The sequence below is a fragment of the Paraburkholderia sp. CNPSo 3076 genome (genome assembly GCF_026343935.1).
GTDB lineage: Bacteria > Pseudomonadota > Gammaproteobacteria > Burkholderiales > Burkholderiaceae > Paraburkholderia > Paraburkholderia nodosa.
Genome location: NZ_JAPMAL010000038.1, coordinates 1 through 57215, shown reverse-complemented (window position 1 = coordinate 57215; position 57215 = coordinate 1). Strand labels below are relative to the sequence as shown.

Sequence of the window (57215 nt, the reverse complement as noted above, 5' to 3'; positions counted from 1 at the left end):
GCGCGAGAAATACACCGCACGGCGCAGCTCGACCGTCTTGGCGAGCGCTTCGCGGTTCATCCACGCGAACATCAGGACGTCGCCCGTGGTGGCTTCCTGCGCGATCACGGGCACGAGGCCGTTGGCGTCCCAGTTGACCTTGTCGAGCCAGTTGGCATTGGCAAGGTCGTTATCGGATTTGCCGGTTTGAGTGTTGCTCATCGCGTTACATCCTCACCGAAATGCCCTGGTCGGCCATGAAGCGCTTCGCCTCGCCCACCGTGTGCTCGCCATAGTGGAAGATGCTCGCCGCCAGCACGGCGTCGGCATGGCCCTTGACGATGCCGTCCGCGAGATCCTGCAGGCCGCCCACGCCGCCCGAGGCGATCACGGGAATCGGCACCGCGTCGGACACCGCGCACGTGAGCGCGAGGTCGAAGCCGCTCTTCGTGCCGTCGCGGTCCATGCTCGTGAGCAGGATTTCGCCCGCGCCCAGCTCGGCCATCTTGCGCGCCCATTCCACGGCGTCGATGCCCGTGGCCTTGCGCCCGCCGTGCGTAAACACTTCCCAGCGCGCGGGTTCGCCCGGCGCCGATGTCCGCTTCGCGTCGATGGCGACGACGATGCATTGCGAGCCGTATTTGTCGGCGGAATCGCGCACGAGCTGCGGATTGGCGACCGCCGACGAGTTCATGCTGACCTTGTCGGCACCGGCGTTGAGCAGGCGCCGCACGTCCGCCACGGCGCGCACGCCGCCGCCCACGGTGAGCGGAATAAAGACCTGCGAAGCCACCGCCTCGATGATCGGCAGGATCAGGTCGCGCTGGTCGGAGGTCGCGGTGATGTCGAGGAACGTGAGTTCGTCGGCGCCCTGGTCGTCGTAGCGGCGTGCGATTTCGACGGGGTCGCCCGCGTCGCGCAGTTCGACGAAATTGACGCCCTTGACGACGCGCCCGGCGGTCACGTCGAGGCAGGGGATAATGCGTTTGGGTAGAGCCATGATCTTGCCGAAGTTGCCAGTCGGTGTGTGTGCGGCGAGCACCTTTCGCGAGAAGGCTGCCGGGCCCGGTTCGGGCGTGGCGCGCAGCCCATTGTCGCGCGCTTTGCGCCTTGCCTTGCGCCTCGATGCGAAATTATCCCGCGCGAGCGCCAGTCCCCATGGAGATGGCGGCGCAGCGCCAAAAACAAAAGGCCTCCAGTGACGGAGGCCGGCATACGACGCTTTACGCGTCGTCCGATTCGCGCAGGCTGTCTGCGCGCGTTTGCGCGGCGTTGAAATCGAGGTCGCCCGAGTAGATCGCGCGGCCGCAGATCACGCCTTCCACGCCTTCGTCCTCGACCTCGCACAGTGCGTCGATATCGGCGAGGTTGGAAAGACCGCCGCTCGCGATGATCGGAATCTTCACCGCGCGCGCGAGGCGCACCGTCGCTTCGATGTTGATGCCCTGAAGCATGCCGTCCCGGCCGATGTCGGTGTAGATGATCGACTCGGCGCCGTAGTCCTCGAACTTGCGCGCGAGGTCCACGACTTCGTGGCCCGTGAGCTTGCTCCAGCCGTCCGTCGCGACCTTGCCGTCTTTCGCGTCGAGGCCGACGATGATATGGCCCCCGAATGCGGTGCATGCTTCCTGGAGGAAGCCCGGATTCTTCACGGCGGCGGTGCCGATGATCACATACGACAGACCGTCGTCGAGATAGCGCTCGATGGTGTCGAGGTCGCGGATGCCGCCGCCGAGCTGCACGGGGATCTCGTCGCCGACTTCGCGGATGATCTCGCGAATCGCGTCTTCGTTCTTCGGCTTGCCGGCGAACGCGCCGTTGAGGTCGACCAGGTGCAGGCGCCGCGCGCCGCGCTCGACCCAGTGTCGGGCCATAGCCGCCGGTTCCTCGGAGAAAATCGTCGCCTGGTCCATATCGCCTTGTTTGAGGCGCACGCAGTGACCGTCTTTGAGATCGATGGCCGGAATCAGCAGCATAGCTTCGGGTGTGTCTGGGAATGAGGTTGAAGTCTGCAGCGCCGGCGGAAAAAAGGCCCGATCCGACGCCGTTTCGCTAGTTTAGTACAACTCTTTCGGCGGCCTTGCCCACGCAAATCGAATGCCGCTGCGCTCGTGCGCGAAGGCGGCTGCGAGCGTCAGCGCCGCAGGAAATCAGGGGTTCCAGTGGACGAAGTTGCGATAGACGCGCAAGCCTGCAGCAGCGCTCTTTTCCGGGTGGAATTGGGTGGCGAAGATGTTATCCCGCGCCACTGCCGAGGTAAAGGCCGCGCCATACGGCGTTTCGCCCACGGTGTGCGCCGCTTCCGCCGGAACCACATAGTAGCTGTGCACGAAGTAGAAGAAGCTTTCGTCGGGCACACCGTCCCACAGGGCGTGCGCGCGCGCCTGGCGCACGCGGTTCCAGCCCATTTGCGGGACCTTGAAGCGCGAGCCGTCGTCCTGCAACTGGCCTTCCAGATCGAAGCGCACGACCTTGCCGGGCAGCAGGCCCAAGCCCTTCGTGTCGCCTTCCGCGCTCCAGTCGAACAGCATTTGCTCGCCCACGCACACGCCCATGAGCGGCTTCGTGCGCGAGGCTTCGAGCACGGCATCCTGCAGGCCCGACTCGGCGAGGCTGCGCATGCAGTCGGGCATCGCGCCCTGCCCCGGCAGCACCACGCGGTCGGCAGCACGGATCGCCTCGGGACGCTCGACGATGGCCACGTCGGCTTCCGGCGCGGCCTGCCTCAGCGCCTGGGCCACCGAACGCAGGTTGCCCATTCCATAATCAACAATCGCAATTGAAGTTTTCATCTCGAATCCGGCCTGCTCAAAAGGCCTTGCCCCTGGCTGTGTGGGCGCATGTGCGCCGCGATGTGCCCTGATCTGCCTTCGAAGCCGTCAATGTACGCCAGTCGGCGCGTGCAAGCCCATAAGCCGAACGGCTAATGTGGCGCGCATGCCGCATGTGGGCGACGGCCCCGGCGCGCCGCGCCCGAAGTCCTGCTCAGGCACGCCCCGGCACAGTGCGCGCAGCGCGGCCCGCCTCCCGGTCGGTGAAAGGCGTCGCTTAGAGGCTGCCCTTCGTCGACGGAATCTTGCCCGCCTGACGTTCGTCCAGTTCGGCGGCCTGGCGCAGCGCGCGGCCGAATGCCTTGAACACGGTTTCCATCTGATGGTGCGCGTTGAGGCCGCGCAGATTGTCGATGTGCAGCGTCACGCCGGCGTGGTTCACGAAGCCGCGGAAGAACTCGATCGACAGGTCGACGTCGAACGTGCCGATGCGCGCGCGCGTGAACGGCACGTGGAATTCGAGGCCCGGACGGCCCGAGAAGTCGATCACGACGCGCGAGAGCGCTTCGTCGAGCGGCACATAGGCGTGGCCGTAACGGCGAATGCCCTTCTTGTCGCCAATGGCCTGCGCCACCGCCTGGCCGAGCGTGATGCCGACGTCTTCCACCGTATGGTGGTCGTCGATATGCGTGTCGCCATGCGCCTCGATGTCCAGATCGATCAGACCGTGTCGTGCGATCTGGTCGAGCATGTGGTCGAGAAACGGCACGCCAGTCGCGAGCTTTTGCTCGCCGGTGCCGTCCAGATTGAGTTTCACGCGGATTTGCGTTTCGCTGGTGTTGCGAACGACTTGCGCGACGCGCATGGCAATTTCCTTCAAACAGCCCGTAACAGGAGAGTGGGAGAACGAAGCTTCGACTTAACGGAGCACGAGCTTCAGGGCAGCGAGCAATTGCGCGTTTTCGTCGGGGGTGCCAACGGTCAGGCGCACACAGTTCGCAAGCAATGGGTGCATTTTACCCACGTTTTTGATCAGAATCCGGGCAGACAGCAGCGTGTCAAAAACCGCCGCCGCGTCGGGCACGCGCACGAGCAGGAAATTGCCCGCGCTTTCGAACACCTGGGCGCCCGGCAGCTTCGCCACTTCGCCGGCCAGCGTCGCACGTTGCGCGCGCAGCTGCGCGGCCTGCGCATCGAGCACATCGATATGGTCGAGCAGCAGATCCGCCGCCGCCTGCGTGAGCACGTTCACGTTGTAGGGCGGACGCACCTTGTCGAATTCGTTGAGCCACGACGCACGCCCGGCCAGATAGCCGAGGCGGATGCCCGCGAGCCCGAGCTTCGACATCGTGCGCATCACGACGACGTTGTCGAACTCGCCCGCGCGCGGCATCCAGCTTTGCATCGCGAACGGCTGGTAAGCCTCGTCGATCACCACGAGGCTCTTCGCCTCTTCAGCCGCCGCGATCACGCGCTCGATGTCGGCGTCGTCGAACAGCGTGCCCGTGGGGTTGTTCGGGTATGCCAGCCAGATCACGGCGGGCGTGTGCTGAGCGATCGCCGCGAGCGTCGCTTCGAGGTCGAGCGTGAAGTCGCTCTTGAGCGGCACACCGACGAACTCCAGCTGCGCAAACTTCGCCGACATCGCGTACATGACGAAGCCCGGCACCGGCGCGAGCACCTTCGCGCCCGGCTTCGCGCACGCCATGGTGATCATGCTGATGATCTCGTCCGAGCCGTTGCCGAGCAGCACGTCGCAGTCGGCCGGCACGCGCATCGTCTGCTTGAGCTTCGCGATCAGCGCCTCGGGGCGCGGCGCGGGATAGCGGTTGAGCGCGACCGCCGCGAGGCGTTCGCCCAGTTGCGCGGCAAGGTCGGCGGGCAGGGCAAACGGGTTCTCCATGGCGTCGAGCTTCACGAAACCGGAAGCGTCGGGCACGGGGTAACTCGTCATCGCGAGCACGTCGCGACGGATGATGTCTTGTGGTGTCGTCATGTCGAAAGGCGGCTCGCGAAAAGCGGGGCCGCCGGCACGGGCAGCTCGGCGAGCCGGCTGCCCTGGTTATCGTCGTGGTCTCTGCTGCGTGCGGGTCAAACTGAAGGTCTAACTGCTGCGCCCCGCGCACTCGCGGGGCTTGCCGCCGCACTGCGTCTCCATGCTGCGCGACGGCTCACTCAACCGGTTTCTGCGAGTCGCGAGGCGTGCCTTACATCTGCTTCATGCGGAATTCGGCGCTGCGCGCGTGGGCTTGCAGGCCTTCGCCGTAGGCCAGCTCGGCTGCGATTTCGCCGAGCGTTTGCGCGCCTTCCGCGCTCACCTCGATGAGGCTCGAGCGCTTGATGAAATCATAGACGCCAAGCGGCGACGAGAAACGTGCGGTACGAGACGTAGGAAGCACGTGATTCGGCCCCGCGCAGTAGTCGCCGAGGCTTTCGCTCGTGTAGCGGCCAAGGAAGATCGCGCCCGCGTGGCGGATTTCGGCGCCCCATTTCTGCGGCTCCAGCGCCGAGATTTCGAGGTGCTCCGGCGCGATCTCGTTGGCGATGGCGCAGGCCTCGGCCATGTCGCGCACCTTCACGAGCGCGCCGCGGTTCGTGAGCGACGTGGCGATGACTTCGGCGCGCGGCATGGCGGGCAGCAGTTCGTCGATGGCGTCTGCCACGCGCTTGATGAAACTCTCGTCCGGGCACAGCAAGATGGACTGCGCGAGCTCGTCGTGCTCGGCCTGCGAGAACAGGTCCATGGCCACCCAGCGCGGATCGGTCGTGCCATCGCAGATCACGAGGATTTCCGAGGGGCCCGCGATCATGTCGATGCCGACCGTGCCGAACACGCGGCGTTTGGCCGAAGCGACATAGGCATTGCCCGGTCCGCAAATCTTGTCGACGGCCGGGATCGTATTCGTGCCGTACGCGAGCGCCGCCACGGCCTGCGCACCGCCGATCGTGAACACGCGATCGACGCCGCCGAGCAGCGCCGCCGCCAGCACGAGCGGGTTCTTCACGCCGTCGGGCGTGGGCACGACCATGATGATTTCGCGCACGCCCGCCACCCGCGCGGGAATGGCGTTCATCAGCACGGACGACGGGTACGCGGCCTTGCCGCCGGGCACATAAAGGCCCACGCGGTCGAGCGGTGTGACCTTTTGGCCGAGCACCGTGCCGTCGGATTCGGTGTATTGCCAGCTATGCGAGCCGCACTCGATGCGCTGCTTCTCGTGGTAGCCGCGCACGCGCGCCGCCGCCGCTTCGAGCGCCGCGCGCTGCTTGGGCTCCAGGCTCTCCAGCGCCGCTTCGAGTTCGCTGAACGGCAGCTCGAGCGCCGCGACGCTCGGGGCGGCAAGGCGGTCGAAGCGGTTCGTGTAGTCGAGCACGGCGGCGTCGCCGCGCGCCTTCACGTCGGCGAGAATCTGCGCGACGGAGCGCTCGATGGCCTCGTCCTCGCTCGCCTCGAAGGCGAGCACCGCGTGCAGCGCCTTCTTGAAGCCTTCGGCGCTGGAATCGAGTTTGCGCATCGTGATAGCCATGCTGGTATCCATCCGTTACGTTGTGCGCGCGGCGCCTTTTGAGACGCACTGCGCGCGGGGCGGCGCGTGATTGCGCCTGCCCTTCGCTTCTACTCTGTCAGCTCGCCTGCGCGCCGCGCGACGCGCGTTCGAACGCGTCGATGATGGGCCGCAGCGCGGCGCGCTTGAGCTTGAGCGCCGCCTGATTCACGACGAGGCGCGACGAGATCTCCATGATCTCCTCGACCTCGACCAGATTGTTCGCACGCAGCGTGCCGCCCGTGCTGACCAGGTCGACGATCGCGTCGGCGAGGCCGACGAGCGGTGCGAGCTCCATCGAGCCGTACAGCTTGATGAGGTCGACGTGCACGCCCTTGGCTGCGAAGTGCTGGCGCGCGGCTTCCGTGTACTTGGTCGCCACGCGCAGGCGCGCGCCCTGGCGCACCGCATTCGCGTAATCGAAGCCGCCCTTCACGGCCACCGAAAGACGGCAGCGCGCGATGTCGAGATCGATCGGCTGATACAGGCCGCCGCCGCCGTGCTCGATAAGCACGTCCTTGCCCGCCACGCCGAAGTCGGCCGCGCCGTACTCCACGTAGGTGGGCACGTCGGTCGCGCGCACGATGATCACGCGCAGGTTCGGGTCGGTGGTCGGCAGGATCAGCTTGCGCGAGGTTTCCGGGTCTTCGGTCACATGCACGCCCGCCGCGGCGAGCAGCGGCATCGTCTCCTCGAAGATGCGGCCCTTCGAGAGCGCAAGCGTGAGCGGCGCGCTGGCCGCGGCCGCCGGCGTGGGCCTGGACTCGACCGTGCTCATTGCGCGCTCCCCTTGATCCGCTTCACGTTCGCGCCGATCTTCGTGAGCTTCTCTTCCATGCGGTCGTAGCCGCGGTCGAGGTGATAGATGCGATCGATCAGCGTTTCGCCGTCCGCGCACAGGCCCGCGATCACGAGACTAGCCGAGGCGCGCAGGTCGGTTGCCATCACCTTCGCGCCCGAGAGCTTCTCGACACCGGCGACGAGCGCCGTCTTGCCGTCGATCGTGATGTGGGCGCCCAGGCGATTCAGTTCCTGCACGTGCATGAAGCGGTTTTCGAAGATGTTTTCGACCACTTGCGAGGTGCCGTCCGCGATCGTGTTGAGCGCCATGAACTGCGCCTGCATGTCGGTCGGGAACGCCGGGTATTCGGAGGTGCGCACGTTCACGGCGCGCGCGCGCTCGTGCATGCGCACGCGCATCCAGTCGTCGCCCTCTTCGATCGTCACGCCCGCTTCGCGCAGTTTGTCGGTGACGGCGTCGAGGATGTGCGGACGCACGTGGCGCAGCGTGACGTCGCCGCCCGCGGCCGCGACTGCGCACAGGAACGTGCCCGCTTCGATACGGTCCGGAATGACGGTGTGGTGCGCGCCGTGGAGCTTGTCCACGCCCTGGATCACGAGGCGGTCGGTGCCGATGCCTTCGATCTTCGCGCCCATCGCCACGAGCAGGTGCGCGAGGTCGCCCACTTCGGGCTCGCGCGCGGCGTTCTCGATCACCGTCTCGCCCTCGGCGAGCACGGCGGCCATCAGCAGGTTTTCCGTGCCGGTGACCGTGATCATGTCGGTGACGATGCGCGCGCCCTTCAGGCGCTTCGCGCGCGCCTCGATGAAGCCGTGCTCGATGTTGATCTCGGCACCCATCGCCTGCAGGCCCTTGATGTGCTGGTCAACGGGGCGCGCGCCGATCGCGCAGCCGCCCGGCAGCGACACCTTCGCCTCGCCAAAGCGCGCGACGAGCGGCCCGAGCACGAGGATCGACGCGCGCATGGTCTTCACGAGCTCATACGGCGCGACGAGATTGTTCACCTTCGAGGCGTCGAGCTGCACGCGCGCGCCGTGCTGCTCGGTACGCACGCCCATCTGGCCAAGCAGCTTGAGCGTGGTGCGCACGTCCTGGAGGTCGGGCACGTTGTCGAGATGAACGGGTTCCGCGCTCAGAAGGCCTGCGCAGAGAATGGGCAGCGCCGCATTCTTTGCACCGGAAACAGCCACTTCCCCTGCGAGCTTCTGCCCGCCGACGATGACGAGTTTATCCATGCCTGAGGTTTCCTGATCGGTGCGGCCGGCTTGCGGGGTCGCTTGATGTTGAGCTGCGCCGCTCGCGGCGGCGTCTTTGTCCTGGGTGATTCGCACTGAGATTCCAGATTATGCGTTCTGCCATTCGGCGGGCGTGAGCGTCTTCATGCTGAGCGCGTGGATTTCCTCGCGCATGCGGTCGCCGAGCGCCGCGTAGACGAGCTGATGGCGCTGGATCAAGCGCTTGCCGTCGAATGCTGAGGAGACGATGGTCGCGAAGAAGTGCTGGCCATCGCCTTCGACTTCGAGGTGCTCGCACGCGAGCCCTGCCGAGATGTACTGCTTGATCTGTTCCGGAGTCGGCAACATGAGTATGGCTCCTGCTTAGTGACGCAGCTTGTACCCGCTCGCGAGCAAACGCATGGCGAGCGTGGCCAGCGCCACGAAAAACACGAAAACGATCGACAGGCTCACGAGCGGGTTGATGTCGGACAGGCCGAAGAACCCGAAGCGGAAACCATCGATCATGTAGAAGAACGGATTGAGCCGCGACACTTCGCGCCACAGGGGCGGCAGCGTATGCGTCGAATAAAACACGCCCGAAAGGAACGTGAGCGGCATGATGAGAAAGTTCTGAAACGCCGCGAGCTGGTCGAACTTCTCCGCCCAGATCCCGGCGATCAGGCCGAGCGTACCGAGGATCGCCGAGCCGAGCACCGCGAAAGCGAGGATGTAGAACGGCGCGGCGAAGCTCATCGGAATGAACCAGATCGTCACGACGAACACGCCCGCGCCAACGGCGAGGCCGCGCACGATCGAGGCGAGCACATAGGCACCAAACATCTCCCATGCAGCGAGCGGCGGCAAGAGCACGAATACGAGATTGCCAGTGATCTTCGACTGGATCAACGACGACGAGCTGTTGGCAAAGGCGTTCTGCAGCACGCTCATCATCACGAGGCCGGGAATCAGGAAGCTCGTGTACTCCACGCCCGGATACACCTCAACGTGGCCGCGCAGCGCATGGCCGAAGATCGTGAGATAGAGCAGCGCGGTAATGACGGGCGCGAGCACGGTCTGGAAAGCGACCTTCCAGAACCGCAGCACTTCCTTGTAGAACAGCGTACGGAAACCGCTCATGCGAGACCCTCGACCACTTCAGGACCGTTCATCACCTGCACGAAGACATCCTCCAGATCGGCCTTGCGCACTTCCACTTCTTCGAGCTTGCAGCCGTTCGCGCGGCACTTGGCCAGAATACGCTCCACGTCGTCGTAGCTCGCGAGGCGCAGCAGATGCTGGTGTGCGCTGGCGCCCGCCGGATCGACTTCGAGCGCGCGCAGATCGCTCGGCAGCACGCCTTCCGAGAAGCGCAGGAACAGCTGCGTGCCGGCGAAGCGCTGCAGCAGCGCACTCGTGCGCTCGAGCGCGACCATCTCGCCGCGCCGGAGCATGGCGATGCGGTCGCATAACTGCTCGGCTTCTTCGAGATAGTGCGTGGTGAGCACGATGGTGTGCCCTTCGCGGTTCAGGCGCGCGATGAACTTCCAGAGCGTCTGGCGCAGTTCCACGTCCACGCCGGCGGTGGGTTCGTCGAGCACGATCACGGGCGGCCGGTGCACGAGCGCCTGCGCCACGAGCACGCGGCGCTTCATACCGCCGGACAGCGCGCGCATGTTCACGTCGGCTTTCTCGGTGAGATCGAGATTGGCCATGACTTCGTCGATCCACGCGTCGTTGTTGCGCAGACCGAAGTAGCCGGACTGGATGCGCAGTGTCTCGCGCACGGTAAAGAACGGATCGAACACCAGTTCCTGCGGCACGACGCCCAGGCTGCGGCGGGCGTTGCGGTAGTCGGCGACGACATCGTGGCCGCGGACGGCGATCGAGCCCTCGTCCGCGCGCGCGAGGCCGGCAAGAATGCTGATGAGCGTCGTCTTGCCCGCGCCGTTCGGGCCGAGCAGCCCGAAGAACTCGCCGTCTTCGACCGTGAAGCTGACGCCCTTGAGCGCCTGAAGCGACTTGTAGCGCTTCTTGACGTTACGGATTTCTATGGCTGGCATGACTAATACGCCGCCCGTTTGCGAACGGTGCGGCTCAAGAGTGCATCAATGCTGCGGGGAAGACCGGAATTGGGGACGGCTTACGAGGCCGGCTTTGCTGTCTCAGTGCACGCTTATTACATACCAAGCGGTGCTTTTTGCGCCGAGGCAGCGCCCAAAAAACGGTTGATTATAGGCCAAGTCGGAAAGCGCGGCCTGGCCCTGGAGGGGAACGGCGTCGGCCCGGCAGTGCGGCGTTACACCGCTCGAACGTTAGCGTCCGGCCAGGCGACGCGGGTCAATGTCGCTCGTTGAGAAGCGAATCGACGCCGTAGGCGCGCGCGAGAGAGGCGAGCGCGGGGGGCATGTTGAGCACGGCGAGGGAAGCGCCGCGCTCACGCGCGGCACGCTGCCAGGCGATCAGCACGGCGAGCGCCGATGAATCGAACTGGGTGAGCGCCGCGCAGTCCACGGCGGTTGCGCCCGCCGAGATCTGCGCGTACCCGGCCGAGAGCGCTGCTTTTGCGCTCTCGTGGGTCAGGTTGGCGCCGGTGGCGAAACGCTCGCTCACGAGGTCGCCTTGCCCGATGCGAGTTGCTGGTTGCGCTGCGTGAGGAACTGGATCAGGCCGTCCACGCCGCCTTGCTGGATCTTTTCCTGGAACTGCTGCTGGTACGCCTGGATGAGCCACGCGCCAAGCACGTTGATGTCATACACGCGCCAGCCTTGCGGCGTCTTGTAGAGGCGATAGTCGAGCTCGATCGGCTGGCCGCCGTTCATGACCGTCGAACGGACCACGACGTCGGTGTCGTCCGGGTTCGCGCGGAACGGCTTGTACTGGATCTGCTGGTCGCGCACCTGGGCGAGCGCGCCCGAGTACGTACGGATGAGCAGCGTCTTGAACTGCTCGATGACCTGTTGCTGCTGCTCCGGCGTGGCCGTGCGCCAGTTGCGGCCCATCGCGAGCTGCGTGGTGCGGCGGAAGTCGGTGTACGGCAGGATCTTTTCGTTCACGAGCAGCGTGATTTTGCTGATGTCGCCGGACTGGATGGTCTTGTCACCCTTGATCTGGCTCATGACCTGCTGCGTGACCGTCTGAACCATTGCGTCGGGATTGCTGGTGTCTACCGTCTGGGCGAACGCGCCGCCGGCAAACGAAAGAAACATGGCGAAAAACGGGTACAGAAAGAATTTTTTCATCTCGAGTCCTGCTAGTTGGGGGACATCGCCCCGTTGGAGCCAACGATATCACGCGAGATCTATCTCGCTATGTCAAAAACTGCCAGCAAAGTGCGACAAGCGTTTCTGCTTGTTACGTCAGACATATATGTCAGACGAACGGTCCGGCGAGGCGTCGCGCCACGCCACGCCGGAGCGCAGCGCTCAGTGCAGACGCAGCATGCTCGGGAAGCCGATGCGCGCGGGCGGGATCATCTGGTCGCCCGGCACCGTGGTTTCCGACGCGCCCGCGGGCGCCGCGGTGCCAGCCGGGCCTTCCAGCGTGGCCGGGGCGGTCGTTGCGCCGTTGGGGTTGGCGGGCACCATGCTGGCCGCATTCGGCGTGGCCGCAGGCGCAGTGCCCGAAGCGGGGACCGCCGCACCGGCCGGCGCGCCAGGCGCCGCGCCCTCGTCGGTGTCGTCGTACTTCGGCGGCGGCGCGCCATCGCCGTAGTCCGGCAGGTTGCTGTCAGACGACGCGCGGCCGTCCGAAAGCAGATAGCGGCGGCGCTGCAGATAGGCGTTGCGGATGAACGAGTACTTGTCGATCGCCGCGCCTTCGAGCAGGTCGCTCGCGCCAAGCAGGTTGGCGCGCGTGCTCACCACGTTCAGGCCGTACAGGCCCCACGACAGCGCGGCCGGATCCACATAGGTGAGCGGATTGATGAAGTAGTTGGGCACGAGGCCGACGCCGTCACGCACCGTGCTCGGACCGAACAGCGGCAGCACGAGGTACGGGCCGGGCGGCACGCCATAGTGACCAAGCGTGAGACCGAAGTCCTGGTTGTGCTTGGGCAGCTTCGCGAGCGTCGCGACGTCGAACAGGCCACCGAGGCCGAAGACCGTGTTGATCACGATCCGCATGATGTCCTCGACACCATCGGTGATCTTCAGCTGCAGGAAGTTGTTCGCGGCGTTGTACACGTCGCCGATGTTCGCGAAGAAGTTCGTTACGCTATCGCGCACGGGCTGCGGCGTCACCTTCACGTAGCCCTGCGCCACCGGCTTGAGCGCGTACGTGTCAACCTTGTCGTTGAACGTGTACACCGTGCGGTTGAACCCTTCCCATGGATCTTCCTTCGACGGCGTCTGCACCGTCGAACAGCCCCCGAGTGCAAGCGCTGCGACGCCAATCGTAATGGCGCGCATCCGTATGGTCGTCATTCTTTTTCTCCTTCTTATTGGGCCGCCGAAGCCGCCGGTGCCGGAGCCGGTACAGGTGCGGCAGCAGGCGCCGCGTCCGTGCTCGCGCCGCTGGACGGCTTCGCGGCGCCCGAATCGGCCGCCTTGCTATAGAGGAACTGGCCGATCAGGTTCTCGAGCACGATGGCCGACTGCGTCATCGAAATGGTGTCGCCGGCCTTGAGCATCTCCGAATCGCCGCCGGGCTCGAGGCCGATGTACTGCTCGCCGAGCAGGCCCGACGTCAGGATCTTCGCCGACGTGTCCTTCGGAAACTGGTACTGCTGGTCGAGGTTGATCGTCACCAGCGCCTGATAGGTGTTGGAGTCGAAGCCGATCGACGCCACCCGGCCCACGGTCACGCCCGCGCTCTTCACCGGCGCGCGCGGCTTGAGGCCGCCAATATTGTCGAACTTGAGCTTCACCGGGTAGGTGGACTGGAACGACAGCGAACTCATGTTGCCGGCCTTCAGCGCAAGAAACAGCAGCGCGATAAAGCCCAGGACCACAAACAGACCGACCCAGAAGTCGAGAGCATTCTTTTTCATCGTCATCCCAATGAGAATCCATTGCGGCGTCGCTCCTGTGCGCGCCGCGCGGCCGGGTCGCTGCCCGGCGTCTTTAGCTGAACATCAGCGCGGTGAGCAGGAAGTCGAGGCCGAGCACCGCGAGCGACGCGTACACGACCGTTTTGGTGGTCGCGCGCGACACGCCCTCGGGCGTGGGCTTCGCCTCATAGCCCTGATAGAGCGCGGTGAACGTCACGGCGAAGCCGAACACGATGCTCTTCACCACGCCGTTGCCCACATCGGTCCAGACGTCCACGCCGCCCTGCATTTGCGACCAGAACGCGCCGGCGTCCACGCCGATCAGCAGCACGCCCACCACGTAGCCGCCCAGAATGCCGACTGCGCTGAAAATAGCCGCGAGGATCGGCATGGCGATCACGCCTGCCCACATGCGCGGCGCGACCACCACGCGCACGGGGTCCACCGCCATCATCTCCATGGCCGTGAGTTGCTCGCCCGCCTTCATGAGGCCGATCTCGGCCGTGAGCGAGGTGCCCGCGCGGCCCGCAAACAGCAGCGCGGTGACGACGGGCCCGAGCTCGCGCACGAGCGAGAGCGCGACCAGCAGCCCGAGCGCCTGCTCGGAGCCGTAGCGGTTGAGCGTGTAATAGCCCTGCAGCCCGAGCACGAAGCCCACGAACAGGCCCGACACGGCAATGATCAAGAGCGAATAATTACCGACGAAGTGGATCTGCTTCGTGACAAGACGCGGCCGGCGCAGCAACGGGAAGAATTCAAGGACGAGGCGCACGAAAAAGCGCGTGGCATGCCCCGCGCGCGCGATCGTTTCGAGCACGGTGCGCCCGATCGAGCTGATGGCGCCGATCATGAGCGGCCTCCGCCAATGCCGAAGTCCGCTTCGAGCGGCAGGTTCGACGGGTAATGGAACCGGAACGGGCCGTCCGGCGCGCCGTCGATGAACTGGCGCACGATCGGGTCGGTCGAGGCGCGCAGCTCGGCGGGCGTGCCCTGCGCCTGCACCCGGCCGCTCGCCATGAAATACACGTAGTCGGCGATCGCGAACGACTCGGGCACGTCGTGGCTGACGAGGATCGAAGTTGCGCCGAGTGCGTCGTTGAGCGTGCGGATGAGATTCGCGGTAATGCCGAGCGAAATCGGGTCGAGACCCGCGAACGGCTCGTCATACATCATCAGTTCGGGATCGAGCGCGATGGCGCGCGCGAGCGCCACGCGCCGCGCCATGCCGCCGGAAATTTCCGAAGGCGCGAGGTCGCGCGCGCCACGCAGGCCGACGGCGTTGAGCTTCATGAGCACGAGGTCGCGGATCAGCTCTTCGGGCAGGTCGGTGTGCTCGCGCAGGGCGAAGGCGACGTTCTCGAACACCGACATGTCGGTGAAGAGCGCGCCGAACTGGAAGAGCATGCCCATCTTGCGGCGCAGCGCGTAGAGGCCGTCGCGCGATTGCGCGCCGACGTCCTGGCCGCCGAACAGCACCTGGCCGCGCTGGGCGCGAACGAGGCCGCCGATCAGACGCAGCACTGTCGTTTTTCCGCCACCGGAACCGCCCATGACTGCCACCACCCGACCGCGCGGGAAGCGCATGTTCAGGCCGGACAGGACGAGCCGGTCGCCGTAGCCGAAGTCGACGTCGCGCAGCTCCAGTAGGGTCTCAGAGGTTGAGGGCACGTGGCTGACAGTCCATTTACACGAAGGCGGGATTATAGGGCCATCGTGGAAAACCTGCCGTGACGCCCCTAGTCCCGCCGATGTAAGCCGCAATCGCCCGCTGTTGCGGGTTGCGGCCCCCTCAGCCTCGGGTCGCGCACACGGCGCAGCCCGAAGCCAGGGCGGACCATTATTGCGTAAACGCGTTGCGCAATGCAGCAACCGCGGCAGCCGGGTCGGCCGCCTCGGTCACGGCGCGCACTACCGCGGCGCTGCCAGCGCCCGTGGCGAGCACCTCGGGCAGCACATTGCCGTCGATGCCGCCGATCGCCACCATCGGCACGACGCCGTCCAGCAGCTTCACGTAGCGGGCGAGACGCGCGAGGCCCTGGGGCGCCGTGGGCATCGCCTTGGTCGTGGTGGCGAAGACGGCGCCGCATGCGAGGTAGCTCGGACGGAAATGAAGCGCCGTGAGCATCTCGAAGTAGCCGTGCGTCGAGAGGCCAAGACGCACGCCGGCCGCGGCGATCGCGCCGAGGTCGGCTTCGCGCAGATCTTCCTGGCCGAGGTGCACGCCATAAGCGCCGGCCGCGACGGCCTCCTGCCAGTGATCGTTGATGAAGAGCTGCGCGTCGTGCTTGCGGGCCGCCGCGACGCAGCGCTCGATTTCGCGAGTGAGCGCCGGAGACTTCGGCTGCTTGCTGCGCAGCTGCGCCGTCTTGACGCCGTAGTCGAGCACGCGTTCGACCCAGTCGGCCGTGGGCAGCACCGGATACAAGCCGAGCTTCGCGGGACACGGCGCGAACGGCAGCGCGGGCGCGGCGGGCAAGCCCAGCACGCGCGGAAAACGCTTGATGTCGACGGGCCAGGCGTCGATCTGCTGCTCGTCGCCGTCGCGCCAGGCGAGCGCGAGCACGAGCGCGTCGTGCGGATCGAAGCCGCAGTCGAGGAACGCCGCCAGTGCCGGAATCCAGTCTTCCGCCAGTTCGCCCTCGAGCGCGTAACGCTCGCCGCCCAGATGCAGCGTGGCGCGCGCCGCCTTCGGGTTTTCGCCCGCGGCTTCGATCACGCCCGCGCCGTCGGTCATCCAGCGCGCGATGTTGGCCAGATGCGGCGCCGCGTCGGTCACGATGATCAGATCGCCGCCGTTGGGGGCGTCGGGCGGCGTGAGACAGATGCGCCACGGTGCGTGCGTGGGCTGCCAGTCGCCCAGGCGCGCGCGGATGCGCTCCGCCGTTTCGGTGAGTTCGTCGGCGGGCGGCCAGAACAGTTCGCGGTCCTGCAGGCGCAGCGTTTCAGTCATCGCTTGTCTCCATCCTGGTGCCAGAAAGGCATGCCGACCACGGGCGTGCTGGCGACCGCCGCTTCGCGCTCGGCCATCGGTCCGGCGAGAAACGCGGCGCGCCCCGCCTCGACGCCCAGCGCGAACGCGCGCGCCATCGCCGCGGGGTGCGTGGCCTGCGAAACGGCCGTGTTGAGCAGCACGCCGTCGAAACCCCACTCCATCACCTGGCACGCGTGCGAAGGTACGCCCAGGCCCGCATCGACGATCAGCGGCACATCGGGCAAGCGCTCGCGCAGCACGCGCAAGCCGTAGGGGTTGATCACGCCCTTGCCGGTGCCGATCGGCGCGCCCCACGGCATGAGCGCCTCGCAGCCCGCGTCGAGCAGACGCCGGCCGATCACGAGATCCTCGGTGCAATACGGCAGCACCCTGAAGCCGTCCTTCACGAGGCGCGACGCGGCCTCGATCAGGCCGACCGGGTCGGGCTGCAGCGTGTAGTCGTCGCCGATCAGTTCGAGCTTGATCCAGTCGGTTTCGAAGACTTCGCGCGCCATGTGCGCCGTCGTCACCGCCTCGTTGACGGTGAGACAGCCGGCCGTATTCGGCAGGAGCGGCACACCGTGGCGCTTGAGCAGGTCGAAGAAGCCGGCTTCGGCGGTGCCCTCGTTCATCTGGCGGCGCAGCGCGACGGTGATCATGCCGGGGCGCGCGGCGGCCATCGAGTCGGCGAGCGACTGCAGCGAAGGATAACGCGACGTGCCGAGCAGCACGCGGCTCGCGAAGGTTTCGCCGTAGAGCGTGAGCGCGTCGGCGGTGGATGTGGTGGTCATGTAGGAATCCTTGGCGGTGTCGTGAACGCGCTCGCGATACATGCGATGCGCGCAACCGGTGGCTTGGGCGAGCGAGGCTCAGCCGCCGGCCACGGGGCTCACGACGTCGAGGCGGTCCCCCGCCTGGAGCGAGCGCGCGCCATGCTGGGTGCGCGCCACGAAATCGCCGTTCAGGGCGACGGCGAACGGCGGACGCGCGCCGAATGCGGCGAGCGCATCGGCGACAGTCGCGCCCTCGGGCAGCGTGATCGGCTTCTGGTTGATATGAATGTCCATGGCAAATACGTTCTCAAACTGCGGATTGTTTCTGGTGCGGCGTCAGGCCGGCTCGTGCGCGCCCTGCGCGTGCAGCATGTCGCCCCAGCGCGACGCGCGGCGCAGCGCCTCGAAGGAATCGGCATCGCTCACGCGGGCGTCGAGCAGCGCCTCGGCGAAGCGCGCGGCTTCGTCGGCGACTTCCGGCGCGATCATGAAGCCGTGCCGATAGAGGCCGTTCACGCGCAGCGTGGTCTTGCCGTCCCAGATGAGCGCCGGGCGATGGTCGGGCAGCGTCGGGCGGCACTGCGTGTTCAACTCGAGGATGCGCGCCTCGCCGAACGCCGGATGCACCGCAAACGCCGCGCTCAGCAGTTCGAGCGCCGAGCGCACGCTCACGGGCGAACGGTCCTCGCCTTCGATCTCGGTCGCGCCGATCACGAAGACATCGTGTTCCTTGGGCGCGATATAGAGCGGATAGCGCGGATGCAGGAGCCGCACCGGGCGCGTGAGCGTGATGCCCGGCGCGTGCACGCGCGCGACTTCGCCGCGAATGCCGCGCAAACCCGGCAGCGCAGGTTTGGCGCCCAGCCCGCGGCAGTCGATCGTCACGCGCGCGGGCGGCGGATTGGCCTCGTCGACCGTGGTGTGCCAGTGGGTTTCCACGCCGCGCGTGGCGAGCCCCGCCGCCAGTGCAGCCAGGGCCTGGCGATTGTCGAGCTGGCCTTCGCCTTCGAGCAGCCAGCCGTGCGCGAAGCGCCCGGCGAGCGCCGGTTCGGCGGCGTCGAGCTGCGCACCGGCGAGCGCGATGAAGTTTGCATCGGCGAGCGAACGCGGCGCGTTGGCGCGCACGCGGCGCTCGAAGAGCGGCGCTTCGGTGCGATCGGCGCTATGCCAGACCACGAGCGTGCCGTTGCGCTGGAAGAACACGGGCTCCGGCAGCTCGGCCAGGATGCGCGGCCAGGATTCGAGCGACGCGACGCCAAGCTCGGTGATGAGCAGTTCGGCGACGGCGGCCTCCGCGAGCGGCGCAAGCATGGCCGCCGCGACCCAGGCCGCGGCTTCGCCGCCTTCGGGGCCGCCGCGCTCGTAAAGCGCGACGCGATGGCCCTCGCCGGCCAGACGCCATGCGACGAGCCGGCCGCTCAGGCCGCCGCCGAGCACGGCGAAGTCGGGCACGCTGCCCACGTTAGGGTTGCGGGCGCGGCTCATGACGACGCTCCGTCACGCAAGGCGAACGCGATAAGAATCGGGGAACAAAGAGAATAGGCGGTCATCGTATCCTTTCCGTACGGCAGCAGCAGACGTACCCAAGGACGAAACCGGCTGGCAAGGCCGACCGTGGAGGCTAAGCGGCGCAGACGGCCCTGTACAAAATTCGCGGAATTCGTACGAACCCATGCGCCCAAAGCGCAGCCCGGCGGGAAACCTGGCGCCCCCTCCTTGAAAAAACCAGGCTGGGCGCCGGCCAAGACTTTCTGGAAACTTCCCGCGCCGGTATTACCCGGATCGGGTGCAAAGGGTTTCTCTCAGCCTCACTGGCGGCATGCCCGGCATACCGGTGAAGCACCCCTGTTTCGTCAACGACGATTAGACCACAAAACGCGCGCGGCCCGCAAACCTCGGCGGAGCCGGGGTGCTGGTCTGGCACAATGCCCTGAACCCGCCTCTTTCGCCTCGCAGGCCCGCGCGGTGAGACAATGGGCGCCACGCTACGGCGGCGCCGGCGTGCGCTTTTGTCTCCACGCCAGGCGCCAGTTTTGACTCCGCCTGTGCCCCGTTAAGACTCACTTAAGCGCCCGACGACAGAATCGCTGCAAAAATCGCTGCAACGCTGCCGCCGTGCGGCGCGCAGCGCATGCCCCCAGCGGGCCGCCACACCTTCAGGACGCACATGACCAACCAACCTGCCCGCGCCACGCCCGATCAGAACGAGCATCAGAAGATCACCGCGTGGAGCCTGATCAAGCCCTACTGGGTCTCCGAGGAACGCTGGATCGCCTGGGGCCTGCTCGTCGCGATCATCGTGATGAACCTGCTCGTCGTGTGGATCAACGTGCGCCTGAACGGCTGGAGCGCGGAGTTCTACAACGCGTTGCAGGCCAAGGACGTCAAGCGCTTCCCGCCGCTGTTGATGACCTTCACCGAACTGGCGTTCGGCTTCATCATCCTCGCGGTGTATGGCCGCTATCTGCGTCAGATGCTCGGCTTTCGCTGGCGTCAGTGGCTCACCACGCGGTTCCTGAGCGAGTGGCTCGGCAAGGGCGCGTTCTACCGCATCGAGCGCGACCGCCTCGCCGACAACCCCGACCAGCGGATCAGCGACGACCTCCAGTCGTTCGCCACGACCACGCTCTCGCTCACGCTCGATCTGCTCTCCACGGTCGTCACGCTCATCTCGTTCATCACGATCCTGTGGACGCTCGCGGGCGCGCTCACTGTCACGCTGGGCGGCCAGCCGCTCGCGATTCCGGGCTACATGGTCTGGGCTGCCGCGCTCTATGCGGTGTTCGGCTCGCTCGTGATCCAGAAGGTCGGCCACCCGCTCGTGTCGATCAACTACCAGCAACAAAAGGTGGAAGCGGACTTCCGCTTCGGCCTGATCCGCCTGCGCGAAAACGCCGAGCAGATCGCCCTCTACGACGGCATGGACACCGAGCGCGGCAACGCGCAAGGCCTCTTCGCGCACATCAAGGACAACTGGTGGCGCGTGATGAAGTACACGAAGCGCCTCACCTTCGTGCTGAGCTTCTACGGCCAGATCGCCATCATCTTCCCGCTCGTGGTGGCCGCGCCGCGCTACTTCGCGGGCGCCTTCACGTTCGGCGTGCTGATGCAGATCTCGCAGGCGTTCGGCACCGTGAGCGACTCGTTCTCGTGGTTCATCAACAGTTACTCCACGCTGGTCGAATGGCGCGCTACCGTGAATCGTCTGCGAGAATTCGTGCGTGTCGTGCACTCGCCGCGCCTGAAGGAATCGGTCTCGCCCGCCACCGAGCATGGCGGCATCAACCTGCACTTCATCGACAACAACGAACTCGCCACCGAACATCTCAAGCTCTCGCTGCCCAACGGCACGCCGCTCTCCGAAGTGCGCGACATCGCCATCAAGCCGGGCTCGCGCTGGCTCGTGCGCGGCCCCTCGGGCGCGGGCAAGAGCACGCTGATACGCGCGCTCGCGGGCCTCTGGCCATTCGGCGAGGGCTCGATCGACGCGCCTGTGGATGCGCGCATGATGTTCATCCCGCAGCAGAGCTATCTGCCCATCGGCACGCTCAAGGCGGCGCTCACCTACCCTTCGCCCGCCGACGACTACAGCGACGAAGACTGCCGCGAAGCGCTGCGCGCCTGCCGCCTCGAAGAGTACATGGATCGTCTCGCCGAATCGGCGCACTGGTCGCGCGTGCTCTCGCCGGGCGAGCAGCAACGCCTCGCGGGCGCGCGCGTACTGCTGCACAAGCCCGACTATCTGTTCCTCGACGAAGCGACGAGCGCGCTCGATCCCGACAACGAAAGCCGGCTCTACAAGCTGTTCATGGAGCGCCTGCCGAAAGCGGCGATCGTGAGCGTCGCCCACCGCGAGTCGCTCGCGGCGTACCACCACGACACGCTCGAGATCGAGCGCATGCCCGAAGAGCGGGTTGCCGCGTGAGCGCAAGCGCGGCGCGCGTCGTGCTGATCACGGGCGCGGGCTCGGGTATCGGCGCAGCGCTCGCGCGGCGCATCTCGGCGCCTCGCACGGCGTTGATGCTGCACGCACGCGGCGCGGATGACGCGTCGCGCGCCCGGCTCGCCGCCGTCGCCGCCGAGTGCGAGCAGCACGGCTCGACCTGCGCCACCACGTGCGGCGATCTCGTGCAGGCCGGCCAGGCGAGCGCACTCGTGGACGCCACGCTCGCGCACTTCGGCACGCTCGACCAGCTGGTCGCCAACGCCGGGCATGCGCAGCGCCAGACGCTCGCCGCGCTCGACGCCGCGTCGCTCGAAGGCGCATTCGCGGCCATGCCCGCCGCGTTCGCGGCGCTTGTGCAACGCGCGCAGCCGGCGCTGGAACGCTCGGCGCGCGCCCGCGTGGTCGCGCTGAGTTCGTTCGTCGCGCACCGCTACCGCGTCGGCGCGCCGTTCGCCGCCACCGCCGCCGCGAAGGCCGCGCTCGAATCGCTGGCGAAAACCGCCGCGGCGGAGCTGGCGCCGCACGGCGTGACCGTGAACTGCGTCGCGCCCGGCTATACGCGCAAGGACAAGGGTCCCACGCCGGAAAACGCGCCGGTGTGGGAGCGCGCGGCGCAGGAAACGCCGCTCGGCCACGTGGCGGATCCCGCCGATGTCGCCGAACTCATCGCCTTCCTGCTCTCGGACGCCGCGCGCCACATCACCGGCCAGGTGATTCATGTCGATGGCGGGCTCACGCTCTAGCGCCGTGCGGTTCCCACGCGCCATCGTTCGCTCGCTAGCGAACTAAATATCGGAATACAACGATAGCGGGCGCCAAAAATTGCCCCTCGCCTCAGCACGGTTTCGCACCGTAAAATACCCCTCCAGCACACCGGAGACGGGCGGCGTCGCACCGCGCAGCCCGCCAGCGTCAAGCGCACACGCCACCCAACGCGTCTGCGCGAGCCGGGTCGCAAGCGCCGCACGCGCCGCTCACCCGGTTCGTTGCGCGCACAACAAATATGGGGGAAGACACGCGATGGGCTACTTTCACTGGTTCACCGAGTTGAACGCGCGCGAGCGGCGCACGCTCTACGCGGGATTCGGCGGCTACGCCGTCGACGCGTTCGACTTCATGATCTACTCGTTCCTGATCCCGACGCTCATCGCGACCTGGGGCATGACCAAGGGCGAGGCCGGCATGATCGCGACCAGCTCGCTGATCTCGTCGGCGATCGGCGGCTGGCTCGCCGGCATCCTCGCCGACCGCTACGGCCGCGTGCGCGTGCTGCAGTGGACCATCGCCACCTTCGCGCTCTTCACCTGCCTCTCCGGCTTCACGCATTCGTTCTGGCAACTGCTCGCCACGCGCACGCTGCAGGGCATCGGCTTTGGCGGCGAATGGACGGTCGTCACGATGATGATGGCCGAAACGATCCGCTCGCCGCAGCATCGCGCCAAGGCCGTGGGCACGGTGCAGAGCAGCTGGTCGTTCGGCTGGGGCGCGGCCGCCATCCTGTACTGGGCCTTCTTCGCCCTGCTACCCGAGGAATACGCGTGGCGCGCGTGCTTCTGGATCGGCATCGTGCCTGCGCTCTGGATTTTCTATGTGCGCCGCAACGTGAGCGACCCCGACGTGTTCGTCGCCACGCGCCGCGCGCGCGATAGCGGCGCGATGCAAAGCCACTTCATGCAGATCTTCGCACCCGCGCATCTGGCCACTACCCTGCTCGGCAGCGCGCTGTGCACCGGCATGCTCGGCGGCTACTACGCGATCACCACCTGGCTGCCCACCTACCTGAAGACGGTGCGCCACCTTTCGGTGTTCAACACGAGCGGCTACCTGATCGTGCTGATCGTCGGCTCGTTCACGGGCTACATCGTCGGCGCGATCCTGTGCGACAGGATCGGCCGGCGCGCCTCGTTCATCCTGTTCGCCATCGGCTCGTTTGCGCTCGGCATGGCCTACACGATGCTGCCGATCACCGACACCGCCATGCTCCTGCTCGGCTTTCCGCTCGGCATCGTCGTGCAAGGTATTTTCGCGGGCGTGGGCGCGTATCTCTCGGAGCTCTACCCGAACGCGATCCGCGGCTCGGGTCAGGGCTTCTGCTACAACCTCGGACGCGGGCTCGGCTCGTTTTTCCCGATTCTCGTCGGTACGTTCGCGCAGACCACCTCGCTCGTGAAGGCGATCGGCATGGTGGCCGGCGCGGGCTATCTGCTCGTGATCGTCGCGGCGCTGTGCCTGCCGGAGACGAAGGGCAAGGTGCTGAGCGAGGAAGCGCCTGCTGCCGGGAGCGAGCGAGCGTCTGCGGAGTCCACTGCACGATGAGCGCGAACATGCTGCAATACCGAGCGTCCCTCCCTGTTGTGCGACCGGCATGAAAACGATCGTCCTCGGCGCCGGTGTGATCGGCGTCGCTACTGCGTACTATCTGAGCGAACGAGGCTGCGACGTCACGGTCGTCGAACGGGAACCGGGCGTCGCGCTCGGCACGAGTTTCGCCAACGCCGGTGTCATCGCACCCGGCTATGTCACGCCGTGGGCCGCGCCCGGCATGCCCGCGAAGCTCATCAAGTATCTGTTCAAGCCCACCTCGCCGCTCATCTTCCGGCCCACGCTCGACGCCGCGCAGTGGCGCTGGATCGCGCGCTGGCTGCGCGAATGCGATCTCGCGCGCTTTCGCGTGAACAAGCAGCGCATGCAGCGCATCGCCTATTACAGCCGCGAATGCCTGCACGCGTTTCGCGCCACGCACGCGTTCGAGTACGGGCGCAGCCAGGGCTATCTCCAGCTCTTTCGCAGCGACTACGACCTCGAACTCGCGCAACCGGCGCTCGGCGTGCTGCGCGATGCGGGCATCGTCTATCGCGAACTCGATGCCGCCGCCTGCGCGCAGGTCGAGCCGGGGCTCGCCTGGTCGCGCGTGAAACCGGTGGCGGGCGTCTATCTGCCCGAAGACGAGGCCGGCGACTGCGCACGCTTCACGCGCGAACTGCGCTCCGTATGCGAAGCACGCGGCGTCACGTTTCTGTTCGATACCGAAGTGCTCTCGCTCGAAGCCGCGGGCGGCAAGGTGAACGGCGTGCGCGTACGCGCGGTGCCCGGGCGGCGCACGGCAAACAACCGCCGCGAGCTACGCGTGCAGCGACGCGAGGATCGCCGCGCACCCGCCCAGGTGCTGCGCCCCGCGGACTTGAACGAGGTAGGCGATACCGAACCGCACACGCTCGCCGCCGACGCCGTGGTGGTCGCACTGGGCGTGGAGAGCGCGGCGCTCGTCGCGCCGCTTGGCGTGCGGGTGCCGCTGTATCCGGTGAAAGGCTATTCGGCCACGCTGCCCGTGGTCGACGAGCAGAAGGCCCCGCGCGCCGCGCTCATGGACGAGTCGCTCAAGACGGCGATCACGCGCTTCGGCCCGTATCTGCGTGTGGCGGGGACGGCGGAGCTGGGCGACCACCGCGCGACGCTGCGCGAGCAGGCGCTGCAAACGCTCATGAAGGTGCTCGACGACTGGTTCCCGCACGCCGCGACGCCTTCGTCGGCGCAATTCTGGGTGGGGCGCCGGCCGATGGTGCCGGACGGCGCGCCGCTGCTCGGCACGTCGGGCGTGGATGGCCTGTGGCTGAACGTCGGGCACGGCTCGACGGGCTGGGCGATGTCGATGGGTTCGGGCCGCGTGCTCGCGGACCTCGTCACGCAGCGCTCGCCGGAAATCGATCTCGATGGATTGACGCTGGCGCGGTATCGCCACTAAGCGTCGGTCAAGACTGCAACGCGCGGCGACGCCTCAAGCGAGCGCGACGCTCGCCAACGCCTCGTAGCGCGCGCCCTGCCTCGCCAGCGTGCTCGAGTACAGCACCAGCGACTCGAAGCGCAACGGCGGCAGCGCTTCCCCGCCGCTTGCCGCCGGCGCGCCCACGGCGTCGCGCGCGAAGCGCGCGAGCGTCACGTGCGGGCGGAACGCTCGCGCGTCGAGCGGCAATCCCACGTCTCCCATGAGTGAGCGCACGCGCCAGTCGAGCGCCGTGAAGGCATCCGACATCGCGAGCACGGCCACCATCAGGCGCGGATGCGCGCGTCCCGGCCAGCATTCGATATGCGTGACCTGCGCGGGCGGGAGGAGCGGCGCGTGCTCGGCGAGCCGCCGCGAGAGCGCGTGCCCCTGGTCGAACGACATCGCGCCGATGAACGTCACTGTCAGATGGAGTTGCGCATAGGGCACGCGCCGCGCATTGGGCGGCACGTCCAGCGCGGCGAGCGCATCGCGCGACGCCGCAGTGGGCGAAAGCGCGATGAAGCAGCGCCGCCATTGCTGCGTGTCACGATCGGTCTCGCGGGCTTCGGACATGATCGGCGGGCCTCGTTCGGTCGGGCAATCGCGTCATGGTAATCCTCTCACGCGAGGCGCGCGCCCATGCAAACCCGCAGCACGGACGTAAAAAAGCCGGGTCACCCTCGCGGGTGCCCGGCTTCGGTCGTTGCGTCTCCTGCCGTCTCCCGTGCGTCCCGTCGAATTCGGGGCACACTGGATTTAACGCGGCAGCTCCGAGCCGCCCATCAGGTACGCATCGACGGAGCGCGCGCACTGACGGCCCTCACGTGTCGACCAGAGTTAGCGCTTTAGCGCTTACTCTGGTCCCAATCCGCGATTTAACGCGGCAGCTCCGAGCCGCCCATCAGGTACGCATCGACGGAGCGCGCGCACTGACGGCCCTCACGGATCGCCCACACCACGAGCGACTGGCCGCGGCGCATGTCGCCAGCGGTGAAGACCTTATCGACCGACGTGTAGTACGCCTTCTCGCCTTCGGTCGAGGCACGCACGTTGCCGCGCGCATCCTTCTCGACGCCGAATGCTTCGAGCACCGGCGAAACCGGCTGCGTGAAGCCCATGGCGAGCAGCACGAGATCGGCCTTCATCTCGAATTCCGAGCCCGGCACTTCGACCATCTTGCCGTCCTTCCACTCCACGCGCGCGGCGATCAGCTTCTCGATCTTGCCGTTCTTGCCTTCGAGGCGCTTGGTCGCCACCGCCCAGTCGCGCGAACAGCCTTCGTCGTGCGATGACGACGTGCGCAGCTTGATCGGCCAGTACGGCCACACGAGCGGCTTGTTCTCTTCCTCGGGCGGCTGCGGCAGCAGTTCGAACTGCGTGACGCTCTTCGCGCCATGACGGTTCGAGGTGCCCACGCAGTCGGAACCGGTATCGCCGCCGCCGATCACGACCACGTGCTTGCCCTTGGCGAGCAGCTGGTTCGGCAGCTTGTCGCCGGCGTTGACCTTGTTCTGCTGCGGCAGGAACTCCATGGCGTAGTAGATGCCTTCGAGTTCGCGGCCCGGCACAGGCAGATCACGCGGCGTTTCCGAGCCGCCTGCGATCACCACGGCGTCGAACTGCTCTTTCAGTCCGTCCGGCGAGATAGTTTCCTTCGCCGTGTTGCCGATGTACGCTGGCAGCTCGCCACGGCCGATGAACACGTTGGTGCGGAACGTCACGCCTTCGGCTTCCATCTGGCGCATGCGGCGGTCGATCAGCCACTTCTCCAGCTTGAAGTCGGGGATGCCATAGCGCAGCAGGCCGCCGACGCGGTCGTTCTTCTCGAACACCGTCACGTCGTGACCGGCGCGTGCAAGCTGTTGTGCGGCGGCGAGGCCCGCGGGGCCCGAACCGACCACGGCAACCTTCTTGCCCGTCTTGTGCTTCGCGACTTGCGGCGCGACCCAGCCTTCGGCCCAGGCCTTGTCGATGATCGCGTGCTCGATCGACTTGATGCCTACGGGATCGTCGTTGATGCCGAGCGTGCACGCCGCTTCGCAGGGCGCCGGGCAGATACGGCCCGTGAACTCGGGGAAATTGTTCGTGGAATGCAGGACGTCGATCGCGCTCTTCCAGTCCTGGCGGAACACAAGGTCGTTGAAGTCCGGAATGATGTTGTTGACCGGGCAGCCGTTATTGCAGAACGGGATGCCGCAGTCCATGCAGCGTGCGCCCTGGATCTTCGCGTCGGCGTCGGAGAGCGCCGCCACGAATTCCTTGTAGTGCTTCACGCGCGTAAGCGGTGCTTCGTACGCCTCATGCTGGCGCTCGAACTCGAGAAAACCGGTTGCCTTACCCATAGGGTTCTCGTCTATCTCTATCTATTCGGTGAGGGGACCGCGCCCGCCGCCGCTTCAGTGAGCGCGGCGGGCGCTTCGTCTTCGTTCAGTCGTCGTCGCGGGAATCAGGCGGCCAGTTCTTCCTGGCTCGCCTTCTTCGCGCCGAGTTCGGTCAGTGCGCGCTTGTATTCCGTCGGGAACACCTTCACGAACTGGCGGCGCGCCGCATCCCAGTTTTCGAGCAGCGCCTTGGCGCGCGTCGAGCCCGTGAACTGGAAGTGACGCTCGACGAGTCCCTTGAGCAGCGCTTCGTCGGTCTGACCCGTGTGCCACAGCGCGCGGTCCACGGTGCGCTCCTGTTCGGCCTGTTGCAGAACCGGGTCGAGCGCAACCATCGACCTGTTGCACTTGTTGGCAAAGGAGCCGTCCGGGTCGTACACGTAGGCGATACCGCCCGACATGCCCGCCGCGAAGTTACGGCCCGTTTCGCCGAGCACGAGCACCGTGCCGCCCGTCATGTATTCGCAGCCGTGGTCGCCCGTGCCTTCGACAACCGCCGTCGCGCCCGAGTTACGCACCGCGAAACGCTCGCCCGCCACACCGCGCAGGAAGGCTTCGCCTTCGAGTGCGCCGTACATCACCGTGTTGCCGCAGATGATGTTTTCTTCGGACTTGCCGCGGAAGTCGTTGGTCGGACGGATGATGATGCGGCCGCCCGAGAGGCCCTTGCCGACATAGTCGTTGCCGTCGCCCACGAGGTCCAGCGTGATGCCGCGTGCGAGGAACGCGCCGAAGCTCTGCCCCGCCGTGCCCTTCAACTGGATGTGGATCGTGTCTTCCGGCAGACCGTCGTGGCCGTACTTCTTCGCGACGACGCCCGAGAGCATCGCGCCGACCGTGCGGTTCACGTTGCGCACCGGCTGAATGAACGAGACGTGCTCGCCCGTTTCGATCGCGGCCTTTGCCTTCTCGATCAGCGTGTGATCGAGCGCGCGGTCCAGACCGTGGTCTTGCGTGTCGACGTGCTTGCGCGCGACTTCGGCGCCCACTTGCGGCTGGTAGAACACGCGCGAGAAGTCGAGACCCTTCGCCTTCCAGTGCTCCACACCACGGCGCGTATCGAGCAGATCCGCGCGGCCGACCAGATCGTCGAACTTGCGGATACCCAGTTGCGCCATGATTTCGCGCACTTCTTCAGCGATGAAGAAGAAGAAGTTGACGACGTGCTCAGGCTGGCCCGAGAACTTCGCGCGCAGCACCGGATCTTGCGTCGCCACGCCAACCGGGCAGGTGTTCAGGTGGCACTTGCGCATCATGATGCAGCCCTGGACGACGAGCGGCGCCGTCGCAAAGCCGAATTCATCCGCGCCGAGCAGCGCGCCGATCACCACGTCGCGGCCCGTCTTCATCTGGCCGTCGGCCTGCACGCGGATACGGCCGCGCAACTGGTTCAGCACCAGGGTCTGCTGGGTCTCCGCCAGACCGAGTTCCCACGGCGTGCCGGCGTGCTTGAGCGACGAGAGCGGCGAGGCGCCCGTGCCGCCATCGTGACCGGCGATCACGACGTGGTCGGCCTTGGCCTTCGCCACGCCGGCTGCCACCGTGCCCACGCCCACTTCCGACACCAGCTTCACCGAGATCGACGAAACCGGGTTCACGTTCTTCAGATCGTGAATGAGCTGCGCCAGGTCTTCGATCGAGTAGATGTCGTGGTGCGGCGGCGGGGAGATGAGGCCCACGCCCGGCACCGAGTAACGCAGCTTGCCGATGTACTCGGAAACCTTGTGGCCCGGCAGCTGACCGCCTTCGCCCGGCTTCGCGCCCTGCGCCATCTTGATCTGGATCTGGTCCGCCGACGACAGGTACTCCGCCGACACGCCGAAGCGGCCCGACGCCACCTGCTTGATCTTCGAACGCAGCGAGTCGCCATCCTTGAGCGGGATGTCCTTCACGACTTCCGGTCCGATGATCGACTGCATCGTGTCGCCGTTCTTGATCGGAATGCCGCGCAGTTCGTTGCGGTAGCGCTTCTCGTCTTCGCCGCCTTCACCCGTGTTCGACTTGCCGCCGATGCGGTTCATCGCGACGGCGAGCGTGGCGTGCGCTTCCGTGCTGATCGAGCCGAGCGACATCGCGCCCGTGGCGAAACGCTTGACGATTTCCTTGGCGGGCTCGACGTCGTCGATCGAGATCGCGCGCGCCGGGTCGAGGCGGAATTCGAACAGACCGCGGAACGTCATGTGGCGCTTCGTCTGATCGTTGATCAGGTGCGCGTATTCCTTGTACGTCTGGTACGAGTTGCTGCGCGCCGAGTGCTGGAGCTTGGCGATCGCGTCCGGCGTCCACATGTGGTCTTCGCCGCGCACGCGGTAGGCGTATTCGCCGCCCGCGTCGAGCATGTTGGCGAGAACCGGGTTGTCGCCGAAGGCGTCGCGGTGCAGACGGATCGCTTCTTCAGCCACTTCGAACAGGCCAATGCCGCCCACCTTCGAGGCCGTCCCCTTGAAGTACTTGGCGATGAGGTCGTCAGCCAGACCGACGGCTTCGAAAATCTGCGCGCCCGTGTACGACATGTACGTGGAGATGCCCATCTTCGACATCACCTTGAGCAGGCCCTTGCCCACTGCCTTGGTGAAGTTGTAGACGGCCTTCTCGCCCGACAGGTCGCCCTTCAGGCCCTGCGCCATTTGCGCGAGCGTTTCCATCGCGAGGTACGGGTGCACGGCTTCCGCACCGAAACCGGCGAGCAGCGCGAAGTGGTGCGTTTCACGCGCCGAACCCGTTTCCACGACGAGACCCGTGCTCGTGCGCAGACCGTGCTGCACGAGGTGCGAGTGGATCGCCGAGGTGGCGAGCAGCGCAGGAATCGCGACGTTGTCGCGGTCCGCGCGGCGGTCCGACACGATCAGGATGTTGTAGCCCGACCTGACCGCATCGACGGCTTCCGCGCACAGCGACGCGAGGCGCGCTTCGATGCCTTCCTTGCCCCAGGCCACGGGGTAGCAGATGTTCAGCTCGTAGCTGCTGAACTTGCCGCCCGTGTACTGCTCGATCGCGCGGATCTTCGCGATGTCCTTGAAGTCGAGCACCGGCTGCGACACTTCGAGACGCATCGGCGGGTTGATGTTGTTGGTGTCGAGCAGGTTCGGCTTCGGGCCGATGAACGACACGAGCGACATCACCAGGTTTTCGCGGATCGGGTCGATCGGCGGGTTCGTGACCTGCGCGAACAGCTGCTTGAAGTAGTTGTAGAGCGTCTTGTTCTTGTTGGACATGACCGCCAGTGGCGAGTCGTTGCCCATCGAACCGACCGCCTCTTCGCCCGACATCGCCATCGGCGCCATCAGGAACTTGAGGTCTTCCTGCGTGTAGCCGAACGCCTGCTGACGGTCGAGCAGCGCAGCGGCTTCGGCGCGCGCGGTCGCGACGTCTTCCGCCTTCGGCTCGATCTCGTCGAGCTTGATGCGCACGGCGTCGATCCAGCTCTTGTACGGCTTGGCGTTGGCGAGGTTGTCCTTGAGTTCCTTGTCGTCGATGATGCGGCCGTGTTCCATGTCGATCAGGAACATCTTGCCCGGCTGCAGACGCCACTTCTTGACGATCTTCGACTCGGGGATCGGCAGCGTGCCGGCTTCCGACGCCATGATGACCAGGTCGTCGTCCGTGACGATGTAGCGCGCCGGACGCAGACCGTTACGGTCGAGCGTCGCGCCGATCTGGCGGCCGTCGGTGAACGCGATCGCCGCGGGGCCGTCCCACGGCTCCATCATCGCGGCGTGGTATTCGTAGAACGCCTTGCGGTTCTCGTCCATCAGCGTGTGCTGCTCCCAGGCTTCCGGGATCATCATCATCACCGCGTGGACGAGCGGGTAGCCCGCCATCACCAGCAGTTCGAGACAGTTGTCGAACGATGCCGTGTCGGACTGGCCCGGATAGATCAGCGGCCAGAGCTTCGGCAGGTCGTTGCCGAGCACGTGCGAGGCGATCGCGCCGGTACGGGCGTTCAGCCAGTTCACGTTGCCCTTCACGGTGTTGATTTCACCGTTGTGGGCGATCATGCGGTACGGATGAGCCAGTTCCCACGCCGGGAACGTGTTGGTCGAGAAGCGCTGGTGCACGAGCGCCAGTGCCGAGACCACGCGCTCGTCCTGCAGGTCGCGGTAGTACACGCCAACCTGGCCGGCGAGCAGCAGGCCCTTGTAGACGACCGTGCGCGCCGAGCACGACGGCACAAAGTATTCCTTGCCGTGCTTGAGCTTGAGCGCCTGAATGCGGTGGCTCGCGGTCTTGCGGATGATGTACAGCTTGCGCTCGAGCGCGTCCGTGACCATCACGTCCTTGCCGCGGCCGATGAAGATCTGGCGGATCAGCGGCTCGCTCGCCTTCACCGTGGGCGAGATCGGCATCGCGTGATCGACCGGCACGTCGCGCCAGCCCAGCACGACCTGGCCTTCGGCGCGCACCGTGCGCTCGAGCTCCTGCTCGCAGGCGAGACGCGAGGCGTGTTCCTTCGGCAGGAAGATCATGCCGACGCCGTACTCGCCGAACGGCGGCAGCGTCACGCCCTGCTTGGCCATCTCTTCGCGGTAGAACGCGTCCGGAATCTGGATCAGAATGCCCGCGCCGTCGCCCATCAGCGGATCGGCGCCCACGGCGCCCCGGTGGTCGAGGTTCTCGAGAATCTTCAGGCCTTGCTGAATGATTTCGTGGCTCTTCTTGCCCTTGATGTGGGCGACGAAGCCGACGCCACAGGCGTCGTGTTCGTTTTGCGGGTCATAGAGACCTTGCGCGGCGGGCACCGCGGCGCGCTGCTGGTGATCGTTCATGGGGACACCGTCAGAGTGGGGCTGTTGCCAGCCGTTGAATCCATTTTCTTGATTTACGCCGCTTGCGTGACCGCTGTACGGCGTTGCGCGGGGTATTACATGCTTCCCGCGTTATGCGCCCAGGAGAGCCGAAAGGCGAATATACGCGACGAATCAAGGGGATGCAAATAAAACGTGATGTTCGAACCCCAATTATCGAGTTGGTGCATCCGCACATTTTTTTATTGGGGTCATATTCAATTTGAGCAAAAGAAAACGGCATCCGGAGATGCCGTTTATTTCGTAAACATTTGATCCGAAAGCAATCAGTGGGTGCCAGTGCCCGGCTTGCGCTCGTCGTGTTCCGAACTCGAACCGGAGGAGCCACCGCTGCCGGAGCCCTGCGAACCACCGGATTGGCCACTTGAGCTACCCGGATTTCCACCCGATGTTGTAGCGGAACCACTACCCGCGGGGCCTCCTCCATGCGTCGGGGTCGAGCCGGCCGGAGTGGCGCCAGAGTGCGGAGCTGAATGAGGGCCAGATTGACCGGCGCCATGGCCTGCCGACTGACCGCCGGCTCCGCCTGATCCGGCCGCAGGTGTCGAAGCCGCGCTCGCGGTGGTTGCCGCGCCAACGGCACCCGGCGTTGCCGCGGGCGTGCCCGGCGCTTCGCGCACCTTGCGCGGGCGCCCGCGCGGCAGCGGCGAGACACGCCGGTTCGCCGTGCGCGACGCCCAATCGCGATAAGTGTCGCTGCCGAGCACCCAGCCCTTGAGCGTGGCCTGCATGAGCTGCGTCGTTTCACGCTCGTCGAGCACCTGCTCGCAGAGTTCGCGATACGCGCGCTGACGCTCGAACGGCGTATTGCCGAGCGCCCAGTAGAGCGGATGGTCGGTGATCAGGCTGTCGACGGTCAGGCCGATGTGATGCCGGTAGCTCGACCATCGATAGTCTTCGGGCGCCGTCACGAGGTGGCTGCGCACCGGTGCGAGCTCGACGACGCGGCTCGCCAGCAGGAAGAAGCGCTCGCCCTCGATGACCGTCGCGCGGTAGCGCCCCTCCCAGAGCGTGCCGCGACGCGCATAGCGCCGGTTGAAATGCGCCACGTAGCGCCGGCCGACCGCCTGCATTGCCTTGGGCAGGCTGGATTCGTCGGAAGGCGTGACGAGCAGTTGCACCGCGCCGGGCATCAAAACCCACGCATGAACCGCCAGATGATGATCGCGCGCCGCGGCCTTCAGGCAGTCGATGAACAGTTCGTAGTCCTGGTCATCGACGAACGCGGGCTGCTGATCGAGTCCGCGCAGGATCACATGCTGTGGCTGATCGGGAACATAAAGACGTGCAAGCCGTGCCATGCTCGATTTTCCTGGTTCCGTTGGTGAATACCCGCAGACCCGCCAGGCCCCACCAGCGCTAGTTCTCGCTGGCATGCGGCTTCGGCGGAAAGCTCGCGGCGCTTAGTAAAAAAGCTCTAACGGTCGCGTCTGGTTTGTTGCAAACGTTGTGTTCATAATGAGCGGGCCTTTCATGGAGGAGCAATTAATATGAAATTAAAACAGGCGCTGGCAGGGGTCGCCGCGCTCGCCAGTTTCACGGCAGCACACGCACAATCCGCAAACACGTTCTACGTCACCACCGGCTGGTTCCGCTTCATGCCGCAGGACACCAGCGATCCGCTCAAGATCGACAGCGTCGGCGGCTCGCCCGTCAACATGGCCATTCCGAATACGGGCGCCAGTGTCGGCTCGGCCGACACCGTGGGTTTCTCCCTCGGCTACTACATCACCGACCACTTCGCTACCGAAGCCGAACTGGGCATTCCGCCGAAGTTCGATATTTCCGGCGGCGGCAGCTTCAGCAGCTACGGCAAGGTCGGCTCGGCGAAACTGTGGAGCCCCGCGCTGCTGTTCAAGTACTACTTCAACAGCCCGGAAGCAAAATTCCGTCCTTACCTCGGCGTCGGCGTGACCTACGCCTGGTTCACCGATGCGAAGATCACCAACGGCTCCTTCGAACAAGAGAGGCTTGGGGGTCCGACCAGTGTTTCGACGGATCGTTCCTGGGCCCCCGTGTTTAACCTGGGCTTCAACTACAACTTCACGAAGCACTGGTTCGCCGGTTTCTCGCTCTCGTACATTCCGATCAACGTGACGGCCACGTACCACACGACGCTGAACAACCAGTTCGGCACCCAGCGAGTCGCAGAATCGAAGATTCACCTGAACCCGCTCGTGACGTACCTGAAGGTCGGCTACAACTTCTAACGCGCTGCGGCGCCCCGCACTACCTCGCGCCGGCCCTTCGCCTCGCCCTTGCGGCGTCTGGCGGAGGGCGGCGTTTCCCGCCCGGCCGTGCCCTTCCCGTCTTCGCGTCTCCATCGATTATTCCCCGCCTTCGCATGGGCTTATCCTGATTCTATGCCTCTGCGAAAAAGCGTGCTGTCCCCGTAATCACCTGTTTTGTCACCAGAGAGCGAAGCCCCGCCTGGCGGGCGTTTGCGCCCGGCTCACTGCGCTCGTTCAAGGCTCGGGCACTGAAATTGCGCAATACTTGCACTCCGGCTCTCGCTCCCGCGCCCTTTTTCGTGCGCGCCGAGGCGAGCCTTTTACCTGTGACTTTTCAACGACGGAGCCATACATGAGCGCCTTTCCGAACACGCGAGAAGCCCTCGGAGATTCCTGGACGCGCACGAGCCGACACGCGCGGCGCATCGCGCGCCGCGGCCGCAGCGCCGCCGCCGATATCACCGACGAGTTGCGTGATCTGCTCGCCGAGCTGGAAAACACGCTGGGCGAAGGAACCCAGGCCGATGCCGCCGCGCTGCGCGACGACATCCGCAAGCGTCTCGACGCCGCCCGCGAGCGGCTCGAAGTGGCGCGTGCAGCCGCGCGTGACCATACTGACGCGGCCATCGCCAGCGCGGACGACTACGTGCACCGCAATCCCTGGCAGGCCGTCGCGATCGTCGGCGGCGTGGCGCTGGTAGTGGGCGCGCTGCTCGCGCGCCGCTGAATGAGGATCCGGGCGCTGGCCGCCCGGCTTGGGGCCTCAGGCGTCGAGCGCGTGCGGCCCGATCAGGTCGATACGGTCGGTACAGACCGTATCGACGCCCCAGTTCACGAGCTGGCGAGCGCGCTCGAGGTCGTTCACCGTATAGGCGAGGATGAAAAGCCCCGCCGACTTGATGCGCTCGACGAGCGCCTCGTCGAGATGGCGATAGCTCGCATGGAGCGACACACATTCGAGCGCCGCGGTCTGCTCGCGCCAGTCGGCGGGCACGCGCTCGAATAGCAGTCCGCGCGGCAGTTCCGGCGCGCTCTCGCGCGCCGCCTCGAGTGCCGCGTAGGAAAACGACGAGAGCAAAGGCGGCATACCTGCCTGCGCTTCTTGCTCCCACAGGCGCGCCGTTTCGGCGCCGACCATGCGCCCTGTCTCCACGTCGCGGCCCGCGCAGGGCTTGACCTCGACGTTCGCCGACAGCCCCAGCTCACGACAGCACGCTGCGACTTGAGCGAGCGTGGGCATCGGCTCGCCCGCAAAACGCGCATCCCGCCAGCTGCCCGCGTCCAGCGTGGCAAGTTCCACGTAGCGCATGCACGCCGCAGCGCCCTGCCCGTTCGACGTGCGGTTCACCGTGTCGTCGTGGAGCAGGAACGCGACGTTGTCGACGGACAGCCTGGCGTCGAACTCGACCATCGTATGGCCGAGGCTCGCGCCGGTGCGCAGACCCGCCAGCGTGTTCTCGGGTGCGAGCGTGCCGCCCCCTCGGTGCGCGGCCACGCGCGGATACGGCCAGGACTTGATCAAAGGGGCTCCCGGAATCGGCAGGGGCGGTGAGATGGGGCGAGCCGCGCCGTCAAACGTCGCCGGCGACGACGAAGAGACGGCGGTACTCCTTCAGGGCATAGCGGTCGGTCATGCCCGCGATGTAATGCGCGATCAGCCGCGGCTGCACGGCGGCGTCCTGCGTCTGGTACGGCGGCGGCAACAGGCGCGAGTCTTCGCTGAACGCCTCGAACAGCCCCTTCACCACGCGCCGCGCCTTGTTGGCCATGCGCATCACGCGGTAGTGGCGGTACAGGTTGCGGTAGAGGAAGCGTTTGAGCGCAGCCGCCTGCGCGGCCACACGCTCGCTGTGCGCGACGAGCGCAGGCGCCGCGCGCACGTCGTCGAGCGACTGCGGCGCGCACTCGGCGAGATTGCGCCGCGTCTGCCCGATCAGATCGACGATCAGCGTGTTGATGATGCGCCGCACAGTCTCGTGAACCAGCCGGCGGCCCTCGATCTGCGGATATTCGGCGCGTGCGGCATCGTAGTGCGTTTGCCAGAGTTCGACCTCGGCGAGCTGCTCGATGGCGAGCAGACCCGAGCGCAAGCCGTCGTCGACGTCGTGGTTGTTGTAGGCGATTTCGTCGGCGATGTTGGCGATCTGCGCTTCGATCGACGGCTGCCGGCCGAGCAGAAAACGCTCGCCCAGATCGCCCAGATGCCGCGCATGCTCGCGCGAACAGTGCTTGAGAATGCCTTCGCGCGTCTCGAAGCACAGGTTCAGGCCGTCGAACGCGCCGTAATGCTCTTCGAGCTCGTCCACGACCGCGAGGCTCTGGAGATTGTGCTCGAAGCCGCCGTGCTCGCGCATGCACTCGTTGAGCGCGTCCTGGCCCGCATGGCCGAACGGCGTATGGCCGAGGTCGTGGGCGAGCGAGATCGCCTCGACCAGATCTTCGTTCACGCGCAGGTTGCGGGCGACCGAGCGGGCGATCTGCGCGACTTCCAGGCTGTGCGTGAGCCGCGTGCGAAAGAGATCGCCCTCGTGATTCACGAACACCTGGGTCTTGTACTCGAGTCGGCGAAACGCCGTGGAATGGACGATGCGGTCGCGGTCGCGCTGGAACTCGCTGCGCGCGGCGGGCGGCGGCTCGGGAAAGCGCCGCCCGCGCGAGCGCGAGGCGTGCGCCGCGTAAGGCGCGAGGCCCGCCTCGAATGACGCGACCAGCGCGGCGCTGGCGTCGCCGCCATGCGCGTCGCTACCTTCCTGAACACTACGGGGATCACTGCGGTTATCGCTGCGGGTGTCGCTCACCGTTCCTCCGCAAGGGGTTGTTGCCGGCGCCGCCTCAGTTCTGCGTCGCGGCGGCGAGCGTGGCCTGCACGGCTTCGTCGGGCGCGCGGCCGATGTGCGTCTCGCCAAAGCGCTTGAGCAGGATGAACTTGATCGCCCCGCCCTCGGCCTTCTTGTCGACCTGCATCAGCTCGACGTAGCGTTCGGCGCCGAGCGCGGGCGCACGCACCGGCAGCTTCGCGGCCTCGACCACGCGCACGAGGCGCGTGCGCGAGGCTTCGTCCAGTATGCCCATGCGCACCGAGAGATCCGCCGCCATCACCATGCCGCAACCCACCGCCTCGCCGTGCAGCCACTCGCCGTAGCCGAGCCCGGCCTCAATTGCATGGCCGAACGTATGGCCGAAGTTGAGGATGGCGCGCAGGCCACCCTCGCGCTCGTCGGCGGCCACAACCGATGCCTTGATCTCGCACGAGCGCTTGACCGCATGCGCGAGCGCTTCGGGCTCGCAGCGGTTGAGCGATTCGACGTTGGCTTCGATCCAGTCGAAGAATTCGGCGTCGGCAATCGCGCCGGTCTTGATGACCTCGGCAACGCCCGCCGCCAGCTCGCGCTCGGGCAGCGTGGCAAGCGCGCCGATATCGGCGATCACGGCCTGCGGCTGGTAGAACGCGCCGATCATGTTCTTGCCGAGCGGATGATTGATGCCCGTCTTGCCGCCCACCGACGAATCGACCTGCGAAAGCAGCGTGGTCGGCACCTGGATGAACGGCACGCCGCGCATGTAGCAGGCGGCCGCGAAGCCCGTCATGTCGCCCGTCACGCCGCCGCCCAGCGCGATGAGCGTGGTCTTGCGGTCGGCGCGCGAGGTGAGCAGCGCGTCGAAGATCTCGTTGAGCGTTTCCCAGTTCTTGTGCGCCTCGCCATCGGGCAGCACCACCGTGTTGACGTCCTTGCCGAGCGGCGCGAGGGCGGCGCGCAGCGTCTCGCCGTAGAGTGGGTCGACGACGGTGTTCGTCACGATCGTCACCGACTTGCCGGCGATATGGGGCGCGAAGAGCGCCGTCTGACCGATCAGGCCGGAGCCGATATGGATGGGGTAGGCGCGGTCGCCCAGTTCGACATTGACGGTAATCATGCTCTGAATCTTGTGGGTTTCCGATGCGCTGCCTGCTGCACGACTCACTACGCGACCTACTGCGCGACCTGCGCCCTACTCGCGCGCCGTGGCCCGCACGACGCCGGCCATGTCGAGCTGCATCAGCACCATGTTGACGAGTCCGTTGACGGAAGGCCGGCCCGTTTCGATCACGAAATCCGCGATTTCGCGATACAGCGGGTCGCGTACTTCGTACAGCGCTTCGAGCCGCGCCTTGGGGTCTTCGGTTTGCAGGAGCGGACGATTCTTGTCGCGCCGCGTGCGCAGCCACAGGTCGTGCGGATGCGCGCGCAGATATACGACGAAGCCGCGCGCCTTGAGCGCCGCGCGATTCTCGGGTCGCAGCACCGCGCCGCCGCCGGTCGCGAGGACGATGCCTTCGCGCCCCGTGAGCTCTTCGATCATCTGGGCCTCGCGGTCGCGAAAGCCCGCTTCGCCTTCGAGTTCGAAGATCACCGGGATGCGCGCGCCCGTGCGCGCCTCGATCTCGTGATCGGAGTCGAAGAACGGACGCTCCAGCCGGCGCGCGACCGCCCGGCCCACGGTCGTCTTGCCGGCGCCCATGAGCCCTACGAAAAATACATTGGCGTTTGCGTCCCGCACTTGCAGCGATTCCTACGAAAGGTTGGTGCCGCAGCTTACTGGCAAAGCGGCGGCGTTGTCGAGCCTGCGGCCCCGTCGTTCCGGCCCCGCAAGCATGCGGCTGCCCGCTTGCGGCCGGTTCGCCCGATCAATGAGGGTCAATTTGACTCCACGACACGCGGCGTGATGAAAACCACCAGCTCGCTGCGCTTATCCCGGTGCGCGCGGTGCGAAAAAAGCGCGCCCAGAACCGGTATTTTGCCCAGGAGTGGCACGCGCGTCACATCATCGCGGTCATCCGTCGCGTCGATGCCGCCAATCGAGACCGTCCCGCCGTCCTCGATTTCAACGCGCGTCTGCACGTGTTTGGTGTTGATCGCAGGCCCGGCGGCCGTTTGCTCGCCGACACTGTCCTTCGCCACATCGAGGTCGAGTATCACGCGGCCATCGGGTGTGATCTGCGGCTCGACTTCGAGTTTCAGGCTGGCGCGCCGGAACTGTACGCCCGAAACGCCCTGCCCGACCTTGGCCTGATATGGCAGCTCGGTGCCCTGCTCGACGACGGCCTTCGTGCGGTCGGCGGTGACGACGCGCGGACTCGACACCACGCGCCCGCGCCCCTCGGCCTCGAGCGCGCTCAACTGGATGTCGAGCAGGCGCGTGGCGCGCGCGGCCAGCAACGTCAGCCCAAGGCCTGCGGCCTCGAAGCCGGAGATCGGGCCCGCCGCGAGGTCGTACACCGTGCCGTCGGCTCTGGTGGTCAAGCCGCGGGCCGTCGTGCCGTCCACGTTTACCGGCGTCACGCCAAGACGTACGCCCAGCTCGCGCGATAGCCCCTCCTCTCCCTCGACGATGCGGGCCTCGATCAGCACCTGACGCGCGGGCGCGTCGAGCCGCCACACGAGTTCGCCGATCTGGTCGAGTCGCGCCGGCAGGTCGGTGACGAACAGGAGGTTCGTGCGCGCGTCCGCCACCGCCGTGCCGCGCTTCGACAGTGCGCGCTGTGTGCCCGAGCCGGTCAGGAAGCGGCGCACATCCTCGGCGCGTGCGTATTGCAACTCGAACGAGCGGCTCGCGAGCGGCTCCAGCTCCGTGGCCCGGGCGTGCGCTTCATAACGCTGCCGCTCGCGCGCCGCCACCTCCGCGGCGGCCGCGACCCAGATCACGTCGCCGATGCGCGACATCGCAAGGCCGTTTGCCTCCAGCAGCAAGTCGAACGCGGTACGCCACGGCACGCGGTCGAGGCGCAACGTCACCTGGCCACGCGCACGCTCGCTTGCGACGATATTGAGCTTCGTGAACTGGGCGAACGCGTGCAGAACGGCCGTGAGTTCAGCGCGCTGGAAGTTGAGCGTGATCGGCCGGTCTGGCGGCAAGCCATCGTTTGCTGCCGCGGTGTCGCCGAGGCGCATCGGCGCGCGCATGGGTACGGGCGGCCCTTCGAGCGGCCCAGCCGCTGGCGCGTCGCTGCCGGGATCGCGCGTAGGCGGGGCGGCGCGTTGGGACACGCCAGCGTCGCCGTTCGCGTCTGCCCGCGAAACGTCCCCGGGCGCGACTTCGGGCGTTGGGGCATCGCTGCCACCCATGAACGGATTGGCGACCCACTGATTTACTGCGGGCTCCCCCGCCCCATCGGGCAACGGCGGCACTTCGTAGCGCGCGAGCGGCGCCGGCGAACGTGCCCACCCTGGTCGAGGCGACGGCACCGCGGCCCATGCAGCGCACGCGGCGACGCTCACCATCAACGCGGCGAGTGCAGCAACGTTCCACTTGAGCGCGCTCATTTCGCCGGCTCCGCCCAGCCGAGCGCGCGCGTCGTCCCACCTGCCGCGACGACGACCCGCGCCGGCCCGATTGCCAGCACGCGAGCGTCGCCGATCGCCTCGCCCGCCTGCGCGGTCACGACGCCCTCGGGCGTCTCCACGAGCGCGAGGATGCGCTGCCGATCCTGGAGGATGCCGGCAAGACGCCACCCGTCTTCCGCCCTCCCGGCCGCAGCCGCATGAGTGAAGGGATCGCGAGCCGCCGCTGCGGGAGCTGCCGCCAGCGGCACGGCGGGAAGCGCATCGTACACACGCAATGTTGCCGAGACCGACAAGCCGGTTCCGATGCGCCGGATTGCCAGCTCGAATGGCACCGTGAGCGCCGGCTCGCGCGCCAACCCTTCGAGCAGTCCGCGCAGTTGCGCGAAGCTGCCTTGCGCGACCAGCTTGATCGACCGGAACGCCTCGGCTTGCGCGCCGCCCGCGACGCCTGGCTCCAGCGCATGCAGCACGAGGCCCGATTGCGCGGCGAGTTGCGAGGTGCGGCGAATGTCGTCGGCGGAATTGCCCGCACGCGGCGCACGCGAAGTCGTTCGTGCCGCGGCTTCGCGCAGCGCGGGCAGGCGCGCCAGGACTTGCCGGGCGTCGCCGTAGCGCCTTTGAGCGGCTTCCAGCGCGGCGCGCGCTGCATGCACACCAAGCGGATCCCCGACGATGCACGCGCCGCTCGCGGTGGCGAGAGCGAGCACAGCAATCGTCAACGCGACAGCCTGGCGGCGGCGCGTACCCCATGCGTGCAGCGGCGGCCACCCGCGCAATGCGTTGCCCGCGCCTGACTGAGCCGAAACGAGCGCCCGCTCCTGTCCAGCGTGCGCAGGCATCGTGCTCATGTCGCCTCCTTCGCTGCGACGCCGCTCGACGCTCGCGGCACCTCGTGCGCTCGCGGTGCGCCGGCCCGCGGCACGGTGCTCGCGCCTTGCCAGACGAGATGAGCCGCCACGCGAATCGGCTCGCCGCCGGGCGCGCTCCCGCGTGCAGCGCCAGCCGGCGCGCCGCGCTTGAGTTCGCGCACGCTCACGGCCTCGACATCGGGCAGCGAGCGCAGCCGTCCGAGCCACGCCGCAGCCGCCGATTCGTCCGCCGCGCTCGCCTGCAGATCGGTTTCATCGGCGGACTGCGCGAGTTGCTGCAAGCCGACGCCCGGCAGAGGGTCGCTTGCCAACGCGTCCGCGAGGGCAAAAAAGCGCGCCGTTGCCCGCGCGTGCTGCCGGGCCAGTCGATCGCCGGCGCGCCGCGCTTCGCTCTCCCGCACGAGGCGCTGCGCCTCGGCGAGCGGCGTGCGCCACTGCGCCAGCGGCCGTTCCAGCGCCTCGCGCCGAGACTCGAGCGCGCTGCATTCGACGCGCTGCCAAAGCACGACACCCAGCGCGCACGCGCACCCGCCAAGCACGGCGGCGCCCCATTCGAGCAGGCGCCAGCAACGCCGCCTGCGGATCGCGCGCCGCCGCCACGGCAGCAAATTGAATCCGCCGACGGCCCGGCCCGGCAATACGCGCACGGCGCGCGCGAGCGTCATTCCGCCACCCCGCGCAACGCGAGTCCGAACGCCACCGCGCACGCCGGATCATGCAACAGCGTCGCTGCGAGCGGCCACTCGATGTCGGCCAGCGGTGCGCATTCGAACGGCAGCACTGGCGCGCCCAGCACGTCGCCGATGTCGGCCATCGTGAAGTTCGCGCCGCGCAGCATGGCAAGCTCGCCCGAGACCTGCACGCAGCCGGCCTGCTCGCCGTCGACGAGGTCGCGCAACGCCTCCACGAGATCGGCATGTTCGAGCGCGGGAAAGCGCATGTGCCGGATGACCGAGTCGTCGACGAGCAACCAGCCGTGCACGCCTTCCGGGCCGACCCAGATCGCCACCCAGGGTTCGTGCGGCGGCAACTCGTACACCGCCGCGTGCCGCATGGCGCGCAACGCGGCGTGCGCCTCGCCGTCCACGGCGCACAGCGTGATGCCGGCCATGGCCGCACACTCGATGCGCGCTTCGAGATGCTGCCGCGCCGTCGCCGCGATCGTCACCTGCGCTTCGTGGCTGCGCGGCGTGGCCGGCAGCACGCTCCAGTCGACCGCCAGCTCGCCGCGCTCCACGCCCGCCACGCGTTCCGCCTCCGCCAGCACGAGCGGCTCGAGCGCCGCGTGAATACCCGACTCGTCCATCGCACCCGCCGGTGCAAGACGCGCGAGCGGCACGGTCGCGACGAGCGTCGCGCTCGTGGGCAGCGCCATGGCACACCGCAGCGACGCCGCGGCGCTGGCGCGCGGCAACTCGCCAAACACGCTGCGAAGCGCCGCGACGATGGCCGCCCGGTCGACGATCTCCGCGCCGGCGAGCGCCTCGCGCGCGAGCGGCGCGCTCGCCAGCCATTCGAGGCGGACCGGCCCCGCCCCGACAATGCGCTGGCTCAACACCGCCAGCGTGACCCCGCGCGCGCTTAAATCCACACCCGCGGCAAAACGGCGAGCGCCCAACAACAGCGGATTCCCGAAACCCATCGCATCCCTCCCGTACGTCCGTGCGCCACGAACCGTTCGCAGCGCGTCGATAGAGAAATTGTGCGAACCGGGGCGGCGCACGAATACTCGGCCGAACGGCCAACGGTCGCCGCCAGCGCTATCCACGCGCGAGGGGCGCGTCTACAGTGCGAATATCAGCAATAAGCGTCAGCAAAAGCGTCGACAGAAATAACGGGTTGCGTGCTCGCATGCGCCGTCCATGTAAGCATCTCGAAAGCCAGCGGGCGAGCGGCGGCTATAATCGCGGGACCGTTTTTCTGGTGTTCGTATGCAAGATCAGCTTCCTTCGTCCGTACCGCCTTCCACCCCGCCCGAGCCGCCCCGGCGGCGCAAGCGCCCGTGGTGGGCCACGCTGCTGATCGCCTTTTTCGGCCTCATCTTCGCCGGCGTGGTTTGCGTGGCGCTGGTGCTCGGCTACGCGCTCGTCGTGGCGACGCCCAACCTGCCGTCGCTCGAGGCGCTCACCGACTATCGTCCGAAGGTGCCGCTGCGCATCTACACGCGCGACCACGTGCTGATCGGCGAATTCGGCGAGGAGCGGCGCGACGTCGTCCATTTCAAGGACGTGCCCGACAACCTCAAGAAGGCCATTCTGGCCATCGAAGACGCGCGCTTCTACGATCACGGCGGCGTCGATCTCGCCGGCATCGCGCGCGCGGGCTTCGTCGCGCTGACCAATGGCCACGCCACCCAGGGCGCCAGCACGATCACCATGCAGGTGGCGCGCAACTTCTTCCTTTCGAGCGAAAAGACCTACACGCGCAAGATTTACGAGATGCTGCTCGCCTACAAGATCGAGTCGAAGCTCTCGAAGGATCAGATTCTCGAGGTGTACATGAATCAGATCTATCTGGGCCAGCGCGCGTATGGCTTCGCGAGCGCCGCGCGCGTGTACTTCGGCAAGGATCTGAAAGACCTCACGCTCGCCGAGTGCGCGATGCTGGCCGGGTTGCCCAAGGCGCCGTCGGCCTACAACCCGGTCGTCAATCCGAAGCGGGCGAAGGTGCGCCAGGAGTACATTCTCCAGCGCATGCTCGAGCTGCACTACATCACGCAGCAGCAGTACGACGAGGCTGCGGCGCAGCCGCTCGTCGTCAAGGGCGCGGGCAAGGAATTCAGCGTCCACGCCGAGTACGTCGCGGAAATGGTGCGCCAGATGATGTACGCGCAGTACCACGAAGAGGCGTACACGCGCGGACTGAACGTCGTCACCACCATCGACTCCGCCGATCAGGACGTCGCCTATCGCGCGCTGCGCAAGGGGCTGATGGACTACGAGCGGCGCCACGGCTACCGCGGGCCCGAGGCGTTCATCGACCTGCCCACGGACAGCGACGAGCGCGAGCAGGCCATCGACGACGCGCTCGTCGAGCACCCCGACAACGGCGAACTCGTGGCGGCAGTGGTGACGGCGGCGAGCCCGAAGGAAGTGAAAGCCACCCTCATGGACGGCAACACCACGAGCATCACCGGCGACGGGCTGCGCTTCGCGCAGTTCGCGCTCTCCGCGCGCGCGCAGCCGTCGCAGAAGATCCGGCCGGGCGCGATCATCCGCGTCGCGCGCAACAACGCGGGCGAGTGGTCGATCACGCAGCTGCCGCAAATCGAAGGCGCGTTCATCTCGATCGTGCCGCAAGACGGCGCGATCCGCGCGCTCGTGGGCGGCTTCGACTTCAACAAGAACAAGTTCAACCACGCCACCCAGGCGTGGCGTCAGCCGGGTTCGAGCTTCAAGCCGTTCATCTACTCGGCGTCGCTCGACAAGGGGCTCGGGCCGGCGACCGTCATCAACGACGCGCCGCTCTTCTTCAGCGCCGCCGAAACGGGCGGCCAGCCGTGGGAGCCGAAGAACTACGGCGGCGGCTTCGACGGCCCCATGAGCATGCGTACGGCGCTCATGAAGTCGAAGAATCTCGTGTCGATCCGTATCCTCAACCACATCGGCACGAAGTACGCGCAGCAGTACATCACGCACTTCGGCTTCGACGCCGACCGGCATCCCGCCTACCTGCCGATGGCGCTCGGCGCGGGTCTCGTCACGCCGTTGCAGATGGCCGCCGGCTACTCGGTGTTCGCCAACGGCGGGTATCGCGTGAATCCGTATCTGATCGCCGAGGTCACCGACCAGCGCGGCATGGTGGTCGCCCAGGCGCAGCCGCTCGTGGCCGAGCAGAACGCGCCGCGCGCCATCGACCCGCGTAACGCGTACATCATGAACAGCCTGTTGCAGAGCGTCGCGCAGCGCGGCACGGGCGCGAAGTCGAACGTCCTCAAGCGCACCGACCTGGGCGGCAAGACCGGCACGACCAACGACTCGCGCGACGCGTGGTTCGCGGGCTTTCAGCACACGCTGGCCGCGATCGCGTGGATCGGCTACGACAACCCGCGCAGCCTCGGCGACAAGGAAACGGGCGGCGGTCTCGCGCTGCCGGTCTGGATCGACTACATGCAGAAGGCGCTCAACGGCATGCCCGAGTACAGGATGGCGATGCCGGACGGCATCGTCACGCTCGGCGACGAGCTCTACTACGCCGACGCCACGCCGGGCCACGGCTTCGTCTCGACCGTGGGCATCAGTCAGGCGGCGCTCGAGGCGTCGGCGAGCGGCGCATCGGGCGCGGGTGGCGCCGATGCGGGCACCACACCCACGCCGGAGCACGTGAATGCGAAGGAGAAGGAAGACATCATGAACCTGTTCCGCGGGCACTGACGCTCGCCGCAGCGGTGGCAATGATAAATGGGCGCCAGTCTTTCGATTGGCGCCCATTTATTTTCCGAACTCACGCTTGCGCGTTTACGGCTCGAACCGCACCGGCTCGCCCGCCTGCTCCGTTGCATAGGCCGTGAGCGCCGAGAAGAATTCGGTGCCTGTGCGCGTGTCGCGCCATTCGCCGTCGATGAAGCGATAGTGGAAACCGCCAGCCTTCGCCGCGATCCAGATTTCGCGCATCGGCGGCTGCAAGTTCACGATGATCTTCGTGCGATTCTCGAATTCGAGCGTCAGAACGTTGCCGCTGCGCTCCAGTTCGATGTCCGCTTCGGCCTCGTCCACGGCCCGCTCCACGGCCGCCAGCACGGCCTCCGCGCGGCTCAGGTAGTCATTGTCTGGCATGCTAAACTCCACCGGTTATTCATTCAGGGACAATTATGCGTGTCATTTTCCGGACGCGCGCAGCGGCCCCCAGCGCATGGACGCCCCGCGCGATTTTAGCGGCTTTTGCGATCGGCGCCGTCACGCTCGCAGGCTGCGGCCAGCGCGGCGCGCTCTATATGCCCACCGTGCCGCCGCTTCCGCCCAAGCCCAATTTCGAAACCACGCAGCCGGAAACCGGCGCGACGCCTGCAAGCGCGCCCGCGAGTGCTCCCGAGTCGGCTTCGGCGCCCGTCGGCACGATTCCGGACACCTCCGGCACGCCGCTCTCGTTGTCCCCGGACACCGAACTCGGCACCACACCCGCGACCACCGGCAGCCCGCAAGCGGCTTCCGACGCCACGCCAACCCAGTAAAACGCTCGCATGACCCAGTCCGCTTTTCACCGCGATAACGGCACGCTCTTCGTAGAAGGCGTCTCGGCCGCAGATCTCGCCAAACAGTACGGCACGCCGCTCTATGTGTATTCGCGCGCGGCGCTCACCGCCGCATGGCACGCCTACGCCGACGCCTGCGCCGGCCGCCGCGCCAAGGTGCACGTCGCGGTCAAGGCGAACAGCAACCTCGCCGTGCTCAACGTGTTCGCGCGCGAAGGCGCGGGCTTCGACATCGTTTCGGCAGGCGAGCTCGCCCGCGTGCTCGCGGCAGGCGGTAAAGCGCAGGACGTGGTGTTCTCGGGCGTCGGCAAGACCGCCGGCGAAATGCGCGAGGCGCTCGAAGCGGGCGTGAAGTGCTTCAACGTCGAATCGATCCCTGAACTCGACCGCCTCAACGACGTGGCGGGCAAGCTCGGCAAGAAGGCGCCAGTTTCGCTGCGCGTGAACCCGGACGTCGATCCGAAAACGCATCCGTACATTTCCACCGGCCTGAAGGCGAACAAGTTCGGCGTGGCATTCGAGGAAGCGCGCGCGACCTATCGCGCCGCCGCGGCCATGGCGCACCTGGACGTGGTCGGCATCGACTGCCACATCGGCTCGCAGATCACCGAAATCGCGCCGTATCTCGACGCCATCGACAAGCTGCTCGAACTCGTCGACCAGATCGAAGCGGACGGCGTGAGTATCCGCCACATCGACGTGGGCGGCGGCCTCGGCATCACCTACGACGACGAAACGCCGCCCGACATCGGCGAGTTCGTGCGCGCGGTGCTCGACCACATCGAGGCGTACGGCGCGAAAACGGGCAAGACGCGCGAGGTGTACTTCGAGCCGGGCCGCTCCCTCGTGGGCAATGCGGGCATCCTGCTCACCACGGTCGAGTTCCTGAAGCCGGGCTCGGAAAAGAACTTCGCGATCGTCGACGCCGCAATGAACGACCTCGCCCGTCCGGCCATGTACGACGCGTATCACGCGATGGAACCAGTCGTTGCGCGTCAGTCCGCGCCGCAGACCTACGACGTGGTCGGCCCAGTGTGCGAAAGCGGCGACTGGCTGGGCCGCGCCCGCTCGCTCGCGATCGAACCGGGCGACGTGCTCGCGATCCGCTCCGCGGGCGCATACGGCTTCGTAATGAGCTCGAACTACAACACGCGTGCGCGCGCGGCCGAAGTGATGGTCGACGGCAAGCGCGTACATCTCGCGCGCGAGCGCGAAAACGTGGCGCAGTTGTTCGCGAGCGAGCGCGTGCTGCCGGACTGAGTCTTTCGTCCGCTCGCCCATGTAAAAAAGCGACGCCACGGCGTCGCTTTTTATTTGCCTGCCTGCGCGCGGTGTACCTACGCGGCGCGCGCACCCGCGCGCGAAGCACGCCAGCGCGCAAGCAGCCACACGGCCACGCGCCAGCCGAGCAGCGCCAGCATGATCGCGCCGTAGAGCTTGGGCAGCACGAGGTCGTGCTTGCCCGCCTTCATCCACCAGAAGTGCAGGATCGCCAGCACGCCGATCGCGTAGATGAGCCGATGCAGCGTCTGCCAGCGGCGTCCGAGCCGACGCGCCATCGCGCGCGTGGACGTCACGGCGAGCGGAATCAGCAGCACGAACGCCGCGAAACCCACCGTGATGAACGGCCGCTTGCCCACGTCCTTGAACATCGCGGCGACGTCGAACCACTTGTCGAACCAGATGTAGGTCGTGAAGTGCAGCGTCGCGTAGAAAAACGCGAAGAGGCCCAGCATGCGCCGAAAGCGGATCAGCGTATTCCAGCCCGTGAGTCGTCGCAGCGGCGTGACCGCAAGCGTGATGCAGAGGAACACCAGCGTCCACAGGCCCGTGGACCGCGTGATGAACTCGATCGGATTCGCACCGAGCCCGTCTGTGAAGCCGAACAGCACGAGGCGCGCGAGCGGATACAACGCCGCGACGAACACCGCCGCCTTCGCCCACGGCAGCCAGCGCGGGCCCGTCACGCTCGCCGCACCGGCCTTTCGCGCAGGACGCGTCTGCCCCGCCCCCACGCGCGCGGCGGCCTGCGGTGTCGTCGTCGATTCCATCTCTCGCTCCATCAAGCTCGTTGCTCAGAAGTTCTTGCGCAGATCCATGCCCTGATACATCGACGCGACGAGGTCGCCGTAGCCGTTGTACATGAGTGTCTTGCGCTTGGGCTGGAAGAAGCCGTCCTCGCCGATGCGCCGCTCCGTGGCCTGGCTCCAGCGCGGGTGATCGACGTTCGGATTCACGTTCGAATAAAAGCCGTACTCGTTCGGCGCGTACTTGTTCCAGCTCGTGGGCGGCTGGTTCGCGACGAAGCGGATCTTCACCAGCGACTTCGCGCTCTTGAAGCCGTACTTCCACGGCACGATCACGCGCACGGGCGCGCCGTTCTGGTTCGGAAGCACCTGGCCGTAGAGCCCGACCGTGAGCAGCGTGAGCGGGTTCATCGCTTCGTCCATGCGCAGGCCTTCGGAATACGGCCAGTCGAGAATCGGCTCGGCGAGGCCCGGCATTTGCGAGGGGTCGGCGAGCGTGATGAACTGCACGTAGCGCGCGTTGCCCGTGGGCTGCGCACGGCGGATCAGTTCGGAAAGCGAAACACCGATCCACGGCACGACAATCGACCAGCCCTCCACACAGCGATGCCGGTACACGCGCTCTTCGAGCGGCGCGAGCTTGAGGATCTCGTCGATGTCATAGACCTTCGGATTCTTCACCTCGCCCTCGACGCTCAGCTTCCACGGACGCGGCCGCAGCGTGTGCGCGTTTTGAGCCGGATCGCCCTTGTCGGTGCCGAATTCGTAGAAGTTGTTATAGGTCGTGATGTCCTTGTAGGGCGTGACCTTGTCGAGCGCGACGAACTTCGTGTTCGTCTGCGCGGCGAGCTTCTGCGCCTTCGGGTCGCCGGGGGCGTATTCCGCAAGCGCCTGCGTTGCACTGAACGGCCCCGCGATGCCGCCGAGCGCGAGCGCGCCCGCAGCCCGCAGAATGCGCCGACGCTGTTCGTACACCGTTTGCGGCGTGATTTCGCTCGCGGGGATGTCGTCACCGTTGAGCAAGATCCTGCTGCTCCGCTTGATCCACATATCGCTGCTCCTGCTTCTTGCGTGGCGTGCGCCGCCAGCACATTGATCGTATCTCGACCCGTCCTGCCGTGCTGTGCACGACATGGATCGACTGGATGACCTCAAGCGGGCAAACGCGCAATTCGCAGAAAACTTCCCGGCGGGCGAAAAAAAACCGTCGGAGCGCGAGGCATCCGACGGTTAATTCGTCTTGAGAGCGGATTCGGTTACAGCTTCCCGTAACTGTGCAGGCCCGAAAGGAACATGTTCACGCCAAGGAACGCGAAGGTCGTGACAAGTAGACCCGTCAGCGCCCACCAGGCCGCCACGCCGCCTCGCAGGCCCTTCATGAGGCGCATATGCAGCCAGGCCGCGTAGTTGAGCCACACGATCAGCGCCCAGGTTTCCTTCGGGTCCCAGCTCCAGTAGCCGCCCCAGGCCTGCGCCGCCCACAGTGCGCCGAGAATGGTCGCGATGGTGAAGAAGGCGAAACCCACGGCGATCGACTTGTACATGACGTCGTCGAGCACCTCGAGCGCGGGCAGACGATCCGCCAGCACGCCGCGCTCCTTCATGATGTACGCCACGCCCACCATGGCCGAAAGCGCGAAGCTGCCGTAGCCGATGAAGTTCGCCGGCACGTGGATCTTCATCCACCAGCTCTGCAGTGCGGGCACGAGCGGCTGGATCTGCTGCGCGTCGCGCGAGATCGAGTACCACATGAGGAAACCCACCGCCGCGCTGATCACGAGCAGCACGAACGCGCCGAGCGCACGCGTGTTGTAGTGCTTTTCGTAATACAGATAGAAGAGCGCGGTGATGAGGCTGAACAGCACGAACACTTCGTAGAGGTTCGAGATGGGAATGTGCCCGACGTCCGCGCCGATGAGGTAGGACTCGTACCAGCGCACCATCAGGCCGACGAAGCCCATGAGCACCGCCGCCCACGTGAGCTTCGAGCCGATCGAGCCGCCCGAGGGCGAGCGAGAGAGCAGGCCGATCCAGTAGAACAGCGTGGCGAGCACGAACAGCGCGCTCATCCACAGAATGGCCGACTGGCTGGACAGGAAATACTTGAGGAAGAACGCCTGATCCGCGCGCGCGAGGTCGCCCTGGTAGATCTGGAGCGCGAAAAGTGCGAGCACCGCGATGCCGGCCATGAGCAGCCGCGCTGGCTTCCAGCGCCAGCCCAGTACGACGAGCGCCGGCGTCGTACCGCCGAGCACCAGCTTGTCGTAATAGTTCATGTGCGCGTGGTAGCGCGAGAGCGCGAAGCCCGCGCCCGCCACGAGCGCCAGCGCGAACAGCCAGTCGACCACCGTCAGGCGGCGCAGGAAGGGGCGTTCGTCGAACAGGGCGTCGGCGAGGGGATCGCGGGCACTCGCGGCGCCGTGCGCCACAGCGGCATTGGCCACCAGCGCACGTTCGGCGCGCCGGGCCTTCGCGGAGGAGGAAACCTGAGACAAGTCCATGGGCTTACCGATGTTGATCGTGAGTGGCTGCAATCACGTGCGTGAATCAGGGCGCACGGTCCGTGCCGCTGCCGTTCGTGTCGCCCGCATCGTTCGTGGCGCCCGTTTGCGGCGCCGCGCCCAGCACACGGCCGACCGCGTCGCGGGTACGGGCGAACTCCTTCTCGAAGTCGAGGGTACGGCGGGCGGTCGACATCGCCATGATGACGTCGACGCCGTGGTCCTGACCGTCCTGACCCTTCCGGTCCTTCAGCCAGAACCACAGACGCCGCTCACGCACGTAGAACATCGAGAAGATGCCGAGCACGAGCAACAGGCTGCCAAGATACACGACTTTCTTGCCCGGCGCGCGCGTCAACTGAAATACCGAAGCTTGCACCTGCTTGAATGAATCGAGCTGTAGATAGACAGGAGATCCATACAGGAAGCTGTCGGATATCGCGTTGATCGAATCCTGTACGAAGCGCGCGGCGTCGGCATCGGGCTTCAGGTCGGGCTCGCCTGCCTGCTCGCGCGCGAGCTGCCAGAGGTCCCAAGTCGCACCCTCGAGCATGCGCAGCAGCAGGCTCGCCGCCTTTTCCTGCTGCTCCTTCGGCACCGACTTGTCGATGAACGCGGCCACGGCCTGGAAGCCGCCTGCGGCACCTGCAGCCCCCGCAGCACCTGCCTGCGGTGCGTCCGAGCCCGCGAAAAGGGTCAAGACGCGCTCGGCGCTGTCCGCGAGATGCTGTTGCAACTCGCGGTTCGAAGCGGGGACTGAGCGCGTGGCGAAACGCTTCGCGGCCTGCGCGCGCAATGCGGGGTCCTCGAAGGCCGCGCGCAGCGTCATCCACTCCTTCGGCGTGCCGCCGCTGTCGGCGGGAATGCGCAGGTAGCGGAACGGATCGTCGGGATTCTCGCGCATGCCCGCGAGGAACATGCGATCGCCGCCGCCCACGTCCACAGGCAGCATGTAGTTGTTGTACTCGCGCGCCTGGCCGTCCTTGTCGCGCACCTTGTACTGCACCGAAGGGCCGACGTTATGCAGGTCGAGTGGCTTCGAGCTCTTCGCACCGGAGCCGAGGCGCTCGTCGAACGCTTCCTTGAGCGACTGGTGCGCCACGCCGCGCGCGTCGTTCGCGCCGCTGCCATTCGAGATGTTCTCGACGTTGATCGCGCGGAAGTCCGCGAATTCGATCGTCTGCCCATCCACGCCCGGCACCGTCTGGCCCGCGGGCACCGCGAGCGGCGCTGAATTGCCGATCGTGCCGCCGAACGGGAAGTTCTTCGCGCTTGCACCCGACATGGGCCACGCCGTCATCGACATCTGCGAGCCGCCGTCCTGGAAGCTCGACTGATAGATCGACACGCCGTCGTACTCGAACGGCTCGTTCACCTCGATGCGCGCTGGAACGCGCTGGCCCGTCTTGTGGTCGATCACGACGATATCGCTCGCAAAGAGCTTGGGCATGCCGGTCGAGTAGTAATCGACGATGAACTTGTTGAGCTGGATGGAGAACGGCAGGTCCTGGATCAGCGAGCCGTCGGGCTGGTTGAGGATGGCCGTGGAAACGAACTGGCCCTCCGGCACCCAGGCGTAGCCGCGGAAGGTCGGGTTCGACTGCGAGAGCCGGTGCTCGGGCGCAATGTCGTTGATGACCGCGTTGCTGCGAATGGGCGTCTTGTCGAACAGCCACATCTGGAATTTGATCGGCAGATTGCTGTCGAGCAGGCCGCCGAGGCAGATGATCACGATCGCGAGGTGCGCGAAGATGTAGCCGATCTTCGTGAGCGCACCGCGTTTGGCCGCGATGAGCGTGGCGCCATCGCTCTCGCGCGTGACGAACCGGTAGCCCATGCGCCCCGCCAGCTTGCCGAGCACGGCGGCCGTTTGCTCACGCGTGCCGCCCTCCACCGCGAACTCGCCCTTGTGATGGAACGCGCGCAGGCTGCCTTCGCGGACCTTGTCCTTCCAGCTCTTCATGTCGGCGAGCATCTTCGGCGCGTTGCGGATCACGCACAGCGAGACCGACACCACGAGAAAGCCGAGGATCGTCATGAACCACCACGCGCTGTAGACCGTGTAGAGGCTCAGCGAGCGGAAGATATCGGCCCAGAAAGGGCCGAACTGGTTGACGTAGTTCGGGTACGGGTCGTCCTGCGTGAGCACCGTGCCGATGATGCTCGCAATGGCGAGCACAACGAGCAGCGCAATCGCGAAGCGCATCGAACTGATCAGCTCGACGGCGACTTTCACCGCCTTCTGGCGAACATTCAACTGCAAACCCTGCGTGGTGACGCTCATTCAAACTCCGCTTTATCGCTCTTGCTGGCTTCTCGCCGATCAGGCGCTACAGCAAAAAAGGGTGCAGGCGCGCCGTCGGCGTGACGACGCCCTCACCCTTTTCTTGTTTTCCGGCCGGCCGCGCCGTGAAACTGCTGATCAAACGCGCGGCAAACCGATTACACTCAATGCAGGCCGGCGGCGTAATCGGCGACGGCCTTGATCTCGTCGTCCGAGAGCCGGTGCGCGATGGTTCGCATCGGATCGTTATTGTTACGCGTGCCCTGCTGGAAAGCATTGAGCTGTGCAACGATATATTCTGACCACTGGCCCGAGAGGCGCGGATACTGGATCGGAATACCCTGGCCCGTGGGTCCGTGGCACGCCGCACAGGCCGGCACGCCCTTGTCGGCGATGCCGCCACGCCAGATCGACTGGCCGAACGGCACGGTCTTCGCGTCGCGCGCGTAGCCGGGTTTGGGTGTCTGGGAGGCGAACCAGGCTGCGACATTGATCATATCCTGGTCTGACAGCGCGGCAGCGAAGCCGGCCATGATCGGGTTTGCGCGCGCCGCCGGCTTGCCGCCGGGCTGCGGTTTGAACTCCTTGAGTTGCTTGACGAGATAGTCGGCGTGCTGGCCGGCGAGCTTGGGATACGCGCCGCCGGTGCTGTTGCCGTCCGCCGCGTGACAGGCTGCGCACACTTGCGCAGCAATGGCTTGCCCCCGGGCGACGTCGGGCTTGGCCGGCGTTCCCTGATCCGCCGCGCTTGCCTGCCCCGCCATCATGAATAGACCTGCTGTAAGACCTGACGCTATCGCACTCTCGAACACCTTCAAGCACTTGCCCAGTCGATTCATTCGCGCACCTTGTTTCGTCTTGTGGGAATCAGGTTCTGCAATGGACGACAGCGACCGATCTACCTCGAAGGCCCGCGCTGGCCTCACTGGTATTCAGTAAACCATCGCATTGTACAATAGCGCGCAAGGCGCCACGGCGCCAGTCGGGCCTGCCCCCGATATCCCAGAATCCATCCCGGGCGCGTCCGGGCCCGGCGGGCCACCCGCCGCGTTGTCTCACATTGTGGTCCTTTTCCGATGGCCTTCCTGCTGCACCAAGCCCGCTTCTTCACGACGGTGAACCATCTGCGCGACCTGCCCGCTACGGCGCGGCCCGAGGTCGCGTTCGCCGGCCGTTCGAACGCCGGCAAATCCACCGCCATCAATCTGCTGTGCAACCAGAAGCGGCTCGCCTTCGCCTCGAAGACGCCGGGCCGCACCCAGCATATCAACTACTTCTCAGTCGGCCCCGCGGACGAACCCGCGGGCTATCTCGTCGACCTGCCCGGCTACGGCTATGCCGAAGTCCCGTTAGCCGCGAAGGCGCACTGGGAGCAGCTGCTTTCGCTCTATCTGCAAACGCGCGCGCAGCTCTCGGGGCTCATCCTGATGATGGATGCCCGCCGCCCGCTCACCGACCTCGACCGCCGCATGATCGAATGGTTTGCGCCGACGGGCAAACCGATCCATGCACTCCTCACGAAGTGCGACAAATTGACGCGCCAGGAAAGCGTGCTCGCGCTGCGCACGGCGAACAAGGCGTTCGACGAGTACAGCAAGCAAGGCTACGAAGGGAAGCTGAGCGCCCAGCTCTTTTCGGCGCTCAAGCGCGTGGGGCTCGACGAGGCGCACGCCGTAATCGAGAGCTGGATCGTGCCGCAGGAATCTGTCGGCGAAACCGACGCGCAAGTGGAATAACACCCCTCGGGCCAGCCGCTTCAGGCAGGCCCTCAGTCGTCTAAAAGCCCACACTGTCGGGCTTTTCACGCGCTTTCATCAGATCTTTTCACAAGGCCGGCGCGGCATTCGCCGCGCTATGTGCGCTACCGCACACAGACCACGCTAATGCCAGGCGCAAGCGCCCTCTCCGGTCTGCGCCGCGGGGCCTTGCTACGGCGCTTTCGGCGCACATAAAAAAACCCGCCGTAATTTCCGGCGGGTTAAACAGCCTTATCGAAAAACGACAGGCACCCGCTCAGGGAGGAGAAGCGGGGAGCTCGGCGCCAGGCGCCTCGCTCGATCGGTATGATATACCATTGTCCCGAAAAGTTTCCTGTGCTCCGGGACCCATCCCGTTTCAAGATATCCGCCGACATGAGCTTCTATCCGCATCATCGTCCGCGCCGCATGCGACGTGACGATTTCTCGCGCCGTCTGATGCGCGAAAACCTCCTCACCACGAACGACCTGATCTACCCCGTATTCGTCATTGCGGGCAACAACGTGCGCGAACCCGTGCCGTCGATGCCTGGCGTCGAACGCGTGTCAATCGATCTGCTGATGGGCGTCGCCGAGCAGTGCGTCGAACTCGGCATTCCGGTGCTTTCGCTCTTCCCCGTCGTCGATCCGGCGCTCAAAACGCCCGATGGCATCGAGGCGACGAACCCCGACGGCGTGATTCCGCGCGCCGTGCGCGAACTGAAGAAGCGTTTCCCCGACCTCGGCGTGCTTTGCGACGTCGCGCTCGACCCGTACACGAGCCACGGCCAGGACGGCGTGCTCGACGAGAACGGTTACGTCATCAACGACGAGACCATCGAGATCCTCGTCGCGCAGGCGCGCGCGCAGGCGGAAGCCGGCGTCGATATCGTCGCGCCGTCGGACATGATGGACGGGCGCATCGGTGCGATCCGCGAGATGCTCGAAAGCGAAAACCACATCCACACGCGCATCATGGCGTACTCGGCCAAATACGCTTCGGCGTTCTATGGTCCGTTCCGCGACGCCGTGGGCTCGGCGTCGAATCTGGGCAAGGGCAACAAGATGACCTACCAGATGGACCCGTCGAACTCCGACGAGGCGCTGCGCGAAGTGCGCCTCGACATCGAGGAAGGCGCCGACATGGTGATGGTGAAGCCCGGCATGCCCTACCTCGACATCGTGCGCCGTGTGAAGGACGAATTCCGCTTTCCGACCTACGTGTACCAGGTGAGCGGCGAGTACGCCATGCTCAAGGCCGCTGCGCAGAACGGCTGGCTCGATCACGACAAGGTGATGATGGAATCGCTGCTCGCGTTCAAGCGCGCGGGCGCCGACGGCATTCTCACGTATTTCGCGCTCGACGCCGCGCGTTTGCTGCGCGCACAGAAGTAAGCGCTGCACGCATCGCATAAAAAAAAGGCACGTCCGAGGACGTGCCTTTTTGCTTTTGGGCCGATGCGCGCTCTCACGCGCGCGCAATGCCGCCGATCATGCCGATGGCGCTGCCGGCGTCTGCGGCGCCGGCGTCGTCACGCGATCGAGGCGCGCGAGGAACCGGTCGGCATTCTCGTAGCCAACCACGCGCAACACTTCACGCCCCTGCGTATCGAAGAAGATGATGCCCGGCGGTCCGAAGAGGCCGAAGCGCTTGAGCAGTGCCTGGTCGTCCGAATTGTTGGCGGTCACATCGGCGCGCAGCAGCCCCAGCTCCGCGAGGCGCGCCTGCACGCGCGGGTCGCTGAACGTGAACTTCTCCATTTCCTTGCAGCTCACGCACCAGTCAGCGTAGAAGTCGAGCATCGACGGCTTGCCCGCAGTCTTCAGCGCCGCGTCGAGCTGCGCGGGCGAGCGCACGGGCGCGAAGACCAATGCGTTCGCTTCGCTGGCGCCCGCGGACTGTGCCGCGCCGGCGGCGGCAACATCGCTCGCGCCGCCCACGCGCGCGGCCAGCACGGCGAGCGGACGCAGCGGATCGGTCGAACCCGCCGCAAGACCGACGATCAGCGTCGCGGCCCAGATCGCGAACGCCGCGCCGAGACCACGCCCGAGGCGCCGCCAGACGTTGGCCGCACCCGAGTTCGGCGTGAAGAGGCCAAGCGCGGCGGCCGCG

General features: G+C 66.5%; 51 protein-coding genes, 1 pseudogene and 1 riboswitch (1 of these 53 running past the window's edge). Of the genes and pseudogenes, 11 read left to right on the top strand and 41 right to left on the bottom strand.

The features are described from left to right. The 22 genes from hisI to M3A49_RS34250 all read right to left on the bottom strand — a co-directional run. A protein-coding gene (gene hisI, locus M3A49_RS34355; protein ID WP_266232893.1) for a phosphoribosyl-AMP cyclohydrolase crosses the window boundary here: on the bottom strand, nucleotides 1-201 show its 5' portion. The gene continues 237 nt to the left of window position 1, outside the view; only the first 201 of its 438 coding nucleotides appear in the window; it begins with the start codon at nucleotides 199-201; the stop codon falls past the left edge of the window. A 4-nt stretch (nucleotides 202-205) separates the two neighbouring features. Then, nucleotides 206-979, bottom strand: a complete 774-nt coding sequence (hisF, locus tag M3A49_RS34350) for an imidazole glycerol phosphate synthase subunit HisF (RefSeq protein WP_254336986.1) — start codon at nucleotides 977-979, stop codon at nucleotides 206-208. A 223-nt stretch (nucleotides 980-1202) separates the two neighbouring features. Next, a complete protein-coding gene (hisA, locus tag M3A49_RS34345) occupies nucleotides 1203-1955 on the bottom strand; it encodes a 1-(5-phosphoribosyl)-5-[(5-phosphoribosylamino)methylideneamino]imidazole-4-carboxamide isomerase (RefSeq protein ID WP_266232892.1) in 753 nt (250 codons plus the stop codon). 174 nt (nucleotides 1956-2129) lie between these two features. Then, the gene (gene hisH, locus M3A49_RS34340) at nucleotides 2130-2771 is read right to left on the bottom strand and encodes an imidazole glycerol phosphate synthase subunit HisH (protein ID WP_266232891.1); all 642 of its coding nucleotides are present in this window, start codon (nucleotides 2769-2771) and stop codon (nucleotides 2130-2132) included. Between the two features lie 256 nt (nucleotides 2772-3027). Continuing rightward, nucleotides 3028-3615 (bottom strand): imidazoleglycerol-phosphate dehydratase HisB, encoded by a 588-nt coding sequence (gene hisB, locus M3A49_RS34335; RefSeq protein ID WP_028206573.1) that lies wholly within the window; start codon nucleotides 3613-3615, stop codon nucleotides 3028-3030. Nucleotides 3616-3669: 54 nt separating this feature from the next. Further along, entirely contained in the window at nucleotides 3670-4746 is a 1077-nt protein-coding gene (gene hisC, locus M3A49_RS34330; protein ID WP_254356212.1) for a histidinol-phosphate transaminase, read from the bottom strand. 211 nt (nucleotides 4747-4957) lie between these two features. Continuing rightward, nucleotides 4958-6277 (bottom strand): histidinol dehydrogenase, encoded by a 1320-nt coding sequence (gene hisD, locus M3A49_RS34325; protein WP_266232890.1) that lies wholly within the window; start codon nucleotides 6275-6277, stop codon nucleotides 4958-4960. 97 nt (nucleotides 6278-6374) lie between these two features. Continuing rightward, nucleotides 6375-7073 carry an ATP phosphoribosyltransferase gene (gene hisG / locus M3A49_RS34320; protein ID WP_254356214.1) on the bottom strand — a complete coding sequence of 233 codons (699 nt, stop codon included), beginning with the start codon at nucleotides 7071-7073 and terminating at the stop codon, nucleotides 6375-6377. Beyond that, nucleotides 7070-8332, bottom strand: a complete 1263-nt coding sequence (gene murA, locus M3A49_RS34315) for a UDP-N-acetylglucosamine 1-carboxyvinyltransferase (RefSeq protein ID WP_133186226.1) — start codon at nucleotides 8330-8332, stop codon at nucleotides 7070-7072. Before murA ends, hisG begins: the two co-directional genes overlap by 4 nt. 108 nt (nucleotides 8333-8440) lie before the next feature. Further along, complete coding sequence (locus M3A49_RS34310; protein WP_028206568.1) at nucleotides 8441-8680, bottom strand: BolA family protein; 240 nt, start codon at nucleotides 8678-8680, stop codon at nucleotides 8441-8443. A gap of 15 nt (nucleotides 8681-8695) precedes the next feature. Beyond that, nucleotides 8696-9451, bottom strand: a complete 756-nt coding sequence (locus M3A49_RS34305; RefSeq protein ID WP_042269663.1) for an ABC transporter permease — start codon at nucleotides 9449-9451, stop codon at nucleotides 8696-8698. Next, a complete protein-coding gene (locus M3A49_RS34300) occupies nucleotides 9448-10374 on the bottom strand; it encodes an ABC transporter ATP-binding protein (RefSeq protein ID WP_266232889.1) in 927 nt (308 codons plus the stop codon). Before M3A49_RS34300 ends, M3A49_RS34305 begins: the two co-directional genes overlap by 4 nt. Before the next feature lie 277 nt (nucleotides 10375-10651). Continuing rightward, complete coding sequence (locus M3A49_RS34295) at nucleotides 10652-10924, bottom strand: STAS domain-containing protein (protein WP_028206565.1); 273 nt, start codon at nucleotides 10922-10924, stop codon at nucleotides 10652-10654. Next, nucleotides 10921-11553 carry an MlaC/ttg2D family ABC transporter substrate-binding protein gene (locus M3A49_RS34290; protein WP_254356216.1) on the bottom strand — a complete coding sequence of 211 codons (633 nt, stop codon included), beginning with the start codon at nucleotides 11551-11553 and terminating at the stop codon, nucleotides 10921-10923. The genes M3A49_RS34295 and M3A49_RS34290 overlap by 4 nt, the downstream gene beginning before the upstream one ends. Nucleotides 11554-11736: 183 nt before the next feature. After that, entirely contained in the window at nucleotides 11737-12735 is a 999-nt protein-coding gene (locus tag M3A49_RS34285; RefSeq protein WP_266232888.1) for a VacJ family lipoprotein, read from the bottom strand. Nucleotides 12736-12749: 14 nt separating this feature from the next. Then, entirely contained in the window at nucleotides 12750-13301 is a 552-nt protein-coding gene (gene mlaD, locus M3A49_RS34280) for an outer membrane lipid asymmetry maintenance protein MlaD (RefSeq protein WP_266232887.1), read from the bottom strand. Nucleotides 13302-13374: 73 nt separating this feature from the next. Next, nucleotides 13375-14151 (bottom strand): lipid asymmetry maintenance ABC transporter permease subunit MlaE, encoded by a 777-nt coding sequence (mlaE, locus tag M3A49_RS34275; protein WP_254356219.1) that lies wholly within the window; start codon nucleotides 14149-14151, stop codon nucleotides 13375-13377. Further along, nucleotides 14148-14969 carry an ABC transporter ATP-binding protein gene (locus M3A49_RS34270; RefSeq protein ID WP_266232886.1) on the bottom strand — a complete coding sequence of 274 codons (822 nt, stop codon included), beginning with the start codon at nucleotides 14967-14969 and terminating at the stop codon, nucleotides 14148-14150. The genes mlaE and M3A49_RS34270 overlap by 4 nt, the downstream gene beginning before the upstream one ends. Before the next feature lie 169 nt (nucleotides 14970-15138). Beyond that, nucleotides 15139-16251: a thiamine phosphate synthase gene (gene thiE, locus M3A49_RS34265; protein ID WP_266232885.1), complete on the bottom strand. Its 1113-nt coding sequence runs from the start codon at nucleotides 16249-16251 to the stop codon at nucleotides 15139-15141. Then, entirely contained in the window at nucleotides 16248-17063 is an 816-nt protein-coding gene (locus tag M3A49_RS34260; RefSeq protein ID WP_266232884.1) for a thiazole synthase, read from the bottom strand. The genes thiE and M3A49_RS34260 overlap by 4 nt, the downstream gene beginning before the upstream one ends. A 78-nt stretch (nucleotides 17064-17141) precedes the next feature. Continuing rightward, entirely contained in the window at nucleotides 17142-17339 is a 198-nt protein-coding gene (thiS, locus tag M3A49_RS34255) for a sulfur carrier protein ThiS (RefSeq protein WP_028206558.1), read from the bottom strand. Between the two features lie 42 nt (nucleotides 17340-17381). Beyond that, complete coding sequence (locus M3A49_RS34250) at nucleotides 17382-18530, bottom strand: FAD-dependent oxidoreductase (RefSeq protein WP_266232883.1); 1149 nt, start codon at nucleotides 18528-18530, stop codon at nucleotides 17382-17384. A 257-nt stretch (nucleotides 18531-18787) separates the two neighbouring features. Beyond that, a riboswitch (TPP riboswitch) is annotated at nucleotides 18788-18902 on the bottom strand. A gap of 310 nt (nucleotides 18903-19212) precedes the next feature. Between M3A49_RS34250 and M3A49_RS34245 the strand changes: the two genes are divergently transcribed. The 4 genes from M3A49_RS34245 to M3A49_RS34230 all read left to right on the top strand — a co-directional run bounded on the left by M3A49_RS34245 (nucleotide 19213) and on the right by M3A49_RS34230 (nucleotide 24733). Continuing rightward, a complete protein-coding gene (locus M3A49_RS34245) occupies nucleotides 19213-20970 on the top strand; it encodes an ABC transporter ATP-binding protein/permease (protein WP_028206556.1) in 1758 nt (585 codons plus the stop codon). Beyond that, nucleotides 20967-21734 carry an SDR family NAD(P)-dependent oxidoreductase gene (locus tag M3A49_RS34240; RefSeq protein WP_266232882.1) on the top strand — a complete coding sequence of 256 codons (768 nt, stop codon included), beginning with the start codon at nucleotides 20967-20969 and terminating at the stop codon, nucleotides 21732-21734. The genes M3A49_RS34245 and M3A49_RS34240 overlap by 4 nt, the downstream gene beginning before the upstream one ends. 277 nt (nucleotides 21735-22011) lie before the next feature. Further along, the gene (locus tag M3A49_RS34235; protein ID WP_266232881.1) at nucleotides 22012-23307 is read left to right on the top strand and encodes an MFS transporter; all 1296 of its coding nucleotides are present in this window, start codon (nucleotides 22012-22014) and stop codon (nucleotides 23305-23307) included. A 49-nt stretch (nucleotides 23308-23356) separates the two neighbouring features. Continuing rightward, a complete protein-coding gene (locus tag M3A49_RS34230) occupies nucleotides 23357-24733 on the top strand; it encodes a D-amino acid dehydrogenase (RefSeq protein ID WP_266232880.1) in 1377 nt (458 codons plus the stop codon). 33 nt (nucleotides 24734-24766) lie between these two features. On the opposite strand, the gene thpR is transcribed toward M3A49_RS34230, so the two are convergent. The 4 genes and pseudogenes from thpR to M3A49_RS34210 all read right to left on the bottom strand — a co-directional run. Continuing rightward, nucleotides 24767-25327: an RNA 2',3'-cyclic phosphodiesterase gene (thpR, locus tag M3A49_RS34225; protein ID WP_254356227.1), complete on the bottom strand. Its 561-nt coding sequence runs from the start codon at nucleotides 25325-25327 to the stop codon at nucleotides 24767-24769. Nucleotides 25328-25629: 302 nt separating this feature from the next. Further along, nucleotides 25630-27096 (bottom strand): glutamate synthase subunit beta, encoded by a 1467-nt coding sequence (locus M3A49_RS34220; RefSeq protein WP_266232879.1) that lies wholly within the window; start codon nucleotides 27094-27096, stop codon nucleotides 25630-25632. Nucleotides 27097-27200: 104 nt separating this feature from the next. Beyond that, nucleotides 27201-31901, bottom strand: coding sequence for a glutamate synthase-related protein (locus M3A49_RS34215; RefSeq protein WP_266232878.1), 4701 nt, complete (start codon nucleotides 31899-31901; stop codon nucleotides 27201-27203). Between the two features lie 650 nt (nucleotides 31902-32551). Further along, nucleotides 32552-33241, bottom strand: a pseudogene (locus tag M3A49_RS34210) (transposase); the annotation flags it as partial. Between the two features lie 189 nt (nucleotides 33242-33430). Here M3A49_RS34210 and M3A49_RS34205 point away from each other — a divergent pair. Both M3A49_RS34205 and M3A49_RS34200 read left to right on the top strand, forming a co-directional pair. Continuing rightward, nucleotides 33431-34150 carry an OmpW/AlkL family protein gene (locus M3A49_RS34205; protein WP_266232877.1) on the top strand — a complete coding sequence of 240 codons (720 nt, stop codon included), beginning with the start codon at nucleotides 33431-33433 and terminating at the stop codon, nucleotides 34148-34150. A 373-nt stretch (nucleotides 34151-34523) separates the two neighbouring features. Continuing rightward, nucleotides 34524-34898 carry a DUF883 family protein gene (locus M3A49_RS34200; protein ID WP_028206548.1) on the top strand — a complete coding sequence of 125 codons (375 nt, stop codon included), beginning with the start codon at nucleotides 34524-34526 and terminating at the stop codon, nucleotides 34896-34898. 36 nt (nucleotides 34899-34934) lie between these two features. On the opposite strand, the gene ugpQ is transcribed toward M3A49_RS34200, so the two are convergent. The 8 genes from ugpQ to pilM form a co-directional block, all read right to left on the bottom strand. Then, nucleotides 34935-35690 carry a glycerophosphodiester phosphodiesterase gene (ugpQ, locus tag M3A49_RS34195; RefSeq protein ID WP_416339073.1) on the bottom strand — a complete coding sequence of 252 codons (756 nt, stop codon included), beginning with the start codon at nucleotides 35688-35690 and terminating at the stop codon, nucleotides 34935-34937. Between the two features lie 52 nt (nucleotides 35691-35742). Next, on the bottom strand, nucleotides 35743-36969 hold the full coding sequence (locus M3A49_RS34190; protein WP_416339071.1) for a deoxyguanosinetriphosphate triphosphohydrolase: 1227 nt from the start codon (nucleotides 36967-36969) through the stop codon (nucleotides 35743-35745). Between the two features lie 34 nt (nucleotides 36970-37003). Further along, a complete protein-coding gene (gene aroB, locus M3A49_RS34185; protein WP_266232875.1) occupies nucleotides 37004-38086 on the bottom strand; it encodes a 3-dehydroquinate synthase in 1083 nt (360 codons plus the stop codon). Between the two features lie 75 nt (nucleotides 38087-38161). Beyond that, nucleotides 38162-38716 carry a shikimate kinase AroK gene (aroK, locus tag M3A49_RS34180; RefSeq protein ID WP_028206544.1) on the bottom strand — a complete coding sequence of 185 codons (555 nt, stop codon included), beginning with the start codon at nucleotides 38714-38716 and terminating at the stop codon, nucleotides 38162-38164. 131 nt (nucleotides 38717-38847) lie between these two features. Further along, complete coding sequence (gene pilQ, locus M3A49_RS34175) at nucleotides 38848-40473, bottom strand: type IV pilus secretin PilQ (RefSeq protein WP_266232874.1); 1626 nt, start codon at nucleotides 40471-40473, stop codon at nucleotides 38848-38850. Next, nucleotides 40470-41342, bottom strand: coding sequence for a hypothetical protein (locus M3A49_RS34170; protein WP_266232873.1), 873 nt, complete (start codon nucleotides 41340-41342; stop codon nucleotides 40470-40472). Before M3A49_RS34170 ends, pilQ begins: the two co-directional genes overlap by 4 nt. Continuing rightward, nucleotides 41339-42028 (bottom strand): fimbrial assembly family protein, encoded by a 690-nt coding sequence (locus M3A49_RS34165; RefSeq protein WP_266232872.1) that lies wholly within the window; start codon nucleotides 42026-42028, stop codon nucleotides 41339-41341. The genes M3A49_RS34170 and M3A49_RS34165 overlap by 4 nt, the downstream gene beginning before the upstream one ends. After that, the gene (gene pilM / locus M3A49_RS34160) at nucleotides 42025-43005 is read right to left on the bottom strand and encodes a type IV pilus biogenesis protein PilM (protein WP_266232871.1); all 981 of its coding nucleotides are present in this window, start codon (nucleotides 43003-43005) and stop codon (nucleotides 42025-42027) included. Before pilM ends, M3A49_RS34165 begins: the two co-directional genes overlap by 4 nt. 289 nt (nucleotides 43006-43294) lie before the next feature. Between pilM and M3A49_RS34155 the strand changes: the two genes are divergently transcribed. Continuing rightward, nucleotides 43295-45736, top strand: coding sequence for a penicillin-binding protein 1A (locus tag M3A49_RS34155; RefSeq protein ID WP_266232870.1), 2442 nt, complete (start codon nucleotides 43295-43297; stop codon nucleotides 45734-45736). An 84-nt stretch (nucleotides 45737-45820) separates the two neighbouring features. Here the strand turns inward: M3A49_RS34155 and cyaY are convergent, their stop codons facing one another. Beyond that, on the bottom strand, nucleotides 45821-46138 hold the full coding sequence (gene cyaY / locus M3A49_RS34150; RefSeq protein ID WP_028206540.1) for an iron donor protein CyaY: 318 nt from the start codon (nucleotides 46136-46138) through the stop codon (nucleotides 45821-45823). A 35-nt stretch (nucleotides 46139-46173) separates the two neighbouring features. On the opposite strand from cyaY, the gene lptM reads away from it, so the two are divergent. Both lptM and lysA read left to right on the top strand, forming a co-directional pair. Further along, a complete protein-coding gene (lptM, locus tag M3A49_RS34145; RefSeq protein ID WP_254356238.1) occupies nucleotides 46174-46533 on the top strand; it encodes an LPS translocon maturation chaperone LptM in 360 nt (119 codons plus the stop codon). Nucleotides 46534-46542: 9 nt separating this feature from the next. Next, complete coding sequence (gene lysA / locus M3A49_RS34140) at nucleotides 46543-47814, top strand: diaminopimelate decarboxylase (RefSeq protein ID WP_266232869.1); 1272 nt, start codon at nucleotides 46543-46545, stop codon at nucleotides 47812-47814. A gap of 77 nt (nucleotides 47815-47891) precedes the next feature. Here lysA and msrQ read toward each other — a convergent pair whose 3' ends face one another. The 5 genes from msrQ to M3A49_RS34115 all read right to left on the bottom strand — a co-directional run bounded on the left by msrQ (nucleotide 47892) and on the right by M3A49_RS34115 (nucleotide 54205). Beyond that, complete coding sequence (gene msrQ / locus M3A49_RS34135; protein ID WP_254356240.1) at nucleotides 47892-48617, bottom strand: protein-methionine-sulfoxide reductase heme-binding subunit MsrQ; 726 nt, start codon at nucleotides 48615-48617, stop codon at nucleotides 47892-47894. A 12-nt stretch (nucleotides 48618-48629) separates the two neighbouring features. Continuing rightward, nucleotides 48630-49631 (bottom strand): protein-methionine-sulfoxide reductase catalytic subunit MsrP, encoded by a 1002-nt coding sequence (gene msrP / locus M3A49_RS34130; protein ID WP_266232868.1) that lies wholly within the window; start codon nucleotides 49629-49631, stop codon nucleotides 48630-48632. A 206-nt stretch (nucleotides 49632-49837) separates the two neighbouring features. Further along, nucleotides 49838-51082, bottom strand: coding sequence for a c-type cytochrome biogenesis protein CcsB (ccsB, locus tag M3A49_RS34125; protein WP_254356242.1), 1245 nt, complete (start codon nucleotides 51080-51082; stop codon nucleotides 49838-49840). Between the two features lie 46 nt (nucleotides 51083-51128). Continuing rightward, nucleotides 51129-53366 (bottom strand): cytochrome c biogenesis protein ResB, encoded by a 2238-nt coding sequence (locus tag M3A49_RS34120; protein WP_266232867.1) that lies wholly within the window; start codon nucleotides 53364-53366, stop codon nucleotides 51129-51131. A 164-nt stretch (nucleotides 53367-53530) separates the two neighbouring features. Next, a complete protein-coding gene (locus M3A49_RS34115) occupies nucleotides 53531-54205 on the bottom strand; it encodes a c-type cytochrome (protein ID WP_254356244.1) in 675 nt (224 codons plus the stop codon). A gap of 237 nt (nucleotides 54206-54442) precedes the next feature. On the opposite strand from M3A49_RS34115, the gene yihA reads away from it, so the two are divergent. Together yihA and hemB are read left to right on the top strand one after the other, a co-directional pair. Continuing rightward, entirely contained in the window at nucleotides 54443-55102 is a 660-nt protein-coding gene (yihA, locus tag M3A49_RS34110; protein ID WP_254356245.1) for a ribosome biogenesis GTP-binding protein YihA/YsxC, read from the top strand. 396 nt (nucleotides 55103-55498) lie between these two features. Beyond that, nucleotides 55499-56497 carry a porphobilinogen synthase gene (gene hemB, locus M3A49_RS34105; RefSeq protein WP_266232866.1) on the top strand — a complete coding sequence of 333 codons (999 nt, stop codon included), beginning with the start codon at nucleotides 55499-55501 and terminating at the stop codon, nucleotides 56495-56497. Nucleotides 56498-56593: 96 nt separating this feature from the next. Here the strand turns inward: hemB and M3A49_RS34100 are convergent. Further along, on the bottom strand, nucleotides 56594-57215 hold a 622-nt coding region (locus M3A49_RS34100; RefSeq protein WP_266232865.1), incomplete at its 5' end, for a thioredoxin fold domain-containing protein.

Coding starts and splice junctions, on each gene's coding strand:
- hisF (WP_254336986.1), bottom strand. CDS start 979: ATGGCTCTACCCAAACGCATTATCCCCTGCCTCGACGTGACCGCCGGG.
- hisA (WP_266232892.1), bottom strand. CDS start 1,955: ATGCTGCTGATTCCGGCCATCGATCTCAAAGACGGTCACTGCGTGCGC.
- hisH (WP_266232891.1), bottom strand. CDS start 2,771: ATGAAAACTTCAATTGCGATTGTTGATTATGGAATGGGCAACCTGCGT.
- hisB (WP_028206573.1), bottom strand. CDS start 3,615: ATGCGCGTCGCGCAAGTCGTTCGCAACACCAGCGAAACGCAAATCCGC.
- hisC (WP_254356212.1), bottom strand. CDS start 4,746: ATGACGACACCACAAGACATCATCCGTCGCGACGTGCTCGCGATGACG.
- hisD (WP_266232890.1), bottom strand. CDS start 6,277: ATGGCTATCACGATGCGCAAACTCGATTCCAGCGCCGAAGGCTTCAAG.
- hisG (WP_254356214.1), bottom strand. CDS start 7,073: ATGAGCACGGTCGAGTCCAGGCCCACGCCGGCGGCCGCGGCCAGCGCG.
- murA (WP_133186226.1), bottom strand. CDS start 8,332: ATGGATAAACTCGTCATCGTCGGCGGGCAGAAGCTCGCAGGGGAAGTG.
- M3A49_RS34310 (WP_028206568.1), bottom strand. CDS start 8,680: ATGTTGCCGACTCCGGAACAGATCAAGCAGTACATCTCGGCAGGGCTC.
- M3A49_RS34305 (WP_042269663.1), bottom strand. CDS start 9,451: ATGAGCGGTTTCCGTACGCTGTTCTACAAGGAAGTGCTGCGGTTCTGG.
- M3A49_RS34300 (WP_266232889.1), bottom strand. CDS start 10,374: ATGCCAGCCATAGAAATCCGTAACGTCAAGAAGCGCTACAAGTCGCTT.
- M3A49_RS34290 (WP_254356216.1), bottom strand. CDS start 11,553: ATGAAAAAATTCTTTCTGTACCCGTTTTTCGCCATGTTTCTTTCGTTT.
- M3A49_RS34285 (WP_266232888.1), bottom strand. CDS start 12,735: ATGACGACCATACGGATGCGCGCCATTACGATTGGCGTCGCAGCGCTT.
- mlaD (WP_266232887.1), bottom strand. CDS start 13,301: ATGAAAAAGAATGCTCTCGACTTCTGGGTCGGTCTGTTTGTGGTCCTG.
- mlaE (WP_254356219.1), bottom strand. CDS start 14,151: ATGATCGGCGCCATCAGCTCGATCGGGCGCACCGTGCTCGAAACGATC.
- thiE (WP_266232885.1), bottom strand. CDS start 16,251: ATGACTGAAACGCTGCGCCTGCAGGACCGCGAACTGTTCTGGCCGCCC.
- M3A49_RS34260 (WP_266232884.1), bottom strand. CDS start 17,063: ATGACCACCACATCCACCGCCGACGCGCTCACGCTCTACGGCGAAACC.
- thiS (WP_028206558.1), bottom strand. CDS start 17,339: ATGGACATTCATATCAACCAGAAGCCGATCACGCTGCCCGAGGGCGCG.
- M3A49_RS34250 (WP_266232883.1), bottom strand. CDS start 18,530: ATGAGCCGCGCCCGCAACCCTAACGTGGGCAGCGTGCCCGACTTCGCC.
- M3A49_RS34245 (WP_028206556.1), top strand. CDS start 19,213: ATGACCAACCAACCTGCCCGCGCCACGCCCGATCAGAACGAGCATCAG.
- M3A49_RS34235 (WP_266232881.1), top strand. CDS start 22,012: ATGGGCTACTTTCACTGGTTCACCGAGTTGAACGCGCGCGAGCGGCGC.
- M3A49_RS34230 (WP_266232880.1), top strand. CDS start 23,357: ATGAAAACGATCGTCCTCGGCGCCGGTGTGATCGGCGTCGCTACTGCG.
- thpR (WP_254356227.1), bottom strand. CDS start 25,327: ATGTCCGAAGCCCGCGAGACCGATCGTGACACGCAGCAATGGCGGCGC.
- M3A49_RS34220 (WP_266232879.1), bottom strand. CDS start 27,096: ATGGGTAAGGCAACCGGTTTTCTCGAGTTCGAGCGCCAGCATGAGGCG.
- M3A49_RS34215 (WP_266232878.1), bottom strand. CDS start 31,901: ATGAACGATCACCAGCAGCGCGCCGCGGTGCCCGCCGCGCAAGGTCTC.
- M3A49_RS34205 (WP_266232877.1), top strand. CDS start 33,431: ATGAAATTAAAACAGGCGCTGGCAGGGGTCGCCGCGCTCGCCAGTTTC.
- M3A49_RS34200 (WP_028206548.1), top strand. CDS start 34,524: ATGAGCGCCTTTCCGAACACGCGAGAAGCCCTCGGAGATTCCTGGACG.
- aroB (WP_266232875.1), bottom strand. CDS start 38,086: ATGATTACCGTCAATGTCGAACTGGGCGACCGCGCCTACCCCATCCAT.
- pilQ (WP_266232874.1), bottom strand. CDS start 40,473: ATGAGCGCGCTCAAGTGGAACGTTGCTGCACTCGCCGCGTTGATGGTG.
- M3A49_RS34170 (WP_266232873.1), bottom strand. CDS start 41,342: ATGAGCACGATGCCTGCGCACGCTGGACAGGAGCGGGCGCTCGTTTCG.
- M3A49_RS34165 (WP_266232872.1), bottom strand. CDS start 42,028: ATGACGCTCGCGCGCGCCGTGCGCGTATTGCCGGGCCGGGCCGTCGGC.
- pilM (WP_266232871.1), bottom strand. CDS start 43,005: ATGGGTTTCGGGAATCCGCTGTTGTTGGGCGCTCGCCGTTTTGCCGCG.
- M3A49_RS34155 (WP_266232870.1), top strand. CDS start 43,295: ATGCAAGATCAGCTTCCTTCGTCCGTACCGCCTTCCACCCCGCCCGAG.
- cyaY (WP_028206540.1), bottom strand. CDS start 46,138: ATGCCAGACAATGACTACCTGAGCCGCGCGGAGGCCGTGCTGGCGGCC.
- lptM (WP_254356238.1), top strand. CDS start 46,174: ATGCGTGTCATTTTCCGGACGCGCGCAGCGGCCCCCAGCGCATGGACG.
- lysA (WP_266232869.1), top strand. CDS start 46,543: ATGACCCAGTCCGCTTTTCACCGCGATAACGGCACGCTCTTCGTAGAA.
- msrQ (WP_254356240.1), bottom strand. CDS start 48,617: ATGGAGCGAGAGATGGAATCGACGACGACACCGCAGGCCGCCGCGCGC.
- msrP (WP_266232868.1), bottom strand. CDS start 49,631: ATGTGGATCAAGCGGAGCAGCAGGATCTTGCTCAACGGTGACGACATC.
- ccsB (WP_254356242.1), bottom strand. CDS start 51,082: ATGGACTTGTCTCAGGTTTCCTCCTCCGCGAAGGCCCGGCGCGCCGAA.
- M3A49_RS34120 (WP_266232867.1), bottom strand. CDS start 53,366: ATGAGCGTCACCACGCAGGGTTTGCAGTTGAATGTTCGCCAGAAGGCG.
- M3A49_RS34115 (WP_254356244.1), bottom strand. CDS start 54,205: ATGAATCGACTGGGCAAGTGCTTGAAGGTGTTCGAGAGTGCGATAGCG.
- yihA (WP_254356245.1), top strand. CDS start 54,443: ATGGCCTTCCTGCTGCACCAAGCCCGCTTCTTCACGACGGTGAACCAT.
- hemB (WP_266232866.1), top strand. CDS start 55,499: ATGAGCTTCTATCCGCATCATCGTCCGCGCCGCATGCGACGTGACGAT.